This is a genomic window from Cryptosporangium japonicum (assembly GCF_039524755.1).
GTDB classification, from domain to species: Bacteria; Actinomycetota; Actinomycetes; order Mycobacteriales; family Cryptosporangiaceae; genus Cryptosporangium; species Cryptosporangium japonicum.
On record NZ_BAAAGX010000035.1, the window covers coordinates 19,800 to 61,614 of the forward strand.

The window sequence follows — 41,815 nt, forward strand, 5'->3', positions numbered from 1 at the left end:
CGGGCCGTCGTCGGTGCCGCTCAGCGCCACCGACATGCACGCGACGATCAGGCCGATGATCGCGATCGCCGCCGGAACGGCGATGTTGTCCAACATGACGTAGCTCGCCACGGCGAGCGCCGCGCTGACCGCTAACAGGAGTGCCGCCTTCACCCATCGCATGCCCCGAAGAGTGCCCGTGACCAGCGGGAACGGAAACCTTCCTAGTAAGACGCAGAGCGAGTTCCGACCGTCCGTTTAACCTGCTCACAGCTTGGCGCACCGAGCGCGACCGACCCGCCGCGCACGGTGACCGGGCGGGTCGTCGACGAGCAGTCCCGGATGCTCGTCCGGCCTCCGCGAGCGGGATCGACACCCGCACCCGTCGCGGGCCCGCCCGGGCGGTGCGACGGGTCGAGCTCCCCCGTCCCCGCAGCACGTGCGCGAGCAGCCACTCCGCGGCGCGCCCGGCGTCGGCGTGCCGGAGTCGTTCCGCGCGGTCTCCCTGGCCTACTGCGCCGGGCTGGGCGACTATCCGCGCGCCTAACCATTGAATTCTCCCCCGCGCTGCCGATCTGGCGGGCGAGGAGTCGGCGCACCGAGCGCGGGGACCAGCGAGTTGTCCAACAGAGCGGCGATCGGCAACGGGGCGGGGCACGGTGTACGCGTGCTCCGGACGCTGCACGCCGTCCTCGTGCTCGGCTACGGCTCCCTGGCCTGCCTGCCGCACGTGCGGGCCCAGCTCCCGCCGGCGCTCACCGCCGGGCTCACGGTCAGCGTGTACCTGGCCACGACGGTGCTGCTGATCCAGCGCGCGTCGCGGACGCCGGAGGCGCGGCGGTCCTGGGGTTTCATCGCGTTCGGGTTCGCGTCCTACACCGCCGGGTCGGCGTACTCCTCGGCCGCCGCCTGGAACGGCTCGGCGCTCGGCTTCCCGTCCCTGGCCGACGTCTGCTGGCTGACCGCCTACCCGTTCGTCTACCTGGGCATCATCCGGTTCATCCGGATCAGCACCGCGTCCGGGTTGACGCTGCTGGACGGCGCGATCGCCGGGGTGGGCGGGGCGGCGATCCTCTCGACCGTCGTCGTCGATCTGCTCGCCGGCGGCGTCCACGCCGACGGTGTGGCCGGTGTGGTCTCGCTGACCTACCCGTTCGCCGACGCGCTGATGGCCGGCACGCTGTGCTGCCAGATCGCGATCGGCACCTGGAAGGGCCGGCGCGACCTGCTCGGGTTCACCGCCGGCATCGTCGCCCTGACCGTCGCCGACACCAGTTACGTCCTGCAGGGCAGCTACCAGCCGGGCTCGTACGTCGACCTGGGGTACGCGATCGCGGTCGGCGTCATCGGCGCCTCGACCTGGCTGGGCGGCACCGGAGAGCACCACGCGCCCCGGCCGACCCGCGTGCGCGCCGGGCTGGCCGCGTGCGCGGCCGCCGGGGCGCTGGTGGTGCTGCTGGTGGCCAGCCGGGTCGAGCTCTCGCTGCCGACCGTCGGGCTCGCCGGCGCCACGCTCGTGCTCGTCCTGGCCCGGTTCCGCTGGTCGTTCCGGGAGCTGACCGCGGTCGGCGAGGCCCGGCAGCGGGAGGCGCGCCGGGACCCGCTCACCGGCCTGGCCAACCGGCGCGGCTTCGCCGAGTACTTCGACGACCTGCGTGCCGCACCGGACGAGCGGACCGTCGTCGGGCTGCTCCTCGACCTGGACCGGTTCAAGCAGGTCAACGACTCGTTCGGGCACCAGGCCGGGGACGAGCTGCTCCGGCAGGCCGCCGACCGCCTGCGCGAGGTCACCCGGGACGGCGACCTGCTGGCCCGGCTCGGCGGCGACGAGTTCGTTCTCGTCTGCGCGTTCCGCGGTTCCGCCGACGACGCGCTCGTCGGGCTGGCCGAGCGGGTGCGTGCCTCGCTGCGGCGGCCGTTCGACATCGCCGGGGTCCCGATCGAGATCGACGTCAGCATCGGCATCGCCGGCACCGACGGCGACGACTTGTCCGCCGACACGCTGCTGCGCCACGCCGACATCGCGATGTACTGCGCCAAACGCGCGGGCGGCGGGCACGCGTTCTACCGCACGAACGACGACGAGGCCGCCCGCCGGCACCTGCAGCTGGCCCAGGACCTGCGCCGCGACGTGGCCGGGGCGGCCATGGTGCTGCACTACCAGCCCAAGCTCGACCTGCAGACCGACGCGGTGAGCGCGGTGGAGGCGCTGGTGCGCTGGCAGCACCCGGTCCACGGCCTGCTCTACCCGGACGCGTTCCTGCCGATCGTCGAGGAGATCGGGGCGATGCCCGAGCTGACGCGCAACGTGCTCGTGCAGGCGATGGACCAGTGCGTGGCGTGGCGCCGGGAGCACCTCAAGCTGTCGGTGGCGGTCAACGTGTCGGCCGCCGATCTGGAGGCGCCGGGGTTCGCCGACCTCGTCGTCGGCATCCTGCGCGAACGCGGCCTCCCGGCGAACGCGCTGACGCTGGAGATCACCGAGACGACCGCGATGGAGAACTCCGAGCCGGCCCACCACACCGTCCGCGAGCTGCACACGCTCGGCATCAAGGTGTCGATCGACGACTACGGCACCGACCACTCGACGCTCGCGCACCTGCACCGGCTGCTGGTCGCCGGTGAGCTGAAACTGGACCGGCGGTTCGTCACCCACCTGGAGACCGAGGAGCGGGCCTCGGCGATCGTGCGCTCGAGCATCCAGCTCGCGCACGCGCTGGGCATGGCGGTGGTCGCCGAGGGCGTGGAGAACGCCGAGTCGCTGGCCATGCTGCGCCAGTGGGGCTGCGACACCGCCCAGGGCTACTTCATCAGCCGCCCCCAGACCGCCGACGACGTCGCCGCCTGGCTCACCCGACCGGCGGCGTCCCGTGCGTATGGAACGATTCGATCGTCTTGAGGCCCCAGGCCTGGCCTTTCGCGCGTTCGGCCGGGGTCCACGAGATCAGCTCCCAGTCGGGCGCGAGCACCAGCCGCGCCCCGGCGTTGCACAGCTCGACGCGGTTGCCGCCGGGCTCGTAGACGTAGAGGAAGAACGTCTGCTGGATCGCGTGTTTGTGCGGCCCGGTCTCGATGTGGACGCCGTTGTCCAGGCAGACGTCGGCGGCCCGCAGGATGTCGTCGCGGGTGTCGGTGGCCAGCGCGATGTGGTGCAGGCGGCCGTTCGACCCGGTCCGGTCGTCGGTGTAGACGAGGTCGTAGGACTTGTCGGACACCGTGTACCAGATCGCGGTCGCCACCCCGTCGTCGCCCACGATCTGCTCGGTGGGGCGGGCCTTCAGCCCGTCGGCGAGGAAGCGGCCGCAGGCCGGGGTGTCGGCCGCCAGGTAGTTGACGTGGTCGAGCCGGCGGACGTTGGCGCCGCGCCCGGGGAACCGGTCGGCCTGGTTCTTCAACGCGGGCGGCGTCGCCGGCGTGAACCGCTCGGTCTCCCAGTACAGGCCGAGGTCGTGGCCGTCCGGGTCCTGGGTGAGGTAGACCGGGCCGAGGCCCAGCTCGTCGGAGACCCAGCGGCCCGGGAGCTCGGCGGCCCGGCGCCGGAGCGCCTCCGGACCGGCCGCGCGCAGGTACGTGCGGCCGATCCCGGCCCGGTCGCGGGCCGTGAGCTTGATCGTGAACCGCTCGTAGTCGTCCCAGGCGTGCAGGTAGACGGAGTCGCCGCGGCGCCCGGTCTCGCTCATGCCCATCAGGTCGACGAAGAACGCCCGGCTCTCGTCCGGGAGCGGGGTGAACAGCTCGACCGAACCGACGTGGGCCACGTCGCGGATCCGCTCGGTGAACATCTATGCCTCCCTGGGCCAGGCGATACCGTCGGCGATCCGGCGGGCACTGCTGACCACCGCGAGCCCGTCGGGTGTACTCACGACCTCGAACGTGCCGGTGGGGTGCTCCAGGCGCAGGCGTCCGTCCGGCGCCGGTCCCGCGGCGTCGGCCGCCACCGACCCGGGCATCCGCACCGCGGCGGCCACGCTCAGGCCCATCAGGACGCCGATCGCGGGGTGGACACGGTGCGGGATGAACGTGCGTGTCGTGAGCGTGCCCCCGGCGCGGGGCGGGGACACCAGCACCAGCTTCGGCACCGTGGCCGCGCCGACGTCGCCGAGGCCCATCCGCGGCCCGGCCGCCGCCCGCAGCCGCTCGAGGCGTTTCCGGAGCACGCCGTGGCGTTCCAGGTCGGACGGGGACTCGTCGCCCCGCAGGCCGAGGGCCTCCGCCGGGAGCACCACGACCGGCATGCCGTTGTCCACCAGCGTCACCGGTACGTCGTCGAGGGTGTCGCGCTCGTGGCCGGTGGGCAGCAGCGGGCCGGGGGCGTCGGCGAACCGCAGCGTCACGCCCGCGGCGGGGAACGGCACCCCGGCGACCTCGACGTCGCCCGCGTACCGCACCCGCCCGCCCGGTGTGGGCACGGTGGCGACGGCCAGCCCGCCGGTGTTCACCATCCGGATCCGCACCGTCGTCGTCTCCGGCCCGGCCGCCACCAGTCCCCGCTCGACCGCGAACGGCGCGACGCCGGCCAGGACGTTCCCGCACGGCTGGCGCGCCGACACCGCCGCCCGGTCCGGAACGACCTGCAGGAACAGGTAGTCGACGTCGGCGGCGCCGTCGGTGCTGGGGCTCACCACGGCGGCCTTGCTGGTGAGCGGATGCCCGCCGCCGAGGCCGTCGACCTGGCGCTCGTCCGGCGATCCGAACAGCCGCAGCAGCAGGTCGTCCCGGACGCCCGGGTCGGTGGGCAGGTCGCCGGCGAGGAAGTAGACGCCCTTGGACGTGCCGCCGCGCATCAGCAGGAACGGGATCCCGTCAGTAGCGCTCATAGACGACGCCCAGCTTCTCCAGGAGCGGGCGGAGCCGGTAGCGGTCGAGCCCCAGCTCGCCGGCCCGTAACGCGGCGCGGGTGGCGTCCTCCCGGGCTTCGCGCTGTTCCGACGCCGCGACGACCGCGTCGACCGCGTCGCGGGGCACCACGACGACCCCGTCGTCGTCGGCGACCAGCGCGTCCCCGGGGTGGATCAGCGTCCCCGCGATGCCGACCGGGACGTTGACCGCGCCCGCGGTCGCCTTCACCGTGCCCTGGGCGCTGACCGCCGCCGACCAGACCGGGAACGGCAACTCCCGGAGCGCGGCGACGTCCCGGACGCCGGTGGTGAGCACCGCGCCACGCACTCCCCGCCGGAGCAGCGAGGTGGCCAGGAGCTCGCCGAACAGCCCGTCGCGGCAGGGCGAGGTGGTGGTGACGACCAGGACGTCGCCCTCCCCGCACTGCTCGACCGCCGCGTGGATCATCAGGTTGTCCCCGGGCCAGCAGACTGCGGTGACGACCGAGCCCGCGATGTGCGCGCCGGGGAGGCGGGCCACGAGGTCGGGGCCGAGGTAGCCGGTGCGGCCCTGGGCCTCGTGCACGGTGGCGACGCCGACGGTGCCGAGCGCGGCGAGGGCACGCGCGGGGGGCCGCGGGACGTCGGTGACGACGACGGTCCTCACGAGAGGCCCGCGGTGGTCGGTTCGGTGGCACGCGACACGGTGTCTCCCCGGGTTGTGCACGATAATGTTAACAATCTGGAGGAGCAGTGGACTTGTCAAGGGGGTGTTGGGCGGTTGCCTAAAGTGATTGGCACCGTTGCCGAGACCCCGGAGAGCCCCGTGACGTCGCCCGCCGAGGAACCGCCCGCGACGACCGGGGCGGACGGGGCCCGGGCGGACGCCGACCGGGTCGCCGCGTCCGTCCGGGGGGCGATTCTCGCCGGGGAGCTCGTCGGGGAGCAGCGGCTCGTCGAAGCCGAGATCGCCGAGCGGTACTCGGCCAGCCGGGGGGCCGTGCGCACCGCGCTCCTGATGCTGGCGCACGAGGGGCTCGTCGAGCGGATCGCCAACCGGGGGGCCCGGGTGCGTGCGGTGAGCACCGCGGAGGCGATCGAGATCACCGAGGTGCGGATGGTCGTGGAGGGCCTGTGCGCCGCCAAGGCCGCGGAGCGGGTCACCGACGCCGGCATCGACGAGTTGCGCGGGATCGGCGACGCGATGCGCACGGCCGTCGCGGCCGGGGACGTCGGAACGTACTCGCAGCTCAATCAGCGGCTGCACGACCGGATCCGGGAGATCGCGGACCAGCCGGTGGCGGCGGAGGTGCTCTCGCGGCTGCGGGCGCAGAACGTCCGCCACCAGTTCCGGCTCGCGTTGCGTCCCGGCCGGCCGCAGGTCTCGCTGCCCGAGCACCTCGCGATCATCGACGAGATCTGCGCGCGCAGCCCGGGTGGGGCCGAGCGGGCGATCCGCCGTCACATCGAGAGCGTGATCGAGGCCCTGCGGACCAGCGGCCCCGGCCGGGAGACGATGAGCTAGTCGGCGGCGACCCGGTCGCTGGTGCGCGCCCCCCGCACCGACTGCGCGGCCGCGGCCGAGACCCCGGTGTCCGTGGGCTCGGAGGCGGCCCCGGGCTCGGACCCCGTCATCGCCGGGTCGCCCTGCGAGCGTTCGACGTGCGACTCGCCGCTCTTCGTCCGCTCCGGATGGGTGTGGGTCTCGTGCAGCGCGCTGTCGTGCTCGGCGGCGCCCACCGCCGCGGCGACGTCCTCGCCGCTGCGGGAGTGATCAGCGGGTTCGTTCGCGGTCCCGGTCATGGCACGCTCCTCTCCGGACGCTCCCCTCCGTGGGAGCACCACCCGAGCCACCTACCCACCGCGGCGCGGACCTACCCGTACAGTGCAGCGATGACGGGTCGCTTCGTGTACTGGATGAACGTCTCGCTCGACCTGCGCATCGAGCGGGCTCCCGGCGAGGACGGCGGCGGGGACTGGATGCGCATCACCGACGAGCTGCACCGCGAGTTCAACGCGCGGGCGCGGGCGCTCGCCGCGATGGTGCAGGGCCGGGTGATCTACGAGACGATGGAGCGGTTCTGGCCGGCGGCCCGCCACGACGAGTCGCTTCCGGACGTGATGCGTGAGTACGGCGAGATCTGGACCACCACGCCCAAGGTGCTGGTCTCACGCACCCGCCGCGCCGCCGACCACGACACCCGGATCGTCGGCGGGGACGACACGGTCGCGCAGCTCGCGGCGTTCCGCGCCGGCACCGACGGGGTGATCGGCGTCGGCGGCGCGACGATCGCCACCCAGTTGCTGCGCGCCGGGCTGCTCGACGAGTTGCTGCTCTTCGTCCACCCGGTGATCCTCGGCACCGGGCGGCCGCTGTTCGACGCGCACGACGTGCCGATCGAGCTCGACCTGCTCGAGCAGGGCACGTTCGCGCAGGGCGTCACGCTGCACCGGTACGCGGTCCGCGCCGGTCAGGACGGGTCGGGCGCGCCGTCGCCGTAGGCCACGACCGACAGGAACCGGATCGGGAGCTCGAGCAGCTCCTGCGGTCCGTGCGCGCCTTCGCCGTCGAGCTGCAACGCGTCGCCGGGGCGCATCCGGTAGCTGGACTCGCCGTGCCCGTAGACCATCGCGCCTTCGAGCATGAACAGCAGCTCGGTGCCGGGGTGCTGGAACAGCGGGAACCGCTCGCTGCGCTCGGTGAGCGTCACCAGGTGCGCTTCCATGCGTTTGTGCGGGCCGCGGAGCGCGCCGAGCAGCGTGTAGTCGTGCCCGACGCGGGTGCCGCGGGCGACGATCCGCGCGCCCGCGCCGGCCGGGGTGTAGACCGCCTCGCGTTCGGCGTCGGCGCCGCGGAACAGCGAGGTGACCGGGGTGTCGAGCGCGTCGGCCAGGCGGGCCAGCGTCGTGAGCGAGCACGACGTCTGGGCGTTCTCGATCTTGGACAGCATCGCCTTGGAGATGCCGGTGCGTACCGCCATCTCGGCCAGCGTCTGCCCGGAGGCCAGCCGGATGCGCCGGACCTGCGCGCCGATCGCCCGCTCGAGCCGCCCGTCGGCGGGCGCCGGTTCGTCGACCTCGCGGGCCGCCGGGCCGTGCGCCGCGTCGGACGGCGGCCGGGCGGCACCCTCGTCAGTCACCCGGACCACGATACTCAGCGGCCCGGGACCCACGAGGTCCCGGCCAGGGGCACCCGGGCCATCGCCGCGGCCTCGATCGTGAGCGCCACCAGGTCCTCCGGCTCCAGGTTGCGCACGTGGGACTTCCCGCAGGCCCGGGCGAGCGTCTGCGCCTCCATCGTCAGCACCCGCAGGTAGTTGGCCAACCGCCGGCCACCCTCCACCGGGTCCAGCCGGGCCGCCAGCTCCGGGTCCTGCGTGGTGATCCCGGCCGGGTCCCGGCCGTCCTGGTAGTCGTCGTAGAACCCGGCCGCCGAGCCCAGCGCCGCGTACCCGTCGGCGTGACGCGGTGCGTTGTCGCCGAGCGCGATCAGCGCCGCGGTGCCGATCGCCACCGCGTCGGCGCCCAGCGCGAGCGCCTTGGCCACGTCGGCGCCGGTGCGGATGCCCCCGGAGACGATCAGCTGCACCCGCCGGTGCACGCCGAGCTCCTGCAGCGCCTGCACGGCCTCGGGCAGCGCGGCCAGCGTGGGGATGCCGACGTGCTCGAGGAACACCTCCTGCGTCGCGGCGGTGCCGCCCTGCATCCCGTCGACCACGACGACGTCGGCGCCGGCGGCCACCGCGAGCTTCACGTCGTAGTAGGTGCGTGACGCGCCGACCTTCACGTAGACCGGTTTCTCCCAGTCGGTGACCTCGCGCAGCTCGAGGATCTTGATCGCCAGGTCGTCGGGGCCGGTCCAGTCGGGGTGCCGGCACGCCGAGCGCTGGTCGATGCCCGGCGGCAACGTGCGCATCGCGGCCACCCGGGGAGAGATCTTCTGCCCCAGCAGCATGCCGCCGCCGCCGGGTTTGGCGCCCTGTCCGAGCACGATCTCGATCGCGTCGGCTTTCCGGAGATCGTCGGGGTTCATTCCGTAGCGCGACGGCAGGTACTGATAGACGAGATGTTTCGACTGGCCCCGCTCCTCCGGGGTCATGCCGCCGTCGCCGGTGGTCGTCGACGTGCCCACCGCCGACGCCCCCCGGCCGAGCGCCTCCTTGGCCGGCGCGGAGAGCGCCCCGAAACTCATCCCGGCGATCGTGATCGGAATGTCGAGGTGCAGCGGGTACTTCGCGTTGCGGTCGCCGAGCACGACGTCGGTGTCGCAGCGCTCGCGGTAGCCCTCGAGCGGGTACCGCGACATCGAGGCCCCGAGGAACACCAGGTCGTCGAAGTGCGGGAGCGGACGTTTCGCGCCCCAGCCGCGGATGTCGTACACCCCGGTCTCGGCGGCCCGCTGGATCGCCGCGATCGTCGCGCGGTCGTAGGTGGCGCTCTCGCGGAGCGACGGGTCGATCATGCGGGCGCTCCTAGTAGGTGTTGGCGGCGGCGAAGTGGTAGAGCGCGCGGGCCGAGCCGTAGCGCCGGAACTCGCCCGGGTCGTGGTCGAGCCCGGCGGCGGTCAACAGGCCCGCGAGCTCGGCCCGGTGCTCGTCGCGCAGCTCCTTCTCCACGCAGTCCGCGCCCAGCGAACCGACCGCTCCGCGCACGTAGAGCCGCGCCTCGTAGATCGAGTCGCCGAGCGCGTCGCCGGCGTCGCCGCACACCACCAGCGCGCCGGCCTGGGCCATGAACGCCGACATCGGGCCGACGTTCCCGCCGACCACGATGTTGATGCCCTTCATCGAGATCCCGCAGCGCATCGACGCCGACCCGTCGATCACCAGCAGCCCGCCGTGCCCGCTCGCGCCGGCCGACTGGGACGCGTCGCCGTGCACCCGCACGGTGCCCGACATCATGTTCTCGGCGACGCCGGTGCCGGCCGAGCCGTGCACGGTGATCGTGCCGCCGTCGTTCATGCCCGCCGCGTAGTAGCCGGCGTGCCCGCGGACGTCGACCGCGATCCGGTGGTGCACCCCCGCCGCCACGGCGTGCGCCCCCTGCGGGTGCAGCACCTCGTAGGCGGCGGCCCGCGGGCGGTGCAACTCCGCGTTCAGCTCCCGGACGCTCGTCGCGCGCAGGTCGATCGTGGTGGGAACCGACGTCAGCGTGTCCATGCGTACACGACCTCCGGTTCGGGCTCGTAGATCCGGGCCGAGGAGATGCCGGGCAGCGTCTCCAGCGCGCGGAACTCCGACGCCATCGCCACCCAGGCGTCGGTCTCGGCGATGATCGCGGGCTTGCAGGCGATCGCGTCGCGCACCACCGCGAACCCGTCCGCGCTGGTCACCAGCAACGTGTAGAACCCGTCGAAGCGCTCGCACAGCAGCCGCAGCGCCTTCTCGAGATCCGCGCCCCTTTCGAGGTGGTGTGCGACGAACCGCGCCCCGACCTCCGAGTCGTTCTCGGAGTCGAACACCACCCCGGACGCGCGCAGCTCCCGCCGGATCGTCGCGTGGTTGGCGAACGAGCCGTTGTGCACCAGGCACTGGTCCGGCCCCACCGAGAACGGATGGCACCCCTCCGGCGTCACCGCCGACTCGGTCGCCATCCGGGTGTGCGCCAGCCCCTGCCAGCCCTGGGCGGCGGCCAGGTCGTAGGTCGTCGCGAGCGCGCGCGGGGCCCCGACGCCCTTGTAGACGGTGAGGTCCGTGCCCGCTCCCACGATCCGCGCACCCGGGAGGGTCCGCCGGACGGCGTCGATCAGCGCCGTGGTGGGAAGGGGGGCCGCGACGACGGTCGTGTCACCGGCGGGCGTCACCACCGCCGACGGGTGGACCGACCCGACGTCGGGTCCGGCGCCGAGGAGCGACACCGCCGCGTAGCCGGACGGGCAGCGGCGGCGGTCGCCGTAGACCGCGACCCCGGCCGAGTCGGGTCCCCGGTCGGCGACCTGGGCGAGCATGTCGGTGAGCAGCGCACCGAGCCGGGGGTGCAGCCCCGGGTCACGCAGGTGCAGCCCGACGATTCCGCACATGGGGTCCTCCCTAGAACGCCGTGAGGTACCGGTCGTGCTCCCAGGAGCCGACGGTGCTGTGCCAGTCGAAGAACTCGGCCCGCTTGAGCTCGGCGAAGTACGACGCGACGCCCGGCCCGGCCGCGTCGAGCGCGCCCGACACCACCGGGTCGGCGGCCAGGGCCTCGACCGCGTGCAGCAGCGTCGGGGGGAGCTCGGGACGGGTGCGGGCGCCGGTCTCGCCGGGATGCCCGGAGCGGGCGATGCCGTCGAGGCCGGCCGCGAGCGTGGCGGCGAGCGCGAGGTACGGGTTGGCCGACCCGTCGGCGCCGCGCAGTTCGATCCGGTCGCCCTCCGGGATGCGGACGTAGTGCGTGCGGTCGTTGCCGCCGAAGCTGGGCCGCCGCGGCGACCAGGTGGCGCCCGAGCGCGTCGACGTGGCGCCGGTGCGCTTGTACGAGTTGACGGTCGGGGCCAGCACGGCCTGTAACGCGTGGGCGTGGTCGAGCACGCCGGCCAGGAACTGGTGGGCCATCGTCGACAGCCCGTGCTCGGCGTCGCCAGGGAAGAGCGCGTCGCCGCCGCGCCAGAGCGACAGGTGCAGGTGCAGACCCGACCCGGTGCGGTCGCCGAACGGCTTCGGCATGAACGTGGCGGTCATCCCCCGCCGCTCGGCCAGCACCGAGATCAGGTAGCGCGCGGTGATGACCCGGTCGGCGGTGGTGAGCGCGTCGGCGTAGGCGAAGTTCTGCTCGAACTGCCCGTTGCCGTCCTCGTGGTCGTTGGCGTAGTTGCCCCAGCCGAGCGCGTTCATCGCGGTGGACACCTCGGTGAGGTGGTCGTACATGCGGGTCAGGCCGCGGGCGCCGTAACACGGTCGCGCGTCGGTGTCCTTGTCGTCGGCCGGGGTGACCGTCCCGTCCGGGCCGCGGTTGACCAGGAAGTACTCGACCTCCGCGCCGGCGAAGAGGTCCGCGTCGGTGCGCTCCAGCATCGTCTTCAGGATGACGCGGGGCGCGAACGGCCACGGCTTGCCCTCGACGTGGGGGTCGCAGTGGACGAGCGCGAGGCCCTCGCGCACCCACGGCACCGGCGTGTAGCTGGCGAGGTCGGGGATGGCCATGATGTCGGGATCGGACGGCTCCTGCCCCATCGCGCCGACCGCGTACCCGGCGAACCCGACGCCCTCGTGCTGCAGGGTGTCGGCCGACTCGACCGGCACGAGCTTGGCACAGGGCTTTCCGGTCAGGTCCACGAACAACGCCAGCAGGAAGCGGACGCCGTCCTGGCGGGCGCGGCTCGTGAGGTCGGCACTCCGGTCTACGGGCGCGTCGAGCGTCATGAGATCTCCTGATTCATGGCGGGAGACTCAGTCTCCTGACATGAGACTAGCCGTGGGTTTCGGCGGTGTGAACTCTTCCGCCGACCCCGGGCCGGCCGGACCGAGGGCGCGGGCCTCACTCCATTCACAATTGTCACTCGACCCCTTCACGGCCGGTGAATGGTCTAAATTGCAAACACCGTCTACTCGCCCGTCGGACGGCATTTCTCACCGCTCGGGGGGTAGCGATGAGTTTCTTTCCCATGCCATTTTCCCTTCCTCGGAACACCGCGTACGACCGGCTCGGAATAGCGCCGGACGCCACCGCCGAAGACGTGCGCGAGGCCGCGGCCGGCTTGGCCGCGCGCCTGGCCGCCGACGGCGCCCCAGCGTCCGAGATCGCCAGCGCCAACGGTCTCGACCTCGAAAGACCGGACTCCCGGGCCGCTCACGACCGCCTTCATCCGCCGCTGGGCCTGTTGCGGATACAACCGACCTGGTCGCCGATCTTCGACGACCGGGCGCGCGCGATCAACGCACTCCGCCGTGATCTCGAGCGTTTCCTGACGGACCACGGAATGCCCGCCTGTCACATCTCGGATCTGACCAGGACGGATTTCAGCGACGAATTCACCTACTCCCGTCTGCTCGACGGACCGCCGGACACAGACAAGGAATTCCGCCGTGGATGAACCGCTGCACCGCGTCATCGGTATCGACCTCGGAACCACCTATTCGGCCGTCGCCGCGTACAACGACGACGACGTGACCCCCGAGCTGATTCCGGACCGCTCGGTCGCCGGCGGCGCCGGAGCCGCCACCCCGTCGGTCGTGCTCCGCAACGGCCGCGACGGCATCGTGACCGTCGGTCACGCGGCGAAGGACGCGATGGCGGCCGCCGACCCCGACCTTGAGATCCTGATCGAGATCAAGCGCGAGATGGGCGTCGAGTTCTCCGCCGAGACCCTCGACCGGTTCGACGCCGCCCCGGCCTTCCGGCCCGGCGATCCCCTGCAGGTCCGTCTCGGCGAGGAATGGCTGCGACCGCAGGAAGTCAGCGCGCTGGTCCTGATGCGCATGAAGGACATCGCCGAACGACGCATCGGGGCGCCGGTGCACGACGCGGTGGTCACCGTGCCCGCGTACTTCTCCGAGCGGCAGAAGCAGGCGACGGCCGAGGCGGCGCTGCTGGCCGGTCTGTATCCGCGCCGGCTGATCGCCGAGCCCACCGCGGCGGCGATCTGTTACGGCGTCGATCGGGCGGACGCCGGACGGCAGGTGTACCTGGTGTACGACCTCGGCGGCGGCACCTTCGACGTCTCGATCATCGAGACCCGGAGCGACTCGATCGAGGTCATCGCGACCGCGGGCGACCGTCGGCTCGGCGGCGGTGACGTCGACGCGGCGATCGCGGAGTGGCTGGGGAAACGCTGGGGGCTCGATCCCGGCGGTCCCGACCGGCTGCCGTTGCGGGCGGCGGCGGAACGCGCCAAGCGGGACCTGTCCTACGGGCCGGCCACGACCGTGGCGCTCCCCGGTCACGCGCCGGTCGTGCTCGACCGGTCGACGCTGGAGCGACTGATCGCTCCGATCCTGGAACGGACGCTGGTCGAGGTCGAGAAAGCACTGGAGTACGCCGCCGCGAAGGGAGTTCGGCGGGACGAACTCGACGCGGTGCTCCTGGTCGGCGGCTCGACCAAGGTACCGAGGGTTCGTCCGTTGCTGCTGGAGCACTTCGGCAAGGACGACGCGTTCGTACGGGCCGACGGAAACCCCGACACGCTCGTCGCCCGCGGCGCCGCCCAGGTGGCGCGCGAGTACGACCCGTCCGCGTCGTTCGACCTCGAATGGCTCCCGGAGTCCGCGGAGCCGGTGGGATCACCGCTCGGCGGGCCCCGGCTCACGCTCATCACCGAACACACGTTGGGCATCGCGGCCGCGGACGACGAGGAGTCGAACAAGTTCAGCAAGTTGATCCACATCAGCTCGAAGATCCCGGCGAGCCAGACCCGGCGGTACACCAACCCGGACCTGGCCGACCGGGTGACGGTGCAGGTCTTCCAAGGCGAGGCACCGTACGTGTGGGACAACGAGCGGATCGGCGTAGTGACAATTCCGGAGGTCGATCCGCAGCCGAAGGGGTTCCACGACTTCGACGTCACGTTCGCGCTCACGGTCGACGGCCTGCTCGACGTGTCGGTCGTGCACGTGAACACCGGCGAGAGCTACCGCGCCTCGTTCGACCGCAGCACCGCGATCGGTCAGAAGAACGAACTCGCAGCCCGTCAGGACCTGCTGCTCCGCTGGTACCGGACCGGCGCGGAGGGCGCGACCCGGCCGTGCCACCCACGCCGCCCGTCGAGCCGCCGGTGCCGGCCGGCGACGACCAGGAAGACCGGGAGCTGGAGATGCCGCCGCCGATCTTCTCGCCACCGGTGCACCGGCCACCCACCCCACCGGCGCCGCCGGGCGCGGACTCCCGGACCGGAATACCGGACCGGTACGCACGCACGACGAGACGGGCCGAGCGGCTCCTCGAGCGCGACCCGCAGCCCGGATCGCGGCTGCACATCGCGTACGTGGTCTTCCTCGCCGCCGTCGACGCCGGTGCCGGTCCCGAGCGGCTCGAGCCGCTCGCGGACGAACTCGAGGACGCGTATGACGAAGCTCGCGGCTGAGCAGCGCCCCGGCACGGTGGCGGCCGTCGAGACCGACCTCGGGGCGACGTACGCCGGCCCGGGCATGTGGGGCACGGTCTATCTCGCGCCGGCCAAACAGCGGTGCTACCGGTTGATCCCCGCTGACTAACTCCCCGGCGCGCCGCGGAGCCGGCTGGCGGCCCTCGCGGCGGCGTTCCGCGCCCTCCCCGGTTGGTGGGGACAGCACGACGCCCGGTTGCTGCCGACCGGCGCCGACGTCGTCGTGTCCACCGACGGTCGCCCGTACCTGCTGGCGGTGCCCGAGTTCGGCCCACCGCCGGTCGAGGCACTCCTCGATGACCCGGTCCGCGTGCGCCACCTGTCCCCGCAGCTGATCCGCGGCCACAGTGCCACCCGCGCGGACGACGTCTACGCGCTCGCCGTCCTGGTCCTGGACAGCTTCGTCGACGACCCCGGCGTCGACGCCTCGACCGTGCTGCGCCGGGCGGCCGCCGGGCAGATCGGCGACCCGGAGGCGGGTGCCCGACGCGGACCGGTCTGGGCGGACGCCACCGAGCCGGTCGGCCGTACGCTCACGACGGTGCGCGACCTGCTGGCGGCGCACCCACGCGCCCGCGAGGAGGTCGACCCGCGGACGTTGGCCGGCCAGTTGACCGCGTGCATCCCGCTGTTCGACTCCTGGGTGGCGGTGCAGCACACCCTGCGGTCCCAGGGGCCGCGCGCCGCCTGGAGCCAGGCTCAGCTCGCGCTGGTGGACGACACCTCGCCGCTCCTGCTCGTGCTCGCCGCGCGGATCGCCCACCGCCACCTGGGGCGGCCCGAGCAGGCCCTGTTCCTGGTGCGGTCGCGCACGGCCACCGACACCGGGCCGCTCACCTCGGCCGCGCCGCTCCATCTACTGTTCGAGATGGACCGCGACCTCGCGGCGTCGCCGACGGATCACGCCGGCGTCCGGACCGACATCGCCGACGCGGCGCGGGCCCTGTACGCCCGGCTCGCCCCGGGTCCCCGGTTGGAGACGACCGAACCGATGGCGGCCTACCTCTACCGCGCAGGTCACCCCGGCCGGGCCAACCGGTTGCTGAACGAAACGCTGAAGCAGCCGCACTTACCGACCGCCGCGCGGGCCGGGCTCCGCCTGTTCGTGGCGGAGCGGTACCTGACCGAGGCGCGCCGCGCCGCCGCCCGCGCGGTGCTCGACCAGGTACACCTGCTGCTCGACCGGGCCGCACCCGACCTCACCGCGGCCGACCGGGCCGACCTCGCGGCGCGGCTGCGCGGTGTCGAGTACCGCCTGCGCACCCTTCCGGATACGCCATGACGCCCTTCCTGCTCGTCCTCGTCGCGGCGCTGGCCCTCACCACCGGGGTGCTCGCGCGCCGCTACCTCGTGCTGGCGCCGCGCCGGTGGCGCGAGCCGTTGGGGCAGGCCCTGCGGCTGCTGGAGAGCCCGCACCGGGACAACCTGGAGCAGGCCGAGCGCCTGCTCGGCCAGGCGTTGACCGGCGGACCCGACCGGCGGGGCCTCGCGCGGGCCCGCTACGCCCGCGCGTACGTCCGGGCGATGCTCGGACGGTTCGACGCCAACCGGTACAGCGCCGCGGCCGCCGACATCAGCGAGCTGGCCGCCGACGAGGGCCACGACGAGGCGACCGCCGCGCTGGAGATCTGGATCCGGGCACGGCTCGGCGAGCACGAGACCGTCTGCGCGCTGTACGAGCGCAACGAGCACCTGGTCCGGGGCTCGGAGCCGACGAGGCGGACGGCTGCGCTCTCCCACCTCGTCCGGGCCCGCCACAGCTGGCGGCGCCGGGAAGCCGACACGGCGGTCCGCCACCTCGACCTGGTCCGGTCCCTGGACGCGCCGGCCGGTGACGATCCCCCGATCGAGGTTCCGGCGGCGTTGGACCGGGTGCTGCTGGCCGCCGGCGTCCAGGCGGTCCGGGACGGCCGCGACGCCGACGCCCGGCGGTGGTTCACCGCCGCCCGTGACCGCGCCGCCCACGACGGCGCCTCACCCGTCGAGGCCGAGCTGGCCCTGGTGGCCTGCGATTGGACCCGGATCGACCGGATCCCGCCGGCTCAGCGGCGCGGCGCGGTGCTCGCCGTCGACCGCGACCTCGAACTGCTGCTCGCGCACCTCGGAACACCCGGGACCGCCACCCTGACCGCGCAGGCCGCGCTCCTGCACCTCAATTCGCTGCTCCGCCGATGGCGGTACGAACGACCGCGGGGACACGGCCTCACCGCCGCCGACTGGGCGGAGCTCCGGCGCCGGGTCGAACGCGTGCACGCCGCCGACCCGGAGCTCGGCGACGCCGACATGATCGAGGGAATCCTGCGCTACGAGCTCGATCCGTCCGATGCCGACGGGGCGACCGAGCCGCTCCGGCGAGCAGCCGGAAAAGCACGCGGCGTCCTGCTGCCCGAGATTCTCGACGTGCTGACCGAACCGCCACCCGACCTGCCGCCCGACGCGGTCGACGTCCGCTCCTTCCAGACCAGGCCGATGTCCGGCGCCCGGGTGACGGGCCTCCCACCCGACCTCGATCCCCCCGCTACCGAACCGACCGGACCGGACCCGACCGGACCGGAACCCGACGGGGCCGACGCCGAGCCGGTGCCGACCCGGCCGGAGAGCATCGACCGCCACCTGCACCGCGTGCGGCTCCTGCTCGACCACGTCCACCGCATCGACGAGCCCGAACTGACCGCTCTAGCGAGGAGTCTGGATGGCGCGGCCCGAGCCTTCATCGACAGCGTCCGACGACTCGACACGGCCGCCGACGCCGTGGCGGTCCACCTCCGACGCCGTTCGTTCCCGGACCGGTGATCTGGTCGGCCGAGCGCGGCGCCGGCTCTCCCGGCGGGACGACCGCGAACAGTCGCTCGACCGGGCCCGGCTGCTGGAGCACCTGGCGCCGCTCCCCTACGACCCGGACCGCCACGACGACGACTTCGGCGCGGACGTGTCGCTGGACCGCATCCTGCTCCTGCTGGTGGGCGTCGACCACGAGAGCGAGTACCGCCTCTGTCTCGAGGCGGTATCCCACCTGCGGGGCCCGCGGTGACCGGCACCGTACCCGTCTGGGACGTCTTCCTCAGCTACGCGTCGGAAGACGAGGGACGGGCCTGGCAGGTCTACCACGCGCTGATGCAGCGCCGGACCGCCGACGGCGTCACCCCGGCCGTGTTCTTCGGCCCGGCCGGATCCGGCGAGGCCGGTCGGCACTGGGCGTTCACGCTGAACCAGGCGATCGAGGAGAGCCGCCACGTGGTGGCGCTCTTCTCCGACTCCTACTACGCGAGCAAGCTGTGCGTCATGGAGTCCGAGTGGGCCCTGTTCGGACCGGATCGCGAGTGGGTGGACACCACGCGCCTGGTGCCGGTCGTGCTCGACCGGGGAGCCGTGCCGACGATGCCGTCGGCGTTCCGGACGATCCAGGCGCTGGACGGCGGGGCACCGGACTGGATGGAGCGGCTGGTCCGGCGTCTCGGCCTGGTCGACGCCGCCGACGACGCACGCTGGCTGCGGTTCCCCGAAGCGGTCGCCGACGTCCTGGTCAACCACACGCTCCCGGCGACGGACGTCGAGATCGTGGATCGCGGCGGGCGACGTCTCGAGACGTCGGACGTCGTCGTGACCATCGCGGCCGGTCCGGACGAGCCCACACCGGTCGGCGCGGTGACCGGCCGGTCGTCGGGCGGCGTCGCCCGGTTCCCCGGCCTGTCGTTCGGCCGGCCCGGCAAGGTCACGCTGACGGCCTACGCGCCCGGATGTGTCCCCGGTCAGGTCGGGCCGTTTCTGGTCCGGTCCGGCGCCAGCGAACCACCATCGGTGGCACGGACCTCCGGTCGCACGTCGATCGCCGCGACCGGCCGACCGGTCTTCCTCGCCGGCGGACGCCACCTCGCGGTGATCGGAGACGGCGCGATCCGCACGTTCGACGACACCGGCGCGGAACGTGCCCGGCGGAGTCTCGGCTCCGCGCCGGCCCGGTGGGCTCGCGGCGCCGGTCTCACGGCGTTCGTCGACCACTTCCGCCATCTCCTCGTCGCCGACCAGCGCGGTGAGCTGCGCCTCGTCGAGTTACCGCTGGACGGTGACGCGCCCCGCCTGACGCTCGCGGGCGCGCTCGCGGTGACCGGAGACCACGTCGACGTCGGGCTCTACACCGGCGACGTGTGGACCGTCGAGGAAGGCCGGGACGTCGCCGCGCATACCCGGTACGCGGGCGGGGTGCAGGCGATCAACCGCCGGGATGAGCACCTGCTGGTGGCCACGGTGGACGGGCGGATCAGGCGGGCGAGCACGGACGCCGCTCCACTGCCGGTCGAGCCGGTCGTACTCGCCATCCACCGGCACGGCGACGTCACGCTCGTCGTCGGGGAGCGGGCTGTGCACTGGGTCTCGCCGCGGGTGGACAAGGTGCAGCGACATCGCTTGTGGACCGGCCGGGCGGTGGACACCCACCAGGCCGGCGATCACTCGGTCGTGCTGGAGGAGAACGGGCACGGGCTCGTGTTCGACCGGCGCCTGGCCATCCGGGCGGAGTTCTCCACCCGGCCCGGTGCGCGGCTCGTCGACGCCGACGACGCGGCCGACGTCTTCGTGTTCGCGTATCCCGACGACACGTTCGCACTGATGGTGCGGGGGGTGGTCGCGTTCACCACCGACTCCGGCACGATCGCCGTCAGCCCCGACGGCACCCGCGTCGCGCTGGCCGGCCCCGAGCACACGTCCGTACTCGCCCGTTCGGAGTTGCGATGAGCACCGTCCGGCTGACCGACCCGGTGCGGCTGCGCGCGTACGCGGACCCGCTGTGGACCGCGTTCGAGGCGGGCACGGTCCTGCGGGGCGAGCAACTGCATGCGCTCGCCGAGGCGAGCTTCCGGCTGGGCGTCCATCCGGACACCGACCCCGCCGACTCGCTGACCTGGCTACGCCGGGCCCACACGGCCGACCCGGACAACCCCCGGTATCCGTATCACCTGGGCTTGCAGTACCTGCGCACGCAGCGGCCGGACCGGGCCGACGTGTGGCTCGCCCACGCCGCCGAGCTGGCGCCGGACAGCCACCGGATCGCCGCCCACCGGACGATCGTGGAACGCACGCTGGACGCCGAGGAGGCCGGCCGACCCGGCTACAGCGGCAGCCGGCGGCGGCGGGCCGCCGAGATCAGCGACACGATCCGCGACGAGGGTTGCCGCTGGCCGGGCCTGCCCAGCCTCGAGTTCGAGGCCCGGGTCGCGGGACCGACCACCGTCCGGGCCCGGGACCTGCTGGAGCGCGACCTGGTCGCGGTCGCGGACGACGCCGGCCGTCGACCGGGTGGCACCACCGAGTTCGCCGTCCTCGCCGTGCAGTGGCTGACCGTCGGCTATCCGGTGGCCACGATCCGACGGGTGCGCGGGCGGATCCCGCACTCCGACGTCGCGACGGCGGTGGTCGAACGCGTCTGCGAGCTCGCGGAGACACCGGTGGAGAAGGCCGGCGAGCTGCTCGCCCGGCACCAGGCGGCCGGGACGATCCCCGAGGTGGTTCTCGCGCTGCTGCACCGGCAGCTGCTGCTCACCAGGCCCCTGCGTTTCGCCGGCGTGGGCGCCTACCGCGCGGCGGCCCGCTTCACCGAGGAGGACGCGAGCGGCGTGCTGGCCGCGCTGATCGCGGCGATCGAGCCGCTGCGTGCCAAGGAGCGGCTCGCGACGGAGGATGTGGCCCCGGCCCGGGAGACGCTCACGGTGGACGAACTGACGCGGATCGCGGACGACCTCGCCGCGCTCCAGGCCGATGTGAAGAAACACGCCAAGGCCATCGCCGCGGAGAGCGGAGCCGTTCCCGACGGTAGTACCCCGGACGTCGCCGCCCGGCTGGCCGGCGACGAGAGTGTCCTCAACGACACGATCGCGGCGGTCGACCGCCTCTCGGAGGAGTTCCTCGCCCAGTTGGACGGGGTCCGGCCGACACCGGATGCGTCCGGCGGCTGGTCGCACCTCGAAGCCTGCCGGGTGCGGCTGCGGGACGTCCGGTCGGCCCGGGGAAGCCTTCGCCGGATCGTCCGGGCCACGCTCGGGTCCCGGGTCACCCGGCTCCGCGCCGACCAGCCGGACCTCACGGTCCGGCCGTCGGACGAGGCGCTCGCCCTCGCCGAGCGCCTGCGGCCCTACGGCCGGACGCCGGTACCCGCCGACGGTGTGCCCACCGATCTGGCGTCGGCGCTGCGGGCCGCGGACACGATCGTGGACGACAACGTGGCCACCGCCATCTCCTCGCTCGAGCGGTACCCGGCCGGTTCCCTGGTCACCCGGTTGCTCCGCGGCTACGTGCTGGGCGTCGCCGCTGAGACGTACTACCGGATGGGCCGCACCGACGAGGCGCGCACGCGGTGGAATCGCCTCCGCGTGGCCGAGCCGCTCAACCTGCCGGTACTGCAGAACCTGGCCGTTGCGCACACGTGTGCCGGCGACCTGGTGCCCGCGCGCGGCGCCTGGACCGCGTTGCTCGAGGCGCTCTACGTCACCGACCTCGCCGCCGGTGATCCCCGTCGGCGCGCCGCGCGCCGCGCCGAGGTGCACCGGACGCTGGCCGACGCGCTGAGCACCCCGTCGCTCGTCGCCGCGGGCACCTCCGTCCCGGACGATCTGAGCGACCTGCCGCCGCTGTTGGCAAGCACGGTGCGGCTCGGGACGATGCTCGCCCACCGGCGGCTCCAGCTGATCAACCACTCTCTCTCGTGCCGCCATCCGGCGCTGCGCCTCGGGCTGGCCCGGTCGGCCACCGACGACGCCCGCCAGGCCGTGCTCGACCGCGCCGACGCCGACATCCGCACCGCCGCCGTCGCTCTCCCGCCCCGCCTCCAACCGCCGTTGCTGGACGGCTATCCGCGCTGGACGGCGGCCGCGGTCCGCGCGGCGGCGCTCGTCACCGACCGGCCCCGGGATCCCCGGCCGGCGCGCGAGGAGGACGAGCGTGTCCACCTGCTCGTCGAGGTGCTGGTCCTCAAACGCCGGATCCGCGACGCGATCCGCGAGGACCGCGCGTGGGCGCTCGCCACGGACTCCGGCACGGTGCTCGGCAACCTGCGCGGCGTCGACGAACTCGTGCTCGACCCGAACGACGAGCTCGTCCGGCGGGCGGCGCTGGAGCTCGCGCCGGAGACACCGCCGGAGGACTTCCTGGAGCAGTTCGCCGACCTCGCCACCGTCGGCGCCCACGTCGCGCTGCACGAGGTTCTCGACCGGTACCGGGAACCGGACTACGCCGAGAACTACGACCGCTACCGGCGTATCGGCCGGTCCTGGTCACGCAACCGCGTCGACGAGGAGCACCTGCGCGTCCTCGACGCGCCCGCCTCGCTCTACGCCGCGCCGCTCCTGCGCGTCGCGGCGATCACCAAGCGCGGGCGTCAGCTCGGCGCGCGGCACCGCGCGGAGCTCGAGACGGCGATCACCGCGATGCGGTACTGGTGCGAACGGCTGCCCGGCGCGACCGGACCCGCACGGGCCCGGGCCGGTCTGCACGCCCAGCTGCAGCAGTACCGGAGCGCGGAGGAGCTGCTCCGATACGCCCGGGAACAGGCCTTCGCCGACTGCGGCCGGTACGAGGTCGACCTGGATCTCGTCGAGCTGCTGATCGAGCGGCGCCGCCAGGAGCAGGCCATCGAAGCCGCGCTCGGGATGCTGCACGAGCACCCGGACGACGTGCGGGTGCTGTACGTCAAGTTCCGGGCGGAGTTCAGCCTGTTCATCCGCCGCTACAACGATCACCGCTTCTCGGTGGAGGTGGGCCGGGCGACCCGGGAAGCCGCGCGCCAGGCGGAGGAGACCGGGCGGCGGTACCTGGAGCTGACGGCCGACGAGAAATACCGGGCCCGCCGGGCGCACGTGCGTGAGCAGCTGAACCGCATCCCCGAGATCTTGAGCAAGGGGCGCACGTGAGTTCCGGTGAGGTGAACACGGAGGTTCACGGCGCGGTCGGGATAATGCGGGGGTGCCGAATGAACTCGACATCGACGAATGGGCGGCCGAGGTCGGTCTGCCCGAGGGCCGGCCGCGCCGGGTGACCGTGCACGGCAGCCCGGTGCTGCACCGGCCGTGCCAGGAGGTCACGGAGTTCGGCGACGAGCTGAAACAGCTGGTCGCCGACATGCTGGAGAGCATGGACGCCGCGGAGGGCGTGGGCCTGGCCGCGAACCAGATCGGCGAGGACGCGCGGGTGTTCGTCTACGACTGTCCCGACGAGACCGGTTTCTACCACGTCGGGGCGATCGTCAACCCGGTGCTGCTGGCGCCGGAGCCGGGCGTCGAGGAGGACAAGGACGACGAGGGCTGCCTCTCGGTGCCGCTGGAGTTCTCCCCGCTCGCCCGCCCGGCGAAGGCCTCGGTGACCGGCCAGGACATCGAGGGCCGGCCGATCCGGGTGGACGGCACGGGGCTCTTCGCCCGCTGCCTGCAGCACGAGACCGACCACCTCAACGGCATCCTCTACGTCGACCGGCTCGAACCCGACGCCCGCGAGGCGGTACTGGCCGCGAACGCCCAGCGCATCGAGGCCCACGAGATGCCCCCCTGGTCGGAGGGCACCCCGCGCGACTAGGCGAGCGAGCGGTCGGCGGAGTTCCAGGAGAACGCGGCGGTGGCCGAGCCGGGGGCCACCTCGGTGAAGCCGGCGTCGTGCACCACCGGGCCGTCGGCCGCGGCCCACTGGGGCACAGTGGCGACGCGCACCGCGAGCGGGAAGCCGGCCGCGGCCCAGGACGCGGCCACCGGCGGCGCGAGCGACCACAGGCCGAGCTGGGCGGCGTGGCCGGCCTGCGCCATCGCCTTACCGGCCGTCATCTCGACGTCGGGCGCGAGCAGCACCAGCGGGGTGCCGTCCGGCGGGGCCGGCGGGGGCGCCGGGTCGTCGAGCTCGGTGCCGCTGACCTGCAACCGGGCCAGGTCACGGGGCCACTCGTCGAGCGGGATCGGCGGGTAGACGCGCACCTCGGCGGAGCCGGACGTCACCGTGACGCCGGGCAGGGCGAGAGCGCGGCGCCACTCCGCGCCGCGGGCCCGGCGGACCACCTTGCGGATGCGGTTGCCGGCCCAGGCGTCGACGGCGTCGCGCCACTCCGGGTCGTCGGTCGTCACCATCAGCAGCACGGCGCGGGCCGCGGCCTCCAGCGCGTCGGTGCGTGCCGGTGGCGCCGTCTTCTCGACGCGGACGACCAGCGGCAGTACTCGTTCGGGCTCCACGGGACGACAGCCTATTTCGCCCCCAGCACCCGCAGCACGGCGGTTTCCACCGCGGGTTGCGCGGCCAGCACGTCGGGCTCGTCGGAGCCGAGGCGGTCCAGCGTCGACCGGATCGAGCGGCCCTGCTCGTAGGCGGTGATGATCCGCGGGTCGACGTAGGACGCGCGGGCGACCGTCGGGGTGTTGCCGAGGTAGTCCGACACCTCCTCGACCGCGGCGCGCACGACCTTGTTCCGGGCCCGCTCGGCGTCCGGCGGGTCCCCGGCCAGCGCGAGCTCCACCGCCATCAGCACGGTCGCGTGCCAGGTCCGGAAGTCCTTCGCGGTGAGCGTGACCCCGGCGTTCTCACGCAGGTAGTCGTTGACGTCCTCGCTCTTGACGTCGTACCAGCGCCCGCCGCTGCGGTAGGCCAGCAGATCGTCCTCGTCGTCCTGGTGGCGCCGCAACGCCGACACCACCCGGCGCACCGCGTCGTCACGCACCTCGATCGTGCGCTCGATGCCGCTCTTGGCCGGGTAGCGGAACTGGATCGCGCCCCGGCGCAGCGCGACGTGCTTCTTGCGGATCGTGGTCAGGCCGAAGCTGCCGTTCTCGGCCGCGTACACCTCGCCGCCGATGCGGAACAGGCCGAGTTCGAGCAGCCGCACCCCGGCCGCGAGGACACGCTGCCGGTCGAGCTCGCGGTGATCCAGGTGCCGGGCCACGGTGCGGCGCAGCTTCGGCAGCCGGCGGGCCACCTCGAGCACGCGGTCGTGCTTCGCCTCGTCGCGCTTCTCGCGCCAGACCTCGTGGTAGCGGTACTGGCGCCGACCGGCGTCGTCGGTGCCGACGGCCTGGATGTGGCCGTTCGGGTGGGGTGAGATCCAGACGTCACGCCAGGCCGGCGGGATCACCAGGGCCTGGACGCGCTCGCGCTCCTCGGCGGGCAGCGGGCGCCCGTCGGCGTCCAGGTACCGGAAGCCCTTGCCCGAGCGCCGGCGGGTGTAGCCGGGTTTCGAGAGGTCGCTGCGCCGCAGCCGCACTGTCGCCATGCGGCGCCGGATACCCGGACGATCGACGCACAATCCGTAGCACTGGACTTATATAAGCCTCCTGTTACGCTAACGCGGTGTCCGTCTGGGAGGCGCTGGCCGATCCGGTCCGCCGCGAGATCCTGACCGTGCTGCGCGAGGGCGGAGCCACGGCCGGGTCGATCGCGTCGCGGTTCGCGATCAGCCGGCCGGCGGTGAGCCGGCACCTGCGGGTGCTGCGCGAGGCCGGGCTGGCCTCGTCCGAGGCACGTGGGCAGGAACGGGTGTACCACCTGGTCGGCGCACCGCTCACCGAAGTCGACGCCTGGCTGCGCCGGGTCACGCCCGCGCGCAGGCCGTCCCCGGCCGAACGCCTGGACGCGCTCGAAACCGAACTGCGCCGCGGACGGCGCGCGAACGAGGAGGTCGGCGATGGTCACCGGTCAACCGGGTGAAGTGCGGCACAACGACGACGGCACCGAGACGATCGTGCTGCACCGCACGTTCGCCGACCCGATCGAGGACGTCTGGGCCGCGATCACCGAGTCCGACCGGCTCGCCCGCTGGATCGGCCACTACGAGGGGACCGGGGGCACCGGCGGCACGGTCGAGTTCACCACGACCGGTGAACTCGACGCCGGCGGCGAGGTGGACGAACCGGCGACGGTGCAGATCGTCGAGTGCTCGCCCCCGCACCGGCTGGTCGTCGACATGCCGTCCTACGACGGCGGCGTCTGGCACCTGGCCGCGACGCTCAGCGGGCACGGTTCCGGCACGACGCTGGTGTTCGAGCAGCGCCTCACCGCCGGGGTGCCCGCCGGCGACATCGAGGCCGGGTGGCGCTGGTACCTCGACCGGCTCGTGGCCTCGATCGCGGACGAGCCGATGCCCGCCTGGGACGACTACACCTGAGGCCACCGGGGCCCGGGGCCCCGGTGGCACCCGGGCTCAGGCCGCCGGGTCCGCGGCCAGGGCCCGGTCGGCGATCTCGTGGACGGTGCGCCCGTCCACGGTCTCGTGGTCGAGCAGGGCGCCGCTCAGCTCGTCGAGCGCGGCGCGGTGGCGGGTCAGCAGGTCGACCGCGCGCGTCTCGGCCTCGCGCAGCAGCCGGGCGACCTCCTCGTCGACCACGCGCTGCGTCTGTTCGCTGTACGCCCGGTCCGACCCGCCGACCCCGAGGTACCGGGGCTGGTCGTCGGCGTACCCGACCGGGCCGAGCTTCGGTGAGAGCCCGAACTCGCGCACCATCCGCGTCGCCAGCTCGGTGGCCTTCGCGAGGTCGTTCGACGCCCCGGTCGAGCCCTCCCCGAACACCACGAGCTCGGCCGCCCGCCCACCGAGCTGCACCGACAGCGTCGTCGTCAGCTGCAACTGCGAATACAGGTGACGTTCGGCCTCGGGCAGCTGCTCGGTGACGCCGAGCGCCATCCCGCTGGGCAGGATCGTGACCTTGTCGACCGGGTCGGCGGCCGGCGAGAGCGCCGCGACCAGCGCGTGCCCGGACTCGTGCACGGCCACGCTCTGCTTCTCGTTCGGCAGCAGGAAGTTCGACCCCAGACGCTGACCGAGCAGCACCCGGTCGCGGGCCTGCGACAGGTCGGCCGCGGTCACCTCGGCGCGCCCGTCGCGCACCGCCACGATCGCCGCCTCGTTCAGCAGGTTCGCGAGGTCGGCGCCGGAGAAGCCGGGCGTGGCCCGCGAGGTCGCGTTCAGGTCGACGTCGGCGGAGAGCTTCTTGCCGCGGGCGTGCACGGCCAGGATCGCCTCGCGTTCGGCCTGGTTGGGCAGTGGCACCGCCACCTGACGGTCGAACCGGCCCGGGCGCAGCAGCGCCGGGTCGAGCGTCTCCGGCCGGTTGGTGGCGGCGATCACGACGACGCCGGTCGACGGGTCGAACCCGTCCATCTCGGCCAGCAGCTGGTTGAGCGTCTGTTCGCGCTCGTCGTTGCTGGCGAACCCGCCGGTGTTGCGGCGCTGACCGATCGCGTCGATCTCGTCGATGAAGATGATCGACGGCGCCCGCTTGCGCGCGTCGGCGAACAGGTCACGCACCCGGGACGCGCCGACGCCCACGAACAGCTCGACGAACGACGAGCCGGTGACCGCGAAGAACGGCACCGCCGCCTCGCCCGCGACCGCGCGGGCCAGCAGCGTCTTGCCGGTGCCGGGCGGCCCGGCCATCAGGATGCCCTTCGGCCCGACCGCGCCGGCCGCGGCGTACTTGTCGGGCTGCTTGAGGAAGTCGACGACCTCGGTGACGTCCCGCTTGACGCCCTCGTACCCGGCGACGTCGGCGAACGTCGTGTCCGGGCGCTCGGAGTCGATGACCTTCGCGGTGGAGCGCCCGACCCCGCCGAACATGCCGCCGAGGCCGCCGAGCTGGGCGCCCTTGCGGGCCTGCCGCCCGATCCACCAGAAGTACGCGACGAACAGCAGCAGCGGGGCGAGCGAGAGCAGGATGCTCCAGAACGAGCTGCTGGCGCCGGTGGCGGTGAAGTGCGGCACGACGTCCGGGTCCTTCACCGCGGCGAGGAACGCGTCGTCGGGGCCGTTGAGCCCGGTCGGGTAGTGCGAGGTGAACTCGGCCCCGCTCTCGAAGCTCGAGCGGTACTTGCCGGTGATCGTGCCGTCGGCACGCAGCTCGAGCGTGTCGACGTGTTTGGCGGCGATCTGGTCGCTGAGCGTGCCGTACTCGACCGTCTTCACGCCCATGCGTCCGAACGGGAAGAACAGCAGGAACAGCGTGAGCGCGACGCCGATCGGGATGAGGTAGCGACGCCAGGGTGGGGGTGGGGGCGGCGCCGGGGCCGGTGGCTTGTCCCTCGGCGGCCCCGAACGCGCGTTAGCGGTCATAACCGCAGGTTACTGCTGTGGTTTGGGGCGGGTGAGCAAGAGCCCCGCGATGACCGCCAGCGCGGCCAGCAGACCGCCGATCAGCACCCACTGCCACCAGCCGGTCGCCCGCGGGTGCTGACGGTAGAACTCCGCGCGGGCCTCCTCGCTCGTCATCGGCGTCGGTGCCGCGGTCGTGACCCCGGCGGTCGGCGACGCGGTGACCGTCGCGGCCGGTTGGTCCCGGCTGACCCAGGCCGCGCTGAGCGAACCGACCGCGGCGAGCAGGCCCACGCCCAGCAGCACGATCAGCAGGAGCCGCCCGCGGGTCTTTTTCTCCGCCACGCTGGCAGCCTAGCCGGGGGCCCCGACCGGGCCGTCGTTAGGCTGCCCGGCGTGAACGCCGGAATCCTGCTCGTTCTGCTCGCCCTGGGGGCGATCGCGATCTCCGCGTTCGGGCGTCGCGTCAACGCCCAACCGGGCCTGCTGATCCTCGTCGCGGCGGCCGCCGTCTCGTTCGTCCCCGGGCTCCCCCGGCTGGAGCTCGACCCGGAGCTGATCCTCGGGCTGGTCGTGCCGCCGCTGCTCTACGCCGCGGCGCTCGAGTTCTCGTTCTTCAGCTTTCTGCGCAACCTGCGCGCGATCCTCGGCCTGGGCGTCGTGCTGGTGCTGCTCACCGCGTGGCTGTCCCGGGTGGCGGTGGACGCGATGATGCCGACGCTCGGCGCGGGCGTCGCGCTGCTGCTCGCGGCGATCGTCGCGCCGCCGGACACCGTGACGATCACCGCTCACGGCGAGGAGCTCGGCCTGACCCGGCGGGTCACCGCGATCCTCACCGGCGAGAGCCTGGTGAACGACGCGATGGCGCTCACGCTGTTCAGCATCGCGCTGGCCGCGACCGGCGGCGAGGAGACGTTCATCGACAACGGCGCGCTGCTGTTCGCCTGGTCCGCGCTGGTCGGCGTGCTGATCGGGTTCGCGCTGGGCAACCTCGCCACCGCGATCCGCCGCCGGCTCGACGACCCCACGCTGGGCACCGCGATCGGCCTGGTGGTGCCGTTCGCGGCGTACCTGGCGGCCGAGGAGGCCCACGCGTCCGGCGTGCTGGCGGTCGTCGTCGCCGGGTTCAACGTCGCGGTCGAGTCCGAGTACGGCAACCGCAGGCGGGAGCGCCTGGGGTTCCGGACCCGGATGACCGAGCGCGAGGTCTGGCCGGTGCTCGGCGCGCTGCTGGAGTCGTTCGTCTTCGCCTACACCGGCCTGCAGATGAAGTTCGTCATCGAGGACCTGCGTGAGTCGTCCGAGCCGCTGGGGCGCACCCTGCTCACCGGCGTCGTGCTGCTGGTCGTCGTGATCGCGGTCCGGTTCGCCTGGGTCGCGGTGGTCTTCGGGCGACGCCTGCTGGCCAACCAGTCGCTGCAGCGGCGGTTGCAGGACCCGCTGTTCCGCAAGCGCTGGGACGAGCACCTGCAGCAGGTCGCGGAGCGGCGGGGGCGGACGCCGGAGATCCCCGAGGCGCTGGGCTGGAAGGAACAGACGCTGCTGTCCTGGACCGGCATGCGCGGCATCGTGACGCTCGGCGCCGCCGGCGGCATCCCGCTGCTCACCGAGGACGGCGCGCCGTTCCCGCACCGCGACACGCTGCAGTTCCTGGCCTACTTCGTGGTGTTCGGCACGCTGCTGCTGCAGGGCCCGACGCTCTCGCTGCTGGCCCGGCGGCTGCGGATCGACACCAGCGAGGAGGACCGCGTCGCGCTGGAGCAGCTCGCGCTGGCCGAGCGGATCGCGGCCGACGCCGAGGCCGGCACCCTGCCGCCGCCACCCGACGACGACCGGCCCGGCCGGCGGGGCCGCGACGGCCGGGCTCGACGGCGGCGGCGCCGACGGGTCCACACCGAGGCCGCGCCCACCGACCCGGCGACGCTCGACCGGTTCGACCGGCAGCGCGAGGCGCTCTCGATCTCGGTGATCACCGGCACGCTCGACGACGAGGCCGCCCAGGTGGTGCTGGCCCGCCTCGACCGCCAGCAGGCCGCCGAGCAGCGGCCCTAGACGCCGTCCAGGTACCGCGCAGTGAACGCGTTGCGGAACTTGCCGTCCGGGTCGTAGGCGCGGGCCAGCGCCCGGGCGTCGTCGAACCGGGGGTAGCGGGCGGCGACGTCGGCCGGTTCCGTCGAGAACACCTTGCCCCAGTGCGGGCGGGCCCCCAGCGGCGCCAGCCCCTCCTCCAGCGCGGTGATGACCGGCCGGGCCGCCTCCGGGTCGGGCAGCCAGGTGAAGTGCAGCGCGATGCTGTCCTGCCGGTAGGCCTCGGAGAGCCAGAGCTCGTCGGCCGCCACCGTACGCAGCTCGCAGATGTGGAGGTTCGGCGCGAGCCGGTCGGCGAGCCCGCTGAGCACGTCGAGCGCCTCGACCGCGTTCTCGATCGGCAGCAGGTACTCGGTCTGCAGCTCCTCGCCGGCGCTCGGCGTGAACTCCAGGCGGAAGTGCGGCAGCCGGGTGTGCCAGGGGCCGGGCGCACCGCCCTGCTGGGTGGCGAAGCCCGGGTCCTGGCCGGGGACCGGGTTGCGCTGGCCGGGCGCGAGCGTGGCGCCGAGCCAGTCCCGCCCGTGCGGCCACTCCCCGGCGTCGGTGCGGTGCTTGACCCAGACCTGCTCGGCGAACGGCCGCCGCCAGGTCAGGAACACGCTGACGCTGTACGCGGCGCTCAGCACGTCCCGCAGGTTGACCCGCAGCGCGGAGAGGAACATGCGGTCGTAGACGCGCTGCTCGATCTCGTAGCGCGGCTGGATGTCGAGGCCGAGCGCGGTGACGACGCCGAGCGAGCCGAGCGTGACCACCGACCCGTCGAAGTTCTCGTCGCCGCGCGCCAGGTGCACCAGCTCGCCGCTCGGCGTGACCAGCTCGATCGCGTTCACCGCGGACGCCAGGCACCCGTTCGTGACGCCCGAGCCGTGGGTGCCGGTGGCCACCGCGCCACCGATGCTGATGTGCGGCAGCGAACCGAGGTTGTGCAGGGCCCAGCCGGCCGGGTCGAGCACCTGGGCGAGCTCACCGAACCGGGTGCCCGCGCTGACCGTCACCGAGCGCCGGTCGGCGTCGATCTCGATGCGGCGCGGCAGGTCGGCCACGGTGAGCAGCGCCCGGTCGCTGTCGGCGACCGCGCTGAACGAGTGCCCGGTGCCGAGCACGCGGAGGTGGTCGGCGTCCGCGACGACCTCCTGCACCTGCTCGACGCTGGTCGGGCGGTGCAGCGTCCGGGTCGAGAAAACGACATTCCCGGCCCAGTTGGTGATGGGTTGAACGGTGACCATGAGGTTATCTTCCCCGCATGGCCGTCACTTCCGCTCATCAGCGTCATCGCCGTGTCCCGTCCGCGGTGGCGCTGGCCGGTTTCCTGCTCGCGGCGTTCGCCGCGGCCGCGCTCGGCGGCGTGGCCAGCGCCGACGCCGGGACGTACTACGACGGGCTCGACCGGCCCGCCTGGGCGCCGCCGGCCTGGCTCTTCGGACCGGTGTGGACCGTGCTGTACACGATGATCGGCGTGGCCGGCTGGCTGGTGTGGCGCCGGGTGGGGCTGCGGCCGCTGCCGTTCGGGCTCTACGCCGGGCAGCTCGTGCTCAACGCGGCCTGGACGTGGCTGTTCTTCGCGTTCGAACAGCCGGGCGTGGCGTTCGCCGAGATCGCGGTGCTGTGGCTGGTGATCGCGGCCAACGCGGTGGTGTTCGCGCGCGTCTCGCGGCTCGCCGGCCTGCTGCTGGTGCCGTACCTGCTCTGGGTGGGCTACGCCGCCGCGCTGAACCTGACACTCTGGATACTCAACTGATTACCGAGAGCAACAGGTTTGCACCAGACTTCTGAGGTCACTCCTGCGGGGACCAAGTCCCCGAGTGCCCCCAGGGGTTGCGATGACGAGCACACCCAGCACGACGGATCGTGCCCGCGAGACCGCGGGCACGGCTGCGCACGAAGGCACGGCGCTCGCGCAGAGCGCCAAGGAATCCGGCGCGCAGGTGGCGCAGACGGCCGGCTCGGAAGCGTCGAACGTGGCGGCCGAAGCCAAGGCCCAGGCCGGAGATCTGCTCCGCACGACGCGCGACGAGGTGAACACCCAGGTCGACTCGCAGCGACGTCGCCTGGTCGACGCGCTCCGTACGACCGGTGACGAGCTCGGTTCCGGTGGCGGGCAGTCCGCGCTCACCAACGAGCTCTCGCAGCGCGCGTCGACGTACGCCCGCACGTTCGCCGACTACCTCGACGAGAAGGGTCCGGACGCGATCCTCAACGACGTGCGGTCGTTCGCCCGCCGCCGTCCGGGCACGTTCCTGCTGCTCGCCGGCGCGGCCGGTGTGGTGGCGGGGCGGGTGTTCCGGAGTGTGTCGGCCGCGTCCGGCGACAGCGGTTCCGACCGCCGGTCCGTCGTGGACGACCAGCCGGGTTACTCGGACGCGACCTACCCGGACGCGACCTACTCGGACTCGACGTACTCGGGTCTCGGCGTGGGCGCCACCGAGACGCTCCCGCCCGTACCGGCCACGCCGCGCCACGCCGCCGACGACACCGCGGTCGGCGTCGCCGAGGTACCTCCGACGGCCGGTGGGTACGCGACTCCCCCGGTCACCGAGCCGTTCGCGCCGGTCACCGAGCCGCCGCTGAGCGAGCCGTACCCGGCCACCGGCCCCGGCTACGCCGAGGGTTACCCGGCCGCGCCGCCCGGAGCCCCGGCCGCCACGCCGCCGCCGGTGAACGACCCGTTCGCCGACCCGCGGTACCGCGAGGACCGGCGATGACCGCTGGCGTGCCGAGCGAGCCGACCCACGACGTCGGGAACGCCTCGGTCGGCGAGCTGGTCAAGAACGTCGCCAACGACCTGACCACGCTCGTCCGCCAGGAGATCGCGCTCGCCAAGGCCGAGACCAAGGAAGAGGTCACCAAGGCCGGGAAGGCCGGCGGCGCGTTCGGTGGCGCCGGGCTGGCCGGGTGGCTCGCCCTGCTGTTCATCTCGCTGGCGGTCATGTACGGCCTCGGTGAGGTGATCCCGGTCGGCTGGGCCGCGCTCATCGTCGGCGTGCTCTGGGCCATCGGCGCCGCCGCGCTGGCCGCTTACGGCCGCAGCAAGGTCAAAGAGGTCAACCCGGTTCCGAAGCGGACGGTCGAGACGGTGAAGGAGGACGTGCGTTGGGTGCAGAACAGGAACGCATAGAGCGCGACATCATGCGGCAGCGGATGCAGCTGGGTGACGACGTCGACGCGCTCGTCGAGAAAGTCAGCCCGCGGCAGGCCGCCCGGCGTCAGGCCGGACGGGTCACGCACGCCGCGACGACGGTGAAGGAGCGGATCATGGGCACGGCGTCCGAGGTCACCGGCACGGTCCGGGACAAGGCGGCCGACGTGGCGCACGGAACCCACGACACGGCCGCCAGCGCGGGGCACGGCCTCGCCGACCGGGCCGGCAGCGCGAAGGACTCCACGGTGTCGGCCGTGGGCAGCGCGAAGGACTCGGTGGCCTCGGCCGCGGAGACCACCGCGCAGACCGCACGGCAGCGCACCGAGGGCAACCCGCTGGCCGCCGGGCTGATCGCGTTCGGCGTCGGGTGGCTGGCCTCCAGTCTGTTCCCGGCCACCCCGCCGGAGCGCAAGGCCGGCGCGGCGCTGCGCGAGCACGCCGAGGAACCGGTCAAGCAGGCCGGCCAGGCGCTCGGCGAGAAGGCCAAGGAGGTCGCGTCGAACCTGCAGGAGCCCGCCCAGGAGGCGGCGCAGCAGGTCAAGCAGACCGCGACCGAGGCGGCGCAGCACGTCAAGAGCGAGGCCCAGGACCACGCCCAGGGGCTGAAGGGCGAGGCGAGCGACCGCGCGGGATCGGTGCAGGACACCGCCCGCCAGTAAGAGGGCACCACCGACGGGCCCGGGCGAACGCTCGGGCCCGTCGGTGTTCGTCAGGGCAGGAAGTACGTGGGGTTCGGCAGCTTGAAGGTGCGGTTGGCGTACCCGCCCTTCAGGTCGCTCCACTGGTCACCGAAGTTGGCGACGATGTCGAACCCGAGCGACTCGATGTGCGCCCGGGTGGCCGACTTGTAGTGGATCGTCGTGCAGGTGCCCTTCGGGTCGTTCGCGCAGGCCTTCTTCAGGTAGTCCGGGTAGTCGGCGACGGCCGGCTTGGTGAACAGGCCGTCCTCCCCGTTGCCCAGCGGCGTCGGCTTCGGGTAACCGGCGTCCACTCCGGTGCCGTCCGCGGTGAGGTTGCCCAGCGTCGCCGCCTCCTGCGCGGTACCCCGCCCGGTCAGGTAGAAGATCGCGTACCCGTGCCGTTCGGCGGCCTTCGCGAGGTTCACCATGCCCGGCACGGCCGGGAACTTCTGCCCCAGCACGAACTCCGCGTTGCTCGCCGGGGTGAACGCGAAGTTCACCGCGATCTCGTAGTTCCAGGTGTTGAGCGTCGTGTCGTCGACGTCCATCAGGATCGCCTTGTGCCCGCGGCCCCGGTACGGCTGGCCGAGGTACTTCGTGCCGGCCGCGGCGACCTTCGTCGCTTCCTTCGCGTAGTTGCTGCTCGCACCGAACGTGCCGGTGCCGAGCGGATCACCGTAGTAGTTCTTGATCTGCTGCCGGACGACGTCGATGTTCGGCACGCCGCTCTCGGTGCGGGGCGTCCTGGTCTTGATCGACGGCTCCGGGGTGTCGGCGATCGCGATCCCGCCCCCGACGAGGGTGAGCGAACCGACGATCGCGGCCACCACGACGAGCAATCTTCTACCGCCCACAACAGCCTCCGCACGTTCAAGATGAACAGTTGGCGGCTGCGAGGCTAACGCTCATTCGAGGTGCAGCGCCTGCAAAGGGCACGAATCGACGCCGAGACGGGCGATCTGCTCCTGGCCCGGCGGCACGTCCACGCCGGCGCCGAGCGTGCTGTACCCGTCGTCGTCGAGCGGGAAGAGGTCCTCGTCGACCATGTTGCACTGACCGTGCGCCTCGCAGCGCTCGTTCTCCACCCGAACCTTCATGGGATGCCACGTTAGGACATCACGGGTCACGAGGGGGCGAACTCGCGTTCTCCACTGTGGTCGCGTTCCAGCGCGGCGCCCTCGACGTCGAGTTCGGGCAGCCACCGCAGCCAGCTCGGCAGCCACCACGCCGACGGTCCGAGCAGCGTCAACGCGGCCGGCATCGCGATCATGCGCACCACTATCGCGTCGAAGAGGATGCCGAGCGCGAGCGCGAACGCGATCGGTTTGATCGTCCGGTCGCCCTCCGGGATGAAGCCGGCGAACACCGCGAACATGATCGTGGCCGCGGCGACGACCACCGGGCCGGCCTGCCGGAACCCGGTCACGACCGCCTCGCGCGGCGCGGCGCCGTGCGCGTGCGCCTCGTGCATCCGCGACACCAGGAACACCTGGTAGTCCATCGCGAGCCCGAACAGGATGCCGACGACGATGATCGGCATCAGGCTCAGCAACGGCCCGGTGACGTCGGTGTTGACCAGGAACGTCAGCCAGCCCCACTCGAACACCGCGACGGTGGCGCCGAACGACGCGCCCACGGTGAGCAGGAAACCGAGCACCCCGGCGACCGGGACGAGCAGCGACCGGAAGACCAGGATCAACAGCACCAGCGCCAGCCCGACGACGAGCAGCAGGTACTGGGGCAGCGCCTGGTTCAGCTTCTGCGACACGTCGACGCTGACCGCGGTCGCGCCGGTCACGTAGAGCCGGGCCTCGCCACCGACCTCGGCCATCGCGTCGCGCAGCGTGTGCACGAGCGCCTCGGTCTCGGTGCTGTCCGGGCCCGATTTCGGGATGACGGTGACCAGCGCGGCGTCCGCGTCGGAGTTGAGGCTCGGCCCGGTCGCGAGCGCGACGTCGTCGAGCGTCCTGGCCTTCTCCAGCGCGGTCGCGGCCACGGTGCCGGCGTCCGGCCCGTCGGCGAGGATCACCAGCGGCCCGGTGAACCCGGCGCCGAACCGCGCGGCGAGGATCGCGGTCGCCCGCTCCTGGGTCGTCCCGGGCACCGGCTCCTGGTTGAGCGTCGTGCGCATCGACACGACCGGGATCGCGATCACGCCGAGCGCCACGACCGCGGCCAGCAGGCTCAGCGCCGCACGGCCGGTGACCACGCGGGCCCACCCGGCGACGAACCCCCGCGAGTGGTGCAGCGGCGCCGGGTTCCCGTCGCGTACCGCCGGGCGCACCTTCCGCGGGAGCGCGCGCAGCCCGATCAGCCCGAGCACGGCCGGTACCAGCGTCACCGCCACCAGGACCGAGACGACGATCGTCGCGGCCGCCGCCAGGCCCATCTCGGTGAGGAACGGGACGCCGGCGACCGCGAGCCCGGTCAGCGCGATCACGACCGTGATCCCGGCGGTGACGACCGCGGACCCGGCGGTGCCCACGGCCAGCGCCGCCGCGGCCGGTACCGCGCGGCCGGCCAGCAGCTCCTGCCGGAAGCGCGTGACGATGAACAGCGCGTAGTCGATGCCGACGGCCAGCCCGAGCATCACCGCGAGCACCGGCGTGGTGGCCTGCAGGTCGACGAACCCGGTGAGCGTGGTGATGCCCAGCGCGCCGATGCCGACGCCGACCAGCGCGGTGAGCAGGTTCATCCCGGCCGCGACCAGCGAGGAGTAGGTGACCGCGAGCACGATCAGCGCCACCACGACACCACCGGCCTCGGCCGGCCCGCCGATGTCACCGCCCTGCTCCTGGGCGGCCTCGCCGGTGACCTCCACGGTGAGCCCGGAGCCGGCGGCGCCCGCCACCGCGTCCAGCAGCGCGGTGCGCTGGTCGGCGGTGATCTCGGACGCCTGGACGGCGTAGGTGACGGTGCTGGTGGCGGCCCGCTCGTCGGCCGAGACGACCGGCGACGCCGGGTCCAGCGGGTCGGTCGCGCTGACCACCCCCGGCAGCCCGGACAGCTGCTCCACGATCGCGGCGATCTGGGGCGCGGCGTCGGTGATCGCGCCGGGGGCCTCGAAGACCACCTGGGCGGTCGCGCCGTTGGCGCCGCTGCCGAAGCGCTGCCCGATCTTCTCCAGGGCGGTCGTCGACTCCTGGCCGGGAATGCTGAACGTGTTCACCGTCGACCCGGAGAGGGTCGCCGCGCCGACGCCGGCCCCGGCGAGCACGAGCACCCACGCCACGGCCACCAGCACGCGGAACCGGCAGGCCAGGGCTCCCAGGCGGTACAGCACTGTTGCCATACATCCGGTTTTGCCGGTAATCAGCAGTTTTATTCCCTACACCGGCTCGCAGAGTTCATCCCGGCGAACCCGAGGTTCCGCCGGTGCGTGGGTTAAGTGGAGAGGCACACCACACCCCAGAGCGCGGACCGGTTAGTTAGGGTTACCTAACTACGACGCCCGGAGGAGAACGGTTCCCAATGACAGTGCACGCCGGCCCGGTGCCGGTGACCCGTATCCGCGCCGGACGCGACGGCGACCCGGCCCGGTCGGCCCGGGTCACGGTCGAGATCGAGCTGGCCGGTGGTGGCGCGCCCGGGGTCGCGTCCGCGCTCTGCGCGGAGATCAGCGACCTGCTCGCCGGGCACGCGCGGTCCGGTGACACGTCGGTCTCCGCCTCGGTCTCGCTCGGCTTCGGCGACGCCGCGACCCGCCCGGCCGCGCTCCCGGCCGCATCCCCGGCCCCTCCGCGGTTCTCCGGCGCCGATGCGGCCGCGGGCGACAGCGCGGGCGACGGCGTAGGCAGCACCGCGGGCGCCGGCAGCACGACGGGCGCCGGCAGCGGGGCTGGCGGCAGCGGGGCGGGCGGCGGCGCCGGCGGGCGGGGGTTGCGGATCGTGGCCGGGCGGCGGGTCGCGATCCAGGACGGGATCGAGGTGCCGCTGACCCGGCGCGAGTTCGACCTGCTCTCGTTCCTCGCCCGCCACCCGCGCCAGGTGTTCAGCCGCGGCCAGCTCATCGACGCGGTCTGGGGTGCCCGCTACCGCGACAGCGAACGCACGATCGACGTCCACGTCCGGCGCATCCGCGTGAAGCTCTCCCCCACCGGCCCGCGGATCGTCACCGTGCGCGGCGTCGGCTACCGGCTCGACCACGCGGACCGGGTCGCGGTCGTCCCCGGCGTCGACTGACCGGGGGACGACCGACGTATCACCGGGCGAATTCGCGGTTCTGTCCTGGCGGAGATGTCACCCGAGGAGGAACCGATGGAGCACGCATTCGACGACGCCAGCCTGTCACAGGTGATCGCGGTGTTACGTGAGACGACCCCGGAGATTCGCACGCTCGAGATACTCGACGACGTCACGATCCGGATCAACAACTCGATCGTGGTCGAAGGCGACTCCCCGGCCGAGATCGCCTCCCTGCTGGAGTTCTTCATCGCCGAAGACCTGTGGATTCGCAGCACGGAACCCGATCAGGCCGAGTAAACGACCCGAGTTTTTGTCAATTTCGTTAGACTGAATCAATTGAGGAGGTGCCTTTCGGCGCAATCGGCGTGAGGCGTTCGTTACATCGGTATTCGGGCTCGGAGAATCCGTGTCAACATCACGCACGTCGTGGTCGCCGCGCTGATCGGGGTCCTCGGAAATGTGCCGTCCGCTGCTCGCGGGCGGCTTTTTCTCCCTCGCCGGTCCGCGTGCCGAAGGAAGGACGCGCAGTTGTCAGAGTCGACGCACGCACCGCAGACGCTCGGGGTGGTCACCGAGTCCTCGCCCGGCGAGACACGGGTGGCCGCGACCCCCGCCACCGTGGGTCAGTTGCGCACGCTCGGGTACGACGTGGTCGTGGAGTCCGGCGCGGGCACGCAGGCCAGCTTCGCCGACGAGGCGTACGTGGCCGCCGGCGCCCGGATCGCTCCCGGCCCCGAGGCCTGGGCCTCCGACGTCGTCCTGAAGGTCAACGCGCCCTCCGCGCCGGAGATCGCCGCGCTGGCCGACGGCGCGACGCTGGTCTCGCTGATCGGCCCGGCCGCGAACCCGGCGCTCGTCGAGTCGCTCACCCGGCGCCGGATCACCGTGCTGGCCATGGACGCCGTGCCCCGCATCTCGCGGGCGCAGTCGATGGACGTGCTCTCCTCGATGGCGAACATCGCCGGTTACCGTGCCGTCATCGAAGCCGCCCACGCGTTCGGGCGCCTGTTCGGCGGCCAGGTCACCGCGGCGGGCAAGATGCCGCCGGCGAAGGTGCTGGTCGCCGGGGCCGGGGTGGCCGGCCTGGCCGCGATCGCCGCCGCCAACAGCCTCGGCGCGGTCGTCCGGGCCACCGACCCGCGGCCCGAGGTCGCCGAGCAGGTGAAGTCGCTGGGCGGGGAGTTCCTCGCGGTGAACGTCGAGCAGGAAGCCTCCACCGACGGGTACGCCAAAGCCACGTCGGCCGACTACGACGCCGCCGCGGCCGCGCTCTACGCCGCCCAGGCCGCCGACGTCGACATCGTGATCACGACCGCGCTGATCCCCGGCCGGGCCGCGCCGACGCTGCTCACCGCCGAGCACGTCGCGGCGATGAAGCCGGGCAGCGTCGTCGTCGACATGGCCACCGCGCAGGGCGGCAACGTCGCCGGGAGCGTCGCGGGCCGGTCGGTGGTGACCGACAACGGCGTCACGCTCATCGGCTACACCGACCTGGCCGGGCGGCTGCCCGCGCAGGCCTCGCAGCTCTACGGCACGAACCTGGTCAACCTGATGAAGCTGTTGACGCCGGGGAAGGACGGGCACGCGGTCCTGGACTTCGACGACGTCGTGCAGCGGGCGATGACCGTGGTGCGCGACGGCGAGAAGTCCTGGCCACCGCCCCCGGTGTCGGTGAGCGCCACCCCGGCCGCGCCGCCGCCGGCCGCCGCGCCGGTGGTGGAGAAGGCCGCCGCGAAGCCCGCGGGCCCGGCGCGGCGCGCGCTCGTGCCGGCGCTGGCCGCGGTCGCGCTGTTCCTGGTCATCGGGTTCGCCCCGACCGCGCTCACCGCCCACTTCACGGTGTTCGTGCTGGCGATCGTGATCGGCTACTACGTCATCGGCAACGTGCACCACGCGCTGCACACGCCGCTGATGTCGGTGACCAACGCGATCTCCGGGATCATCGTCGTCGGCGCCCTGCTCCAGATCGGGCACGACCACGTGCCGGTGACGGTCCTGGCCGCGATCGCGATCCTGCTCGCCAGCATCAACATCTTCGGCGGTTTCGCCGTCACCCGCCGCATGCTCGCGATGTTCTCGAGGAGCTGACCCGTGACGATTACCTCCGCGGCCCAGGCCGCCTACCTGATCGCCGCTCTGCTGTTCATCCTCAGCCTGGCGGGCCTGTCCAAACACGAGACCTCCCGGGCCGGCGCCACGTCCGGCATGGTCGGGATGGCGATCGCGCTGGCCGCCACCGTCGTGCTGGCGATCGACGGCGGCGTGGACGTCGTCGGCGGCGTGCTGCTGGTCGTCGCCGTGGTGCTCGGCGCGGGTATCGGGCTGTGGCGGGCCCGGATCGTGGAGATGACCGGCATGCCGGAGCTCATCGCGCTGCTGCACAGCTTCGTCGGCGCGGCCGCGGTGCTGGTGGGCTGGAACGGCTACCTGGAGCACTCCGATGCGCTGACCGGCTCGCTGCTCGGCATCCACCACGCCGAGGTCGCGATCGGGGTGTTCATCGGCGCGGTGACGTTCACCGGCTCGATCGTCGCGTTCCTGAAGCTCTCGGCGCGGATCGACTCCTCCCCGCTGATGCTGCCGGGCAAGAACCTGCTCAACGTCGGCGCGCTCGTCGTGTTCGTCGCGCTGACGATCTGGTTCGTGGCCACACCGAACCTGGGGCTGCTGATCGCGCTAACCGTGCTGGCGCTGGCGCTGGGCTGGCACCTGGTGGCGTCGATCGGCGGCGGTGACATGCCGGTCGTCGTGTCGATGCTCAACAGCTACTCCGGCTGGGCCGCGGCCGCGTCGGGCTTCCTGCTCTCCAACGACCTGCTGATCGTCACCGGTGCGCTGGTGGGGTCCTCGGGTGCGTACCTGAGCTGGATCATGTGCCAGGCGATGAACCGCTCGTTCCTCTCGGTGATCGCCGGAGGGTTCGGCATCGCCGCCGGTCCGGCCGACGACACCGACTACGGCGAGCACCGCGAGGTCAGCGCCGAGGGCACGGCCGAGCTGCTGGCCGCGGCGAAGAGCGTGATCATCACGCCCGGGTACGGCATGGCGGTCGCGCAGGCCCAGTACCCGGTGGCCGAGCTGACCCGGACGCTGCGCGAGCGCGGCGTCGAGGTGCGCTTCGGCATCCACCCGGTCGCCGGGCGCCTGCCCGGGCACATGAACGTGCTGCTGGCCGAGGCGAAGGTGCCGTACGACATCGTGCTGGAGATGGACGAGATCAACGACGACTTCCCGGCGACGTCGGTGGTGCTGGTGATCGGCGCGAACGACACCGTGAACCCGTCCGCGGCCGAGGACCCGAACTCCCCGATCGCCGGCATGCCGGTGCTGCACGTGTGGGAGGCCGAGAACGTCGTGGTGTTCAAACGCTCGATGGCCGCCGGGTACGCCGGGGTGCAGAACCCGCTGTTCTTCCGGGAGAACACCCAGATGCTCTTCGGCGACGCGAAGGCCCGCGTCGAGGACATCCTGCGCGCGCTGAACACCGGCGCACCGGCCGCACCGGCCCGCGAGCCGGCGCCGGTGCGCTAGACCGACGGTGGGGCGGGGCGCCGGCCCCGCCCCACCCCGCCCGCGGGCGCCGCGGCCTCGGTGAGCACCTCGGCCACGCTCCGGCGGGTGTCGGCCACGTGCGAGCGGGCGATCCGCTCGGCGGCGGCGCCGTCGCGGCGGCGCAGTGCCGCGACGATCGCCTCGTGCTCGCGCAGCGAGCTCTCCCGCCGCGCCGGCGCGACCGTCGAGAAGTAGAACCGCGCGCGCATCGACAACGACCGGACGAACCCGATCAGCAGCTGGTTCTGCGAGCAGGACGCCACCGCGACGTGGAACTCCGCGTTGAGGCGCGCCAGCGCCAGCGGGTCGTCGGTGGCG

General features: G+C 73.0%; 40 protein-coding genes. 22 read left to right on the forward strand and 18 right to left on the reverse strand.

Annotated features, from left to right (window positions below; genetic code table 11):
- The first annotated feature begins 646 nt into the window (after positions 1-646).
- Positions 647-2,878, forward strand: coding sequence for a putative bifunctional diguanylate cyclase/phosphodiesterase (locus tag ABD437_RS37650; RefSeq protein WP_344653765.1), 2,232 nt, complete (start codon positions 647-649; stop codon positions 2,876-2,878).
- Here ABD437_RS37650 and ABD437_RS37655 read toward each other — a convergent pair.
- The 3 genes from ABD437_RS37655 to ABD437_RS37665 are packed head-to-tail and all read right to left on the reverse strand — an operon-like array spanning position 2,829 to position 5,463.
- Positions 2,829-3,761, reverse strand: a complete 933-nt coding sequence (locus ABD437_RS37655) for a VOC family protein (RefSeq protein ID WP_344653766.1) — start codon at positions 3,759-3,761, stop codon at positions 2,829-2,831. The genes ABD437_RS37650 and ABD437_RS37655 overlap by 50 nt on opposite strands.
- Complete coding sequence (locus ABD437_RS37660) at positions 3,762-4,796, reverse strand: PrpF domain-containing protein (protein WP_344653767.1); 1,035 nt, start codon at positions 4,794-4,796, stop codon at positions 3,762-3,764.
- Positions 4,783-5,463 carry a 4-carboxy-4-hydroxy-2-oxoadipate aldolase/oxaloacetate decarboxylase gene (locus ABD437_RS37665; protein ID WP_344653768.1) on the reverse strand — a complete coding sequence of 227 codons (681 nt, stop codon included), beginning with the start codon at positions 5,461-5,463 and terminating at the stop codon, positions 4,783-4,785. The genes ABD437_RS37660 and ABD437_RS37665 overlap by 14 nt, the downstream gene beginning before the upstream one ends.
- A 159-nt stretch (positions 5,464-5,622) precedes the next feature.
- On the opposite strand from ABD437_RS37665, the gene ABD437_RS37670 reads away from it, so the two are divergent.
- On the forward strand, positions 5,623-6,321 hold the full coding sequence (locus ABD437_RS37670) for a GntR family transcriptional regulator (protein ID WP_344653769.1): 699 nt from the start codon (positions 5,623-5,625) through the stop codon (positions 6,319-6,321).
- Here ABD437_RS37670 and ABD437_RS37675 read toward each other — a convergent pair.
- Positions 6,318-6,599 carry a hypothetical protein gene (locus ABD437_RS37675; protein ID WP_344653770.1) on the reverse strand — a complete coding sequence of 94 codons (282 nt, stop codon included), beginning with the start codon at positions 6,597-6,599 and terminating at the stop codon, positions 6,318-6,320. The genes ABD437_RS37670 and ABD437_RS37675 overlap by 4 nt on opposite strands.
- A gap of 90 nt (positions 6,600-6,689) precedes the next feature.
- On the opposite strand from ABD437_RS37675, the gene ABD437_RS37680 reads away from it, so the two are divergent.
- Positions 6,690-7,298: a dihydrofolate reductase family protein gene (locus ABD437_RS37680; protein ID WP_344653771.1), complete on the forward strand. Its 609-nt coding sequence runs from the start codon at positions 6,690-6,692 to the stop codon at positions 7,296-7,298.
- Here the strand turns inward: ABD437_RS37680 and ABD437_RS37685 are convergent.
- The 5 genes from ABD437_RS37685 to glnT are packed head-to-tail and all read right to left on the reverse strand — an operon-like array spanning position 7,268 to position 12,136.
- Complete coding sequence (locus ABD437_RS37685) at positions 7,268-7,936, reverse strand: helix-turn-helix domain-containing protein (RefSeq protein WP_344653772.1); 669 nt, start codon at positions 7,934-7,936, stop codon at positions 7,268-7,270. The genes ABD437_RS37680 and ABD437_RS37685 overlap by 31 nt on opposite strands.
- 14 nt (positions 7,937-7,950) lie before the next feature.
- Entirely contained in the window at positions 7,951-9,258 is a 1,308-nt protein-coding gene (locus ABD437_RS37690) for an FMN-binding glutamate synthase family protein (protein WP_344653773.1), read from the reverse strand.
- Between the two features lie 10 nt (positions 9,259-9,268).
- The gene (locus ABD437_RS37695) at positions 9,269-9,955 is read right to left on the reverse strand and encodes a GltB/FmdC/FwdC-like GXGXG domain-containing protein (RefSeq protein WP_344653774.1); all 687 of its coding nucleotides are present in this window, start codon (positions 9,953-9,955) and stop codon (positions 9,269-9,271) included.
- Positions 9,943-10,815, reverse strand: coding sequence for a class II glutamine amidotransferase domain-containing protein (locus ABD437_RS37700; protein ID WP_344653775.1), 873 nt, complete (start codon positions 10,813-10,815; stop codon positions 9,943-9,945). Before ABD437_RS37700 ends, ABD437_RS37695 begins: the two co-directional genes overlap by 13 nt.
- A gap of 10 nt (positions 10,816-10,825) precedes the next feature.
- Positions 10,826-12,136, reverse strand: a complete 1,311-nt coding sequence (gene glnT / locus ABD437_RS37705) for a type III glutamate--ammonia ligase (RefSeq protein WP_344653776.1) — start codon at positions 12,134-12,136, stop codon at positions 10,826-10,828.
- Positions 12,137-12,363: 227 nt separating this feature from the next.
- On the opposite strand from glnT, the gene ABD437_RS37710 reads away from it, so the two are divergent.
- The 8 genes from ABD437_RS37710 to def all read left to right on the forward strand — a co-directional run bounded on the left by ABD437_RS37710 (position 12,364) and on the right by def (position 23,370).
- Positions 12,364-12,807 carry a hypothetical protein gene (locus tag ABD437_RS37710; protein WP_344653777.1) on the forward strand — a complete coding sequence of 148 codons (444 nt, stop codon included), beginning with the start codon at positions 12,364-12,366 and terminating at the stop codon, positions 12,805-12,807.
- Positions 12,800-14,923, forward strand: coding sequence for an Hsp70 family protein (locus ABD437_RS37715; RefSeq protein WP_344653778.1), 2,124 nt, complete (start codon positions 12,800-12,802; stop codon positions 14,921-14,923). Before ABD437_RS37710 ends, ABD437_RS37715 begins: the two co-directional genes overlap by 8 nt.
- An 87-nt stretch (positions 14,924-15,010) precedes the next feature.
- Positions 15,011-16,096 carry a hypothetical protein gene (locus tag ABD437_RS37720; RefSeq protein WP_344653779.1) on the forward strand — a complete coding sequence of 362 codons (1,086 nt, stop codon included), beginning with the start codon at positions 15,011-15,013 and terminating at the stop codon, positions 16,094-16,096.
- Entirely contained in the window at positions 16,093-17,607 is a 1,515-nt protein-coding gene (locus tag ABD437_RS37725; protein ID WP_344653780.1) for a hypothetical protein, read from the forward strand. Before ABD437_RS37720 ends, ABD437_RS37725 begins: the two co-directional genes overlap by 4 nt.
- Positions 17,507-17,845 (forward strand): hypothetical protein, encoded by a 339-nt coding sequence (locus ABD437_RS37730; protein WP_344653781.1) that lies wholly within the window; start codon positions 17,507-17,509, stop codon positions 17,843-17,845. The genes ABD437_RS37725 and ABD437_RS37730 overlap by 101 nt, the downstream gene beginning before the upstream one ends.
- Positions 17,842-19,545, forward strand: coding sequence for a toll/interleukin-1 receptor domain-containing protein (locus ABD437_RS37735; RefSeq protein ID WP_344653782.1), 1,704 nt, complete (start codon positions 17,842-17,844; stop codon positions 19,543-19,545). The genes ABD437_RS37730 and ABD437_RS37735 overlap by 4 nt, the downstream gene beginning before the upstream one ends.
- A complete protein-coding gene (locus ABD437_RS37740; RefSeq protein ID WP_344653783.1) occupies positions 19,542-22,712 on the forward strand; it encodes a hypothetical protein in 3,171 nt (1,056 codons plus the stop codon). The genes ABD437_RS37735 and ABD437_RS37740 overlap by 4 nt, the downstream gene beginning before the upstream one ends.
- A 52-nt stretch (positions 22,713-22,764) precedes the next feature.
- Positions 22,765-23,370: a peptide deformylase gene (gene def, locus ABD437_RS37745; RefSeq protein WP_425558333.1), complete on the forward strand. Its 606-nt coding sequence runs from the start codon at positions 22,765-22,767 to the stop codon at positions 23,368-23,370.
- Here def and ABD437_RS37750 read toward each other — a convergent pair.
- Both ABD437_RS37750 and ABD437_RS37755 read right to left on the reverse strand, forming a co-directional pair.
- Positions 23,367-24,026, reverse strand: a complete 660-nt coding sequence (locus tag ABD437_RS37750; protein ID WP_425558337.1) for a peptidyl-tRNA hydrolase — start codon at positions 24,024-24,026, stop codon at positions 23,367-23,369. The genes def and ABD437_RS37750 overlap by 4 nt on opposite strands.
- The gene (locus ABD437_RS37755; protein ID WP_344653785.1) at positions 24,023-25,042 is read right to left on the reverse strand and encodes a DNA topoisomerase IB; all 1,020 of its coding nucleotides are present in this window, start codon (positions 25,040-25,042) and stop codon (positions 24,023-24,025) included. The genes ABD437_RS37750 and ABD437_RS37755 overlap by 4 nt, the downstream gene beginning before the upstream one ends.
- Before the next feature lie 77 nt (positions 25,043-25,119).
- On the opposite strand from ABD437_RS37755, the gene ABD437_RS37760 reads away from it, so the two are divergent.
- Together ABD437_RS37760 and ABD437_RS37765 are read left to right on the forward strand one after the other, a co-directional pair.
- Entirely contained in the window at positions 25,120-25,476 is a 357-nt protein-coding gene (locus tag ABD437_RS37760) for a metalloregulator ArsR/SmtB family transcription factor (RefSeq protein WP_344653786.1), read from the forward strand.
- Positions 25,454-25,933, forward strand: a complete 480-nt coding sequence (locus tag ABD437_RS37765; protein WP_344653787.1) for an SRPBCC domain-containing protein — start codon at positions 25,454-25,456, stop codon at positions 25,931-25,933. Before ABD437_RS37760 ends, ABD437_RS37765 begins: the two co-directional genes overlap by 23 nt.
- Before the next feature lie 36 nt (positions 25,934-25,969).
- Here ABD437_RS37765 and ftsH read toward each other — a convergent pair whose 3' ends face one another.
- Positions 25,970-27,874, reverse strand: coding sequence for an ATP-dependent zinc metalloprotease FtsH (gene ftsH, locus ABD437_RS37770; protein WP_344653788.1), 1,905 nt, complete (start codon positions 27,872-27,874; stop codon positions 25,970-25,972).
- A 9-nt stretch (positions 27,875-27,883) separates the two neighbouring features.
- Positions 27,884-28,198, reverse strand: coding sequence for a hypothetical protein (locus ABD437_RS37775; RefSeq protein WP_344653789.1), 315 nt, complete (start codon positions 28,196-28,198; stop codon positions 27,884-27,886).
- 51 nt (positions 28,199-28,249) lie between these two features.
- On the opposite strand from ABD437_RS37775, the gene ABD437_RS37780 reads away from it, so the two are divergent.
- Positions 28,250-29,905, forward strand: coding sequence for a cation:proton antiporter (locus ABD437_RS37780; protein WP_344653790.1), 1,656 nt, complete (start codon positions 28,250-28,252; stop codon positions 29,903-29,905).
- Here the strand turns inward: ABD437_RS37780 and ABD437_RS37785 are convergent.
- Complete coding sequence (locus ABD437_RS37785; protein ID WP_344653791.1) at positions 29,902-31,167, reverse strand: FAD-binding protein; 1,266 nt, start codon at positions 31,165-31,167, stop codon at positions 29,902-29,904. The genes ABD437_RS37780 and ABD437_RS37785 overlap by 4 nt on opposite strands.
- Positions 31,168-31,184: 17 nt before the next feature.
- On the opposite strand from ABD437_RS37785, the gene ABD437_RS37790 reads away from it, so the two are divergent.
- From ABD437_RS37790 to ABD437_RS37805, 4 genes are all read left to right on the forward strand, one after another.
- Positions 31,185-31,679, forward strand: coding sequence for a TspO/MBR family protein (locus ABD437_RS37790; RefSeq protein ID WP_344653792.1), 495 nt, complete (start codon positions 31,185-31,187; stop codon positions 31,677-31,679).
- 82 nt (positions 31,680-31,761) lie between these two features.
- Positions 31,762-32,643, forward strand: coding sequence for a hypothetical protein (locus tag ABD437_RS37795; RefSeq protein ID WP_344653793.1), 882 nt, complete (start codon positions 31,762-31,764; stop codon positions 32,641-32,643).
- Positions 32,640-33,056, forward strand: coding sequence for a phage holin family protein (locus tag ABD437_RS37800; protein ID WP_344653794.1), 417 nt, complete (start codon positions 32,640-32,642; stop codon positions 33,054-33,056). Before ABD437_RS37795 ends, ABD437_RS37800 begins: the two co-directional genes overlap by 4 nt.
- On the forward strand, positions 33,032-33,739 hold the full coding sequence (locus ABD437_RS37805; RefSeq protein ID WP_344653795.1) for a DUF3618 domain-containing protein: 708 nt from the start codon (positions 33,032-33,034) through the stop codon (positions 33,737-33,739). Before ABD437_RS37800 ends, ABD437_RS37805 begins: the two co-directional genes overlap by 25 nt.
- Positions 33,740-33,789: 50 nt before the next feature.
- Here the strand turns inward: ABD437_RS37805 and ABD437_RS37810 are convergent, their stop codons facing one another.
- The 3 genes from ABD437_RS37810 to ABD437_RS37820 are packed head-to-tail and all read right to left on the reverse strand — an operon-like array spanning position 33,790 to position 37,052.
- Positions 33,790-34,614, reverse strand: a complete 825-nt coding sequence (locus ABD437_RS37810; RefSeq protein ID WP_344653796.1) for an HAD family acid phosphatase — start codon at positions 34,612-34,614, stop codon at positions 33,790-33,792.
- Positions 34,615-34,665: 51 nt separating this feature from the next.
- On the reverse strand, positions 34,666-34,857 hold the full coding sequence (locus tag ABD437_RS37815) for a ferredoxin (protein WP_344653797.1): 192 nt from the start codon (positions 34,855-34,857) through the stop codon (positions 34,666-34,668).
- A 26-nt stretch (positions 34,858-34,883) separates the two neighbouring features.
- Positions 34,884-37,052, reverse strand: coding sequence for an MMPL family transporter (locus ABD437_RS37820; RefSeq protein WP_344653798.1), 2,169 nt, complete (start codon positions 37,050-37,052; stop codon positions 34,884-34,886).
- A gap of 179 nt (positions 37,053-37,231) precedes the next feature.
- Between ABD437_RS37820 and ABD437_RS37825 the strand changes: the two genes are divergently transcribed.
- From ABD437_RS37825 to pntB, 4 genes are all read left to right on the forward strand, one after another.
- A complete protein-coding gene (locus ABD437_RS37825; protein ID WP_344653799.1) occupies positions 37,232-37,942 on the forward strand; it encodes a winged helix-turn-helix domain-containing protein in 711 nt (236 codons plus the stop codon).
- Positions 37,943-38,017: 75 nt separating this feature from the next.
- Positions 38,018-38,242: a hypothetical protein gene (locus tag ABD437_RS37830; protein ID WP_344653800.1), complete on the forward strand. Its 225-nt coding sequence runs from the start codon at positions 38,018-38,020 to the stop codon at positions 38,240-38,242.
- Positions 38,243-38,473: 231 nt separating this feature from the next.
- Entirely contained in the window at positions 38,474-40,033 is a 1,560-nt protein-coding gene (locus ABD437_RS37835; RefSeq protein ID WP_344653801.1) for a Re/Si-specific NAD(P)(+) transhydrogenase subunit alpha, read from the forward strand.
- A gap of 3 nt (positions 40,034-40,036) precedes the next feature.
- Positions 40,037-41,476: a Re/Si-specific NAD(P)(+) transhydrogenase subunit beta gene (gene pntB, locus ABD437_RS37840; RefSeq protein WP_344653802.1), complete on the forward strand. Its 1,440-nt coding sequence runs from the start codon at positions 40,037-40,039 to the stop codon at positions 41,474-41,476.
- On the opposite strand, the gene ABD437_RS37845 is transcribed toward pntB, so the two are convergent.
- The coding region (locus ABD437_RS37845; RefSeq protein ID WP_344653803.1) for an FCD domain-containing protein at positions 41,473-41,815 on the reverse strand (343 nt) is incomplete at its 5' end. The two genes, pntB and ABD437_RS37845, sit on opposite strands and share 4 nt — an antisense overlap.

Bases quoted from the DNA above. Each gene is read 5' to 3' on its own strand.
- ABD437_RS37655 (WP_344653766.1), bottom strand. From the start codon at position 3,761: ATGTTCACCGAGCGGATCCGCGACGTGGCCCACGTCGGTTCGGTCGAG.
- ABD437_RS37660 (WP_344653767.1), bottom strand. From the start codon at position 4,796: ATGAGCGCTACTGACGGGATCCCGTTCCTGCTGATGCGCGGCGGCACG.
- ABD437_RS37675 (WP_344653770.1), bottom strand. From the start codon at position 6,599: ATGACCGGGACCGCGAACGAACCCGCTGATCACTCCCGCAGCGGCGAG.
- ABD437_RS37680 (WP_344653771.1), top strand. From the start codon at position 6,690: ATGACGGGTCGCTTCGTGTACTGGATGAACGTCTCGCTCGACCTGCGC.
- ABD437_RS37690 (WP_344653773.1), bottom strand. From the start codon at position 9,258: ATGATCGACCCGTCGCTCCGCGAGAGCGCCACCTACGACCGCGCGACG.
- ABD437_RS37695 (WP_344653774.1), bottom strand. From the start codon at position 9,955: ATGGACACGCTGACGTCGGTTCCCACCACGATCGACCTGCGCGCGACG.
- ABD437_RS37700 (WP_344653775.1), bottom strand. From the start codon at position 10,815: ATGTGCGGAATCGTCGGGCTGCACCTGCGTGACCCGGGGCTGCACCCC.
- glnT (WP_344653776.1), bottom strand. From the start codon at position 12,136: ATGACGCTCGACGCGCCCGTAGACCGGAGTGCCGACCTCACGAGCCGC.
- ABD437_RS37710 (WP_344653777.1), top strand. From the start codon at position 12,364: ATGAGTTTCTTTCCCATGCCATTTTCCCTTCCTCGGAACACCGCGTAC.
- ABD437_RS37725 (WP_344653780.1), top strand. From the start codon at position 16,093: ATGACGCCCTTCCTGCTCGTCCTCGTCGCGGCGCTGGCCCTCACCACC.
- ABD437_RS37730 (WP_344653781.1), top strand. From the start codon at position 17,507: ATGGCGCGGCCCGAGCCTTCATCGACAGCGTCCGACGACTCGACACGG.
- ABD437_RS37740 (WP_344653783.1), top strand. From the start codon at position 19,542: ATGAGCACCGTCCGGCTGACCGACCCGGTGCGGCTGCGCGCGTACGCG.
- ABD437_RS37755 (WP_344653785.1), bottom strand. From the start codon at position 25,042: ATGGCGACAGTGCGGCTGCGGCGCAGCGACCTCTCGAAACCCGGCTAC.
- ABD437_RS37765 (WP_344653787.1), top strand. From the start codon at position 25,454: ATGGTCACCGGTCAACCGGGTGAAGTGCGGCACAACGACGACGGCACC.
- ftsH (WP_344653788.1), bottom strand. From the start codon at position 27,874: ATGACCGCTAACGCGCGTTCGGGGCCGCCGAGGGACAAGCCACCGGCC.
- ABD437_RS37785 (WP_344653791.1), bottom strand. From the start codon at position 31,167: ATGGTCACCGTTCAACCCATCACCAACTGGGCCGGGAATGTCGTTTTC.
- ABD437_RS37790 (WP_344653792.1), top strand. From the start codon at position 31,185: ATGGCCGTCACTTCCGCTCATCAGCGTCATCGCCGTGTCCCGTCCGCG.
- ABD437_RS37795 (WP_344653793.1), top strand. From the start codon at position 31,762: ATGACGAGCACACCCAGCACGACGGATCGTGCCCGCGAGACCGCGGGC.
- ABD437_RS37800 (WP_344653794.1), top strand. From the start codon at position 32,640: ATGACCGCTGGCGTGCCGAGCGAGCCGACCCACGACGTCGGGAACGCC.
- ABD437_RS37815 (WP_344653797.1), bottom strand. From the start codon at position 34,857: ATGAAGGTTCGGGTGGAGAACGAGCGCTGCGAGGCGCACGGTCAGTGC.
- ABD437_RS37820 (WP_344653798.1), bottom strand. From the start codon at position 37,052: ATGGCAACAGTGCTGTACCGCCTGGGAGCCCTGGCCTGCCGGTTCCGC.
- ABD437_RS37825 (WP_344653799.1), top strand. From the start codon at position 37,232: ATGACAGTGCACGCCGGCCCGGTGCCGGTGACCCGTATCCGCGCCGGA.
- ABD437_RS37830 (WP_344653800.1), top strand. From the start codon at position 38,018: ATGGAGCACGCATTCGACGACGCCAGCCTGTCACAGGTGATCGCGGTG.